Source organism: Microbacterium sp. NPDC055599 (genome assembly GCF_053618975.1).
Genome location: NZ_JBSHIM010000006.1, coordinates 1 through 54,187, shown reverse-complemented (window position 1 = coordinate 54,187; position 54,187 = coordinate 1). Strand labels below are relative to the sequence as shown.

The 54,187-nt window shown below is 71.6% G+C and carries 56 protein-coding genes, 1 tRNA gene and 1 pseudogene (1 of these 58 cut by a window edge); 22 read left to right on the top strand and 36 right to left on the bottom strand.

Annotated elements, in window-relative coordinates:
- Positions 1–303 carry the 5' portion of a CrcB family protein gene (locus ACWGQ1_RS07145; protein ID WP_452312623.1) on the bottom strand. The gene continues 84 nt to the left of window position 1, outside the view, so the window shows 303 of its 387 coding nt (coding positions 1–303); its start codon is at positions 301–303; its stop codon lies off the left edge, out of view.
- A complete protein-coding gene (locus ACWGQ1_RS07140) occupies positions 300–689 on the bottom strand; it encodes a CrcB family protein (RefSeq protein ID WP_452312622.1) in 390 nt (129 codons plus the stop codon). The genes ACWGQ1_RS07145 and ACWGQ1_RS07140 overlap by 4 nt, the downstream gene beginning before the upstream one ends.
- A gap of 184 nt (positions 690–873) precedes the next feature.
- Between ACWGQ1_RS07140 and ACWGQ1_RS07135 the strand changes: the two genes are divergently transcribed.
- Together ACWGQ1_RS07135 and ACWGQ1_RS07130 are read left to right on the top strand one after the other, a co-directional pair.
- The gene (locus tag ACWGQ1_RS07135; RefSeq protein ID WP_452312621.1) at positions 874–1,140 is read left to right on the top strand and encodes a hypothetical protein; all 267 of its coding nucleotides are present in this window, start codon (positions 874–876) and stop codon (positions 1,138–1,140) included.
- A gap of 17 nt (positions 1,141–1,157) precedes the next feature.
- Positions 1,158–1,349, top strand: a complete 192-nt coding sequence (locus tag ACWGQ1_RS07130) for a hypothetical protein (protein ID WP_452312620.1) — start codon at positions 1,158–1,160, stop codon at positions 1,347–1,349.
- A gap of 494 nt (positions 1,350–1,843) precedes the next feature.
- On the opposite strand, the gene ACWGQ1_RS07125 is transcribed toward ACWGQ1_RS07130, so the two are convergent.
- Positions 1,844–1,934: transfer RNA gene (locus ACWGQ1_RS07125), tRNA-Ser, on the bottom strand.
- Positions 1,935–1,979: 45 nt separating this feature from the next.
- Positions 1,980–3,026: a hypothetical protein gene (locus ACWGQ1_RS07120; protein ID WP_452312619.1), complete on the bottom strand. Its 1,047-nt coding sequence runs from the start codon at positions 3,024–3,026 to the stop codon at positions 1,980–1,982.
- Positions 3,027–3,166: 140 nt separating this feature from the next.
- Between ACWGQ1_RS07120 and ACWGQ1_RS07115 the strand changes: the two genes are divergently transcribed.
- From ACWGQ1_RS07115 to ACWGQ1_RS07105, 3 genes are read left to right on the top strand one after another with little or no spacing between them, the layout of a single operon-like run.
- Positions 3,167–3,943 carry a hypothetical protein gene (locus ACWGQ1_RS07115; RefSeq protein ID WP_136034697.1) on the top strand — a complete coding sequence of 259 codons (777 nt, stop codon included), beginning with the start codon at positions 3,167–3,169 and terminating at the stop codon, positions 3,941–3,943.
- 37 nt (positions 3,944–3,980) lie between these two features.
- Entirely contained in the window at positions 3,981–4,457 is a 477-nt protein-coding gene (locus ACWGQ1_RS07110) for a molybdopterin-binding protein (RefSeq protein ID WP_452312618.1), read from the top strand.
- Positions 4,454–4,888 (top strand): molybdenum cofactor biosynthesis protein MoaE, encoded by a 435-nt coding sequence (locus ACWGQ1_RS07105; protein WP_452312617.1) that lies wholly within the window; start codon positions 4,454–4,456, stop codon positions 4,886–4,888. Before ACWGQ1_RS07110 ends, ACWGQ1_RS07105 begins: the two co-directional genes overlap by 4 nt.
- A gap of 25 nt (positions 4,889–4,913) precedes the next feature.
- On the opposite strand, the gene ACWGQ1_RS07100 is transcribed toward ACWGQ1_RS07105, so the two are convergent.
- Genes ACWGQ1_RS07100 through ACWGQ1_RS07075 form a run of 6 tightly spaced genes read right to left on the bottom strand, consistent with a single transcriptional unit; the run spans position 4,914 to position 8,889 of the window.
- Entirely contained in the window at positions 4,914–5,147 is a 234-nt protein-coding gene (locus tag ACWGQ1_RS07100; RefSeq protein ID WP_452312616.1) for a MoaD/ThiS family protein, read from the bottom strand.
- The gene (locus ACWGQ1_RS07095; RefSeq protein ID WP_452312615.1) at positions 5,147–5,422 is read right to left on the bottom strand and encodes a DUF6457 domain-containing protein; all 276 of its coding nucleotides are present in this window, start codon (positions 5,420–5,422) and stop codon (positions 5,147–5,149) included. The genes ACWGQ1_RS07100 and ACWGQ1_RS07095 overlap by 1 nt, the downstream gene beginning before the upstream one ends.
- Positions 5,419–6,024, bottom strand: a complete 606-nt coding sequence (gene mobA / locus ACWGQ1_RS07090) for an NTP transferase domain-containing protein (protein WP_452312614.1) — start codon at positions 6,022–6,024, stop codon at positions 5,419–5,421. Before mobA ends, ACWGQ1_RS07095 begins: the two co-directional genes overlap by 4 nt.
- Positions 6,021–6,494, bottom strand: a complete 474-nt coding sequence (gene moaC, locus ACWGQ1_RS07085; protein ID WP_136044161.1) for a cyclic pyranopterin monophosphate synthase MoaC — start codon at positions 6,492–6,494, stop codon at positions 6,021–6,023. Before moaC ends, mobA begins: the two co-directional genes overlap by 4 nt.
- The gene (locus tag ACWGQ1_RS07080) at positions 6,491–7,717 is read right to left on the bottom strand and encodes a molybdenum cofactor synthesis domain-containing protein (protein ID WP_452312613.1); all 1,227 of its coding nucleotides are present in this window, start codon (positions 7,715–7,717) and stop codon (positions 6,491–6,493) included. The genes moaC and ACWGQ1_RS07080 overlap by 4 nt, the downstream gene beginning before the upstream one ends.
- Positions 7,714–8,889, bottom strand: coding sequence for a ThiF family adenylyltransferase (locus ACWGQ1_RS07075; RefSeq protein ID WP_452312612.1), 1,176 nt, complete (start codon positions 8,887–8,889; stop codon positions 7,714–7,716). The genes ACWGQ1_RS07080 and ACWGQ1_RS07075 overlap by 4 nt, the downstream gene beginning before the upstream one ends.
- A 163-nt stretch (positions 8,890–9,052) precedes the next feature.
- Here ACWGQ1_RS07075 and ACWGQ1_RS07070 point away from each other — a divergent pair, with 163 nt between their 5' ends.
- From ACWGQ1_RS07070 to ACWGQ1_RS07055, 4 genes and pseudogenes are all read left to right on the top strand, one after another.
- Entirely contained in the window at positions 9,053–9,442 is a 390-nt protein-coding gene (locus ACWGQ1_RS07070; RefSeq protein ID WP_452312611.1) for a TOBE domain-containing protein, read from the top strand.
- Entirely contained in the window at positions 9,439–10,206 is a 768-nt protein-coding gene (modA, locus tag ACWGQ1_RS07065; RefSeq protein ID WP_452312610.1) for a molybdate ABC transporter substrate-binding protein, read from the top strand. The genes ACWGQ1_RS07070 and modA overlap by 4 nt, the downstream gene beginning before the upstream one ends.
- A 10-nt stretch (positions 10,207–10,216) precedes the next feature.
- Positions 10,217–11,035, top strand: coding sequence for an ABC transporter permease (locus tag ACWGQ1_RS07060; protein WP_452312735.1), 819 nt, complete (start codon positions 10,217–10,219; stop codon positions 11,033–11,035).
- Positions 11,032–11,560: pseudogene (locus ACWGQ1_RS07055) on the top strand (ATP-binding cassette domain-containing protein); the annotation flags it as partial. The gene ACWGQ1_RS07060 and the pseudogene ACWGQ1_RS07055, both read left to right, overlap by 4 nt.
- Before the next feature lie 281 nt (positions 11,561–11,841).
- Here ACWGQ1_RS07055 and narI read toward each other — a convergent pair.
- The 4 genes from narI to ACWGQ1_RS07035 are packed head-to-tail and all read right to left on the bottom strand — an operon-like array spanning position 11,842 to position 18,681.
- Positions 11,842–12,597, bottom strand: coding sequence for a respiratory nitrate reductase subunit gamma (narI, locus tag ACWGQ1_RS07050; protein WP_247982205.1), 756 nt, complete (start codon positions 12,595–12,597; stop codon positions 11,842–11,844).
- A complete protein-coding gene (gene narJ / locus ACWGQ1_RS07045) occupies positions 12,594–13,235 on the bottom strand; it encodes a nitrate reductase molybdenum cofactor assembly chaperone (RefSeq protein WP_247982206.1) in 642 nt (213 codons plus the stop codon). Before narJ ends, narI begins: the two co-directional genes overlap by 4 nt.
- Positions 13,236–13,294: 59 nt before the next feature.
- Positions 13,295–14,932, bottom strand: coding sequence for a nitrate reductase subunit beta (narH, locus tag ACWGQ1_RS07040; RefSeq protein ID WP_136045180.1), 1,638 nt, complete (start codon positions 14,930–14,932; stop codon positions 13,295–13,297).
- The gene (locus ACWGQ1_RS07035) at positions 14,929–18,681 is read right to left on the bottom strand and encodes a nitrate reductase subunit alpha (protein ID WP_452312609.1); all 3,753 of its coding nucleotides are present in this window, start codon (positions 18,679–18,681) and stop codon (positions 14,929–14,931) included. Before ACWGQ1_RS07035 ends, narH begins: the two co-directional genes overlap by 4 nt.
- 129 nt (positions 18,682–18,810) lie before the next feature.
- On the opposite strand from ACWGQ1_RS07035, the gene ACWGQ1_RS07030 reads away from it, so the two are divergent.
- Positions 18,811–20,049: an MFS transporter gene (locus ACWGQ1_RS07030; protein WP_136045182.1), complete on the top strand. Its 1,239-nt coding sequence runs from the start codon at positions 18,811–18,813 to the stop codon at positions 20,047–20,049.
- 3 nt (positions 20,050–20,052) lie between these two features.
- Positions 20,053–21,111, top strand: coding sequence for a GTP 3',8-cyclase MoaA (gene moaA, locus ACWGQ1_RS07025; protein ID WP_136045183.1), 1,059 nt, complete (start codon positions 20,053–20,055; stop codon positions 21,109–21,111).
- Between the two features lie 3 nt (positions 21,112–21,114).
- Here the strand turns inward: moaA and cydC are convergent, their stop codons facing one another.
- From cydC to ACWGQ1_RS07000, 5 genes are read right to left on the bottom strand one after another with little or no spacing between them, the layout of a single operon-like run.
- The gene (gene cydC, locus ACWGQ1_RS07020) at positions 21,115–22,782 is read right to left on the bottom strand and encodes a thiol reductant ABC exporter subunit CydC (protein WP_452312608.1); all 1,668 of its coding nucleotides are present in this window, start codon (positions 22,780–22,782) and stop codon (positions 21,115–21,117) included.
- Positions 22,779–24,446 (bottom strand): thiol reductant ABC exporter subunit CydD, encoded by a 1,668-nt coding sequence (gene cydD, locus ACWGQ1_RS07015; RefSeq protein WP_452312607.1) that lies wholly within the window; start codon positions 24,444–24,446, stop codon positions 22,779–22,781. The genes cydC and cydD overlap by 4 nt, the downstream gene beginning before the upstream one ends.
- Positions 24,447–24,476: 30 nt before the next feature.
- On the bottom strand, positions 24,477–25,505 hold the full coding sequence (gene cydB, locus ACWGQ1_RS07010) for a cytochrome d ubiquinol oxidase subunit II (protein ID WP_136034691.1): 1,029 nt from the start codon (positions 25,503–25,505) through the stop codon (positions 24,477–24,479).
- Positions 25,506–25,519: 14 nt separating this feature from the next.
- Positions 25,520–26,935, bottom strand: a complete 1,416-nt coding sequence (locus ACWGQ1_RS07005) for a cytochrome ubiquinol oxidase subunit I (RefSeq protein ID WP_136034689.1) — start codon at positions 26,933–26,935, stop codon at positions 25,520–25,522.
- Positions 26,922–27,599 carry a helix-turn-helix transcriptional regulator gene (locus ACWGQ1_RS07000; RefSeq protein ID WP_247637771.1) on the bottom strand — a complete coding sequence of 226 codons (678 nt, stop codon included), beginning with the start codon at positions 27,597–27,599 and terminating at the stop codon, positions 26,922–26,924. Before ACWGQ1_RS07000 ends, ACWGQ1_RS07005 begins: the two co-directional genes overlap by 14 nt.
- 100 nt (positions 27,600–27,699) lie before the next feature.
- Here ACWGQ1_RS07000 and radA point away from each other — a divergent pair, with 100 nt between their 5' ends.
- Complete coding sequence (gene radA, locus ACWGQ1_RS06995; RefSeq protein ID WP_452312606.1) at positions 27,700–29,067, top strand: DNA repair protein RadA; 1,368 nt, start codon at positions 27,700–27,702, stop codon at positions 29,065–29,067.
- A gap of 15 nt (positions 29,068–29,082) precedes the next feature.
- Here the strand turns inward: radA and ACWGQ1_RS06990 are convergent, their stop codons facing one another.
- From ACWGQ1_RS06990 to ACWGQ1_RS06975, 4 genes are all read right to left on the bottom strand, one after another.
- Entirely contained in the window at positions 29,083–29,493 is a 411-nt protein-coding gene (locus tag ACWGQ1_RS06990) for a dehydrogenase (protein WP_136034683.1), read from the bottom strand.
- A gap of 352 nt (positions 29,494–29,845) precedes the next feature.
- A complete protein-coding gene (locus tag ACWGQ1_RS06985; RefSeq protein WP_452312605.1) occupies positions 29,846–30,490 on the bottom strand; it encodes a hypothetical protein in 645 nt (214 codons plus the stop codon).
- Positions 30,491–30,550: 60 nt separating this feature from the next.
- A complete protein-coding gene (locus ACWGQ1_RS06980) occupies positions 30,551–31,051 on the bottom strand; it encodes an amino-acid N-acetyltransferase (protein ID WP_136034679.1) in 501 nt (166 codons plus the stop codon).
- A 105-nt stretch (positions 31,052–31,156) separates the two neighbouring features.
- Entirely contained in the window at positions 31,157–33,688 is a 2,532-nt protein-coding gene (locus tag ACWGQ1_RS06975; protein WP_136034677.1) for an ATP-dependent Clp protease ATP-binding subunit, read from the bottom strand.
- A 176-nt stretch (positions 33,689–33,864) separates the two neighbouring features.
- On the opposite strand from ACWGQ1_RS06975, the gene ACWGQ1_RS06970 reads away from it, so the two are divergent.
- The 5 genes from ACWGQ1_RS06970 to ACWGQ1_RS06950 all read left to right on the top strand — a co-directional run bounded on the left by ACWGQ1_RS06970 (position 33,865) and on the right by ACWGQ1_RS06950 (position 37,461).
- Complete coding sequence (locus ACWGQ1_RS06970) at positions 33,865–34,488, top strand: hypothetical protein (RefSeq protein ID WP_136034674.1); 624 nt, start codon at positions 33,865–33,867, stop codon at positions 34,486–34,488.
- On the top strand, positions 34,488–35,240 hold the full coding sequence (locus tag ACWGQ1_RS06965; RefSeq protein ID WP_452312604.1) for a hypothetical protein: 753 nt from the start codon (positions 34,488–34,490) through the stop codon (positions 35,238–35,240). Before ACWGQ1_RS06970 ends, ACWGQ1_RS06965 begins: the two co-directional genes overlap by 1 nt.
- Positions 35,237–35,473 (top strand): helix-turn-helix domain-containing protein, encoded by a 237-nt coding sequence (locus ACWGQ1_RS06960; RefSeq protein ID WP_136034669.1) that lies wholly within the window; start codon positions 35,237–35,239, stop codon positions 35,471–35,473. The genes ACWGQ1_RS06965 and ACWGQ1_RS06960 overlap by 4 nt, the downstream gene beginning before the upstream one ends.
- Before the next feature lie 72 nt (positions 35,474–35,545).
- On the top strand, positions 35,546–35,887 hold the full coding sequence (locus ACWGQ1_RS06955) for a hypothetical protein (RefSeq protein ID WP_136034667.1): 342 nt from the start codon (positions 35,546–35,548) through the stop codon (positions 35,885–35,887).
- A gap of 143 nt (positions 35,888–36,030) precedes the next feature.
- Positions 36,031–37,461 carry a cation:dicarboxylate symporter family transporter gene (locus ACWGQ1_RS06950; RefSeq protein ID WP_452312603.1) on the top strand — a complete coding sequence of 477 codons (1,431 nt, stop codon included), beginning with the start codon at positions 36,031–36,033 and terminating at the stop codon, positions 37,459–37,461.
- A gap of 73 nt (positions 37,462–37,534) precedes the next feature.
- Here the strand turns inward: ACWGQ1_RS06950 and ACWGQ1_RS06945 are convergent, their stop codons facing one another.
- Together ACWGQ1_RS06945 and ACWGQ1_RS06940 are read right to left on the bottom strand one after the other, a co-directional pair.
- On the bottom strand, positions 37,535–39,265 hold the full coding sequence (locus ACWGQ1_RS06945; protein ID WP_206252674.1) for a cation:proton antiporter: 1,731 nt from the start codon (positions 39,263–39,265) through the stop codon (positions 37,535–37,537).
- A gap of 30 nt (positions 39,266–39,295) precedes the next feature.
- The gene (locus tag ACWGQ1_RS06940) at positions 39,296–39,610 is read right to left on the bottom strand and encodes a MerR family transcriptional regulator (RefSeq protein WP_136034662.1); all 315 of its coding nucleotides are present in this window, start codon (positions 39,608–39,610) and stop codon (positions 39,296–39,298) included.
- A gap of 124 nt (positions 39,611–39,734) precedes the next feature.
- On the opposite strand from ACWGQ1_RS06940, the gene ACWGQ1_RS06935 reads away from it, so the two are divergent.
- From ACWGQ1_RS06935 to ACWGQ1_RS06920, 4 genes are all read left to right on the top strand, one after another.
- A complete protein-coding gene (locus ACWGQ1_RS06935) occupies positions 39,735–40,157 on the top strand; it encodes an Hsp20/alpha crystallin family protein (RefSeq protein ID WP_136034660.1) in 423 nt (140 codons plus the stop codon).
- 72 nt (positions 40,158–40,229) lie between these two features.
- Complete coding sequence (locus tag ACWGQ1_RS06930) at positions 40,230–40,454, top strand: DUF2795 domain-containing protein (RefSeq protein WP_247982216.1); 225 nt, start codon at positions 40,230–40,232, stop codon at positions 40,452–40,454.
- Positions 40,455–40,536: 82 nt separating this feature from the next.
- Entirely contained in the window at positions 40,537–41,574 is a 1,038-nt protein-coding gene (locus tag ACWGQ1_RS06925; protein ID WP_136034656.1) for an LLM class flavin-dependent oxidoreductase, read from the top strand.
- Between the two features lie 70 nt (positions 41,575–41,644).
- Entirely contained in the window at positions 41,645–41,851 is a 207-nt protein-coding gene (locus ACWGQ1_RS06920) for a methyltransferase (protein WP_136035692.1), read from the top strand.
- A gap of 78 nt (positions 41,852–41,929) precedes the next feature.
- Here the strand turns inward: ACWGQ1_RS06920 and pheA are convergent, their stop codons facing one another.
- Positions 41,930–42,880: a prephenate dehydratase gene (pheA, locus tag ACWGQ1_RS06915; protein ID WP_136034649.1), complete on the bottom strand. Its 951-nt coding sequence runs from the start codon at positions 42,878–42,880 to the stop codon at positions 41,930–41,932.
- A gap of 77 nt (positions 42,881–42,957) precedes the next feature.
- On the opposite strand from pheA, the gene pgm reads away from it, so the two are divergent.
- The gene (gene pgm, locus ACWGQ1_RS06910; RefSeq protein WP_136034647.1) at positions 42,958–44,601 is read left to right on the top strand and encodes a phosphoglucomutase (alpha-D-glucose-1,6-bisphosphate-dependent); all 1,644 of its coding nucleotides are present in this window, start codon (positions 42,958–42,960) and stop codon (positions 44,599–44,601) included.
- A 93-nt stretch (positions 44,602–44,694) separates the two neighbouring features.
- On the opposite strand, the gene ACWGQ1_RS06905 is transcribed toward pgm, so the two are convergent.
- From ACWGQ1_RS06905 to ACWGQ1_RS06860, 10 genes are all read right to left on the bottom strand, one after another.
- Positions 44,695–45,513 carry an ABC transporter ATP-binding protein gene (locus ACWGQ1_RS06905; protein ID WP_136045508.1) on the bottom strand — a complete coding sequence of 273 codons (819 nt, stop codon included), beginning with the start codon at positions 45,511–45,513 and terminating at the stop codon, positions 44,695–44,697.
- Positions 45,514–45,524: 11 nt separating this feature from the next.
- Positions 45,525–46,559: an ABC transporter substrate-binding protein gene (locus ACWGQ1_RS06900; protein WP_247637776.1), complete on the bottom strand. Its 1,035-nt coding sequence runs from the start codon at positions 46,557–46,559 to the stop codon at positions 45,525–45,527.
- A 30-nt stretch (positions 46,560–46,589) separates the two neighbouring features.
- Complete coding sequence (locus tag ACWGQ1_RS06895) at positions 46,590–47,441, bottom strand: ABC transporter permease (protein ID WP_136034641.1); 852 nt, start codon at positions 47,439–47,441, stop codon at positions 46,590–46,592.
- Positions 47,442–47,582: 141 nt separating this feature from the next.
- Positions 47,583–48,686: a glycerate kinase gene (locus tag ACWGQ1_RS06890; RefSeq protein ID WP_452312602.1), complete on the bottom strand. Its 1,104-nt coding sequence runs from the start codon at positions 48,684–48,686 to the stop codon at positions 47,583–47,585.
- Entirely contained in the window at positions 48,683–49,747 is a 1,065-nt protein-coding gene (locus ACWGQ1_RS06885) for a LacI family DNA-binding transcriptional regulator (RefSeq protein WP_136034637.1), read from the bottom strand. The genes ACWGQ1_RS06890 and ACWGQ1_RS06885 overlap by 4 nt, the downstream gene beginning before the upstream one ends.
- 43 nt (positions 49,748–49,790) lie before the next feature.
- Positions 49,791–50,525, bottom strand: a complete 735-nt coding sequence (locus ACWGQ1_RS06880; RefSeq protein WP_247637779.1) for a sugar phosphate isomerase/epimerase family protein — start codon at positions 50,523–50,525, stop codon at positions 49,791–49,793.
- A 90-nt stretch (positions 50,526–50,615) separates the two neighbouring features.
- The gene (locus ACWGQ1_RS06875; protein WP_452312601.1) at positions 50,616–51,488 is read right to left on the bottom strand and encodes a TIM barrel protein; all 873 of its coding nucleotides are present in this window, start codon (positions 51,486–51,488) and stop codon (positions 50,616–50,618) included.
- Entirely contained in the window at positions 51,485–52,696 is a 1,212-nt protein-coding gene (locus ACWGQ1_RS06870) for a DUF993 family protein (RefSeq protein ID WP_452312600.1), read from the bottom strand. The genes ACWGQ1_RS06875 and ACWGQ1_RS06870 overlap by 4 nt, the downstream gene beginning before the upstream one ends.
- Positions 52,693–53,862, bottom strand: a complete 1,170-nt coding sequence (locus tag ACWGQ1_RS06865; protein ID WP_452312599.1) for a Gfo/Idh/MocA family protein — start codon at positions 53,860–53,862, stop codon at positions 52,693–52,695. Before ACWGQ1_RS06865 ends, ACWGQ1_RS06870 begins: the two co-directional genes overlap by 4 nt.
- A gap of 155 nt (positions 53,863–54,017) precedes the next feature.
- The coding region (locus ACWGQ1_RS06860) for a substrate-binding domain-containing protein (protein ID WP_452312734.1) at positions 54,018–54,187 on the bottom strand (170 nt) is incomplete at its 5' end.

Genomic DNA, 54,187 nt, shown 5'->3' with positions numbered 1-54,187 from the left:
GAGTGCAAGTGCGGACCGACGACGTCCGAACAGCTCCGCGGCTTGAACGCTCGCCGTGCTAAACGTTGTGTAGCCGCCCAGGAAGCCCGCGCCGAGGATGAGCGCCCACGAAGACGAGAGGCTGTGCGCGTCCGCGAAGCCGGTGACCAGGCCTAGCGCGAATGATCCACTGACGTTAATGACGACGGTACCACAGGGGAACGGGCCACCCACTCGACGGGTGATGCGCGTATCGAGGGCGTATCGGGCCACCGCACCGGCACCGCCGGCGAGAGATGCGAGAAGGGCGACGAGCGGCGTCATGCGTGAACCTTGCGACGCGCGATTCGTTCAGCGGCGAAGGCGCCCGCGACACCGAGGGCCACAGTGGGAATCGTGTAAAGAACGCCGAGCAACAGGTGCTCCGAGAGAATCAGTCCGTCTGAGCCAACAGCGAATGTGCTGTAGGTCGTGTATCCGCCAAGAAGGCCGGTCCCCAGTAGGAGCCGCAGTCGCCCCGCTCGCGGTCCGCTTGTCAAACCATAGAGCGCGCCCAGCAGTGCTGCACCGGTGAGGTTGATGACGAACGTTGCCCAGGGGAAGGCGGAGCCGCTCATCCACCAGTGCACGAGAGCAATCCGGATACCGGCGCCCACAGCACCTCCCACGAACACGAGGGCGTAAGGCGTGAGCTTCCTCGTCGAGTGCATGGCTACCTCCTTCGCGCTCGAACGTATCGGCGCACCAGGGGGACCAACCCCGACGCTTGTCGAACGTCGTGTCGACACCCGTTCTGACTGCATGGTGTCGATTGAGGACTCGACAACCGTCTGAGTTGTGCCCGGGTTCAGAAACCTACGTTGGTTTCACTAAGACCAATGAAAGTGAGCCGATATGTCCTCGCACCTGGGTGAAAACCACCGCATCACACTTCGCCAGATCACCGAACACCCGACGAGCAACAACGTCGAGTGGCACGATGTCCTGTCGCTTCTTCGCGCTGTCGGGGACGTGACCGTCGAGCACAACAGCAAGGTCAAGATCAAGGTCGGCGCCGAGACCATCGTCGTATCACCGCCGCGACAGAAGACCATCGACGAAGACCTTCTCGTCGAGCTCCGCCACCTTCTCCGCGCCGCAGACTATGCACCCGCCAACTGACCAGGATCGCAAGCGACATGAAGACTTCCGCCTCTCCCGCCGCTAACCTCACCGGTTCCGTCGACCAGCGTCTCTGGCAGCTGTCCACCACTCCCAAGTCCGCGCAGACCGCGGGGTGGCTTCGCCAGCAGCTCGATTCCGCGCTCGAAGCGTGGGCCAAAGACCGCACGACCCTCGACATCGACCTCGAGGGTCGCGAGGATTTCTGACGGGCACGCAGCGCAAGATGCTCCGAAGCATGGCTGAGCGCGTTCAGACTGTCTCTTTCGAAGTGAACTACTGCCCACGCCTGTTGCCGTCGAAGACCGGGCCGCCGCGGGGTTGCTCGGTCCGTCGCGACGAGCGGATCGCACTCGTCCGGGTTCGTGCGTCGTGCGTCCCAGTCAAGAAGCAACAGTGATCCGCCAGCCGAGGGCCGGCTCGGCCAGACCCACGACCCCCCATACGGAGCCAGCAGAAATTTCGTCACCGTTGAGTTACCGCTCACCGCTCAATCACAACAGCGAAGGCCCCGCATCCCAGAGTTTTCAGGGGAGGCGGGGCCTTCGTGGTGGCGGTGACGGTGGGATTTGAACCCAGATCGCATCAGCCCCGTCGAGCGGCCCGCGCGGCGTCGCATCGGAACTCCTCCGAAATCTGCACCACGAATGCACCACGCCCAACCCTTGATACGGAAAAACCCCCGATTTCTCGGGGGCTTCCATGGCGGTGACGGTGGGATTTGAACCCACGGTAGGGGGTTACCCTACACAACTTTTCGAGAGTTGCACCTTCGGCCGCTCGGACACGTCACCGCGGATCAGTTTACGACAGACGGGGCGGCCGCGCGAATCGAGCGGTCACCAGGCCGCGGCGACCGCGGCGTGCGTGCGGAGGATGCCCTCGGTCGAGCCGGCGGGGGCGCGACCGATGCCGCACTCGGTGGCGACGCCGAACGCCGGCACGTACGGGGCCGCTGCGGCGATCCGTCGACGGGCGCCCTCCTCGCCGTCCTCCCGGTGCACGAGGCCGAGGTACAGCTCGCCCACGGGCTCGAGCTGTGCGAGCGGGGCGAAGTAGGCCGCGTCGTCGTGGGCGATCGGCACCGGGAGGTGCAGCCACGTGAGCGGTCGGGAGCTCGCGGCGGCCACGGCGTTCGCGTAGCGCACGAGGTTCCCGGCGTCGGACGGCTCGAAGAAGTGCTTCTCCCCCGCGTCGCCGTAGCAGAGGTGCACCCCCACCTCGACGTCGGCGGGCACCGCGTCGACGAGGGCGGCGAGGCGCGACACCAGCCCGTCGAACGGGTCGCCCGGCCACCACGCCTCCATGACCGCGCCGTAGCCCGACGCGCGTTCGATGATGCCCATCTCGCTGGCCACGTCCCACTGCACGGCGAGGTCGTGGTGCGGGATCCCGGCGAGGATCTCATCGAGCTCGCGCAGGATGGCCGCGGTGTACACCGGCTCGATCGCCGCGCGGTCGTCGCCGTGGAAGAACGAGGAGATCACGGCGAGCGGCGTGGGCAGCGACACCTGGAACCGGGTGCCCGGCGCCACGGCACCCTCCTCGCGGAGCCGGGTGAACAGGGCATACGACTCGAGAGCCGCCTCGGCATACCCGAGCGGGGGCAGCTCGATGCGCGCGGGGTCGACGCCCTCGGCGAGGCGGAGCCCCCGCGCGTCGATGCCGGCCGGGAACGGGATGGGCTCGTCGCCGATCCGCTCGATGCCGTCGGCCCGGCCGATCACGTCGGGCTGGAACATGATCCAGTGGAACCGCTTGCCGACCTCGCCGTCGGGGAGGCGGCGCAGGCGGTCGCCCAGCAGCTCCGCCGCCGTGCGCATCGTGGTCTCGGCGTCGTCGTAGTTCACACTGCCCACGAGAAGGGCACCCTGGGGCTGCGTCATCGCCCCAGGATATCGGTGGGGTGCGGCGCGACCGCCCGCGCCTTTTACCCGGTCGTGGCGCCCGGCACCTCCGCACCAGCCGGTTAGGATTGCCTAAGAACCCGCCGTCTTGGGGTGGCATCGACGGGAAGGACAGCAGCATGGCATTCATCACCTCGGAGGCTCTCGCCGACACCGGCTACGTCGTCCTCGACGACGACACGAGCCCCATCGATCCCGCCGAGTGGCGCGACCTGGAGTACGTCGGCTGGCGCTCGTCCGGCATCACCCGCTTCGCCCCGCTCACCAGCTACGCGGGCGACATCGACTGCAACGGCTTCTGGAACCGCACGCCTCCCCGCACCGACAAGGACGGCGTGTGGATCGACGCGCAGGTCGCGATCGCGCCGACGCTGCAGAGCCGGGCGCTGGAGCCGGGCGCGGGCATCGGCCGGTGCCGCGTGATCGAGCTGCAGCCCAACGACTACGCCGACGCGATCTACAACCTGCACCAGGACGACAACAACCGGCTCAACGAACCGGGCACGGGCTGGGTGGTGCGCGGCTACGTCAACCTCACCGACGACACGGAGTCGATGCTCATCCTCCGCTCCGACCGCTTCGACCCCGCGACCGAGGTGCGTCTGCCCCTGCACGCCGGCTCCCGCATCGTGATCGACACGCAGCGGTTCTGGCACGCCGTGTGGCACCGCGGCACGGCCCCGCGGTACGCCCTCATCACGTCGTGGACCAGCGGCCCCGAGCTCGACGCCTACATCGCCGCGCACCACGGAGACCCGCACCCGCCCACCGTCGAGCTCGACCCGCGCCTGGTCGAGGCCGCGCAGGTGGAGATGCACCGCCGCATCGAGGAGCGCCGCCGCGCGTTCGAGGCGCAGGGCATCGTGATGGAGCCGCCCGTCGACATGAGCGTCTGACCTCGATGTCCCGCCGCCGCGCCGCTACGCTCGCCTCATGATCACCGCCGCCGTGCTCACCGTGTCCGACCGCTCCGCCGCCGGAACGCGCATCGACGAGGCCGGACCGCTCGCGGTGACAGCCCTTCGCGACGCCGGCTACCGCTGTGACAAGCCGACCGTGGTGCCCGACGGCGCCGAGTCCGTGGAACAGGCGCTGCGCGCTCTCCTCACCCGCGGAGCCCGGCTGATCGTCACCACCGGCGGCACCGGAGTCGCCCCGCGCGACGCGACCCCGGAGGGCACCGCCCGCGTGCTCAACGTCGAGCTGCCCGGCATCGCCGAAGAACTGCGGCGCCGGGGCGCGGCCGCACTCCCCACCGCCCTGCTCGGCCGCGGTCTCGCGGGGATCGCGGGCGGCGCGCTCATCGTCAACCTTCCCGGCTCCCCCGGTGGTGTGCGCGACGGCATGCCCGTGATCCTGTCGGTCGCCGCGCACGTGATCGCCCAGCTCGACGGCGAGGACCACGCATGACGGTCGCCCTGGCCGCGATCAGCGCGGAACCGCTGTCGCTCGACGCGCACCTCGCCGTAGTGGACCACCCCGGGGCAGGAGCGGTCACGACGTTCCTCGGCCGCGTGCGCGACCACGACCCGGACGCGCACGGCGAGGTCGTGGCCCTCGAGTACACCGCGCACCCCGACGCCGAGCGCATCCTCGGCGCCATCGCCGCCCACGCCGTCTCGATCGGGGAGACCGGGGAGGCCGTCGTGGCGGTGAGCCACCGCGTCGGGCGGCTTCCCGTCGGCTCCGCGGCCGTCGTGATCGCCGTCTCCGCCGCCCACCGCGACGAGGCGTTCGCCGTGTGTCGCGAGACCATCGAGGCCATCAAGCGCGACCTGCCCGTCTGGAAGCGTCAGGTCGAGGCCGACGGCACCACGGCGTGGAAGGGCCTCGGCGGCTGACGATCCCGCCGCACGGTCGCGGCGGTCACCCTCCGGCGAACGGCGGCAGCACGTCGACCGTTCCCTCTCCGGCGAGCGCGAATCCGTCGTCCGCCCTGACCCCGTCCACCAGCAGGGCGCAGCGGTCGAGGATGCCCGCGAGCGCCGGGTGCGCGTGGATCAGCGCGACGCGCAGCGCCCCGACGGTGTCGGCCGCCGTGGTCTCCTCCTCGACACCCGCGGCGTCCTGGGCGGCGGCGAAGTAGCGGACGGTGGGCATCAGCCGCGCGTCCCGTGTGCGTTCGCGAGCTCGACGACCGCGGCGACCGTCGCGCGCACGTCATCGGGCGATCCGCCCGCCCGTCCGGCGACCAGTCCGGCCACGAAGGCACTGAGCGGGGCGGCCGGGCGGGCGACGCCGTTGGCCACGTCGCGCGCCAGGTCGAGGATCAGCGCGGTCGGGATGTCCTCCGCCCCGAGGTCGAAGCGTGCCCGCAGCTCGGCGGCCCATGCGTCCAGCGCCTCCGGCGGCAGCGTGCGGTGCGTCTCGGTCATCGGGTCTCCTCCTCTTCGCCCCCGGCCCGAGCCAGGTCGGCGGGTTCGTCGATGTCGGCGGTGATGCCATCCTCGTCGTCGAGCCGTGCGAGGGCGAGCCCTCCGAGCAGTCCGCGCATCGACGATCCGCTGGCGGAGGAAAGCCCGACCAGCGCCGCCCGCACCGCGGCCGTGCGATACAGCCCGGCGAGCCACTGCGGATGCCCGCCCGCCGTGAACACCCACCCGTCCCCGCTCTCCCCGTCGTCCGCACTCTCGAGCCGCGCGGACGTGAGGCGGGCGACCACGCGATCCGGGTGCACCAGGTCGCCGGCGAGCACGTAGACCCACTCCTCGGCGATCCCCGGCACGGCCGCCGCGACTCCGGCCGCCGGCCCGCCGAGCGGCGGATCCTCGCGCACCCAGCGCACCTCCGCCGCCGCATCCAGCACCGGCCCCACCGCATACACCGGCGCCGCACCGGCACGGTCCAGCGCGCGCAGCGTCCGAGCCAGCAGTGTCTCGCCGCCGATCTTCAGCAGCGGCTTCACCGCACCACCCATCCGCCGCCCCCGACCGCCCACGAGCACGATCCCGGCGGCCGACGGCACCCCGGCGGTCACTCCTCCGGCCTCCGCCACGAGCCGCTGCGGCCGCCCTCCTTGGCGGTGATGCGCACGTGCTCGATCGACGCGGAACGGTCCACGCCCTTGATCATGTCGACCACGGCCAGCGCGGCGACCGAGACCGCCGTCAGCGCCTCCATCTCCACACCCGTGCGGTCGGCGGTGCGGACGGTCGCCGTGATGCGCACGCCCTCGTCGACGATGTCGAGGTCGACCACCGCCCCGTGCACGCCGATCACGTGCGCGAGCGGCAGCAGCTCCGGCGTGCGCTTGGCGGCCTGGATGCCGGCGATGCGGGCCACCGCGAGCACGTCGCCCTTCGGTACCTCACCGTCGCGCAGCAGCGTCACGGTCTCGGGCGCGCAGCGCACCAGGCCGGCCGCGGACGCCGCGCGCACGGTGGGCTGCTTGTCGGTCACGTCGACCATGCGCGCGTGCCCCGCGGAGTCCAGGTGGGTGAACGTCATGTCAGCTCCATCACATCGACGAGGTCCCCGACCGACACCCGATCGACGTCGGCGGGAACGATGGCGTAGGCGGTGGCGGCGCCGAGGCCGACCGCGAGGTGGGAGCCCGAACCTCCCCGGGTCGCGGGACGCACCCGGCCCTCGGCATCGAGCACGGCGGGCAGGTACTGGCGTCGGCCGGGCGGCGTCCGCCACTCCGCTCCGGCGGGGGTTCTGCGCACGGGCCGGTGGATCATGCTCCGCCCCTGCAGCCGCAGCAGCGCGGGCCGCACGAAGACCTCGAACGAGACGGCGGCGCTCACGGGGTTGCCCGGCAGCCCGAACAGCAGCGTGCCACGCGTGGTCACCCCGAACCCCTGCGGTTTGCCCGGCTGCATCGCCACCCGGACGAACTCCATCGCGGCACCCAGGCTCTGGCGCACGGGCTCGTACGCGCCCGCACTGACCCCGCCGGAGAAGATGACGGCGTCCGCTCCGAGGTCTTCGGCCCGGGCCACCGCAGACGCAGGCCCGCCCGGCTCGTCGCCGACCACCTCGCGCAGGATCACCTCCGCCCCGGCCTCGACGGCCAGTTCCGCGAGCAGCAGGCCGTTCGACTCCGGGATCTGGCCGCGGCGCAGCGGCTCCCCCGGCGCCACGAGCTCCGCCCCCGTGGAAACGACCGCGACCCGGGGGCGCGGAGCCACGGCGACCCGGTCGATACCGACCGACGCCAGCGCGGCGAGCTGCCGGGCGCCGAGCAGCGCGCCCGCGGCGAGCGCGAGACTTCCCGCCGCGGCGTCCTCACCCGCGCGACGGACGTGAGCACCCGCCTGTCGCGGAGCACTCCGGACCACGACCTCGTCGAGCGAGTCCGCCAGGCCGCCGACCGTGTCCTCGAAGGGCACGACCGTATCGGCGTCGGAGGGCAGCGGGGCCCCGGTCATGATGCGGACGGCGGATCCGGGCGGAAGCTCCGGGTCGTCGCCACTCCCCGCGGGCACATCCGCCACGACCCGCAGCGTCACGGGGCGGGTGACGGACGCGCCCGTCACCTCGGTGAAGCGCACCGCGAACCCGTCCATGGCCGAGTTGTCGAACGCGGGGACGGCGTTGCGCGCGCGTGCGGGCTCCGCGAGCGTCGAGCCCGCGGCGTCGGAGAGCCGCCGCTCCACCGGCGGACGTGGCTCGACCGCCGCGAGCACGAGCGCCAGCTGCTCCTCGACGCCGCGCAGGCCGCTCATCGCGCGCCCCACGCATCCATGCCGCCCGCGAGCACCACGGCATCCGCACCCGCGGCCCGCAGCGCGGCGGCAGCCCGAGCGGCACGCATACCGGCCTGGCACACGACGACGATGCGATCGTCCGCCGCGAACTCGTGCGGGCGGGCGAGCACCTCGCCGAGCGGGGTGTGCCGCGCGCCGGGGATCATGCCCGTCGCGACCTCCGCGGCCTCGCGCACGTCGAGCACCACGGCCCCCGCGTCGACCTCGGCGGCGAGCGCCGCAGGGGCGATGTGCGGCGGGACGGCAGGCGCGGAAGCGGGCGTGGCGTCCTCGCGTCCGGGCCCCGCGGCTCCGCGAGAGCCCGCGGGCCGCTGAGCACCCGCGGTCACGCCGGTCGCAGAGCCGTCGGCGGGCGGGACCGTCCCGCGACCCCGCAGCGGCACCTCGCTCATCCGGCCGCGCAGCGCGTCGATCAGCAGCACCCGCCCGAGCAGGGGATCGCCGATGCCCGCGACGAGCTTGATCGCCTCCATCGCCAGCACGGATCCGACCTGCAGGCACAGCGCCCCGAGCACCCCGACGGCGGCGCACGACGGCAGCTCGCCGACCTCCTCCGGCGGGTACAGGTCGGCCAACACCACGGGGGCGACGTCGGCGGGTGGGTCCGACCAGAACACGGTGACCTGCGCGGCGAACTCCTGCACCACGCCCCACACGAGGGGAACGCCGAGGCGCTCGCACGCGGAGGCCACGAGCGCGCGGGTCTCGAAGGTGTCGGAGCCGTCGATCACGAGGTCGGCTCCGGCCAGGAGCTCCTCCGCGTTCTGCGCGGTGAGGCGGCGGCGCACGGGGCGGACGGTCGTCTCCGGGGACAGCTCGGCGGCGACCCGCACGGCGCTGTCCGCCTTGGGCGCCCCCACGTCGACGATCCGGTGCAGCACCTGACGCTGCAGGTTGGACAGCTCCACCACGTCGTCGTCGATCACCGTGAGCGTGCCGATCCCCGCCGCCGCGAGCGCCAGCACGACGGGCGACCCGAGTCCGCCTGCTCCCACGACGGCGATGTGCGCTGCCGCGAGCCGGCGCTGCCCGAGCTCGCCGAGGCCGGCCAGCACCAGGTGCCGCGCGGTCCTCGCGGCCTCGACAGGACGGAGCTCCGCGACGGGCTCGACCAGCGGAGGCAGGGGCATGGGCTCAGGCTACCCCGCGTCCTCCGACGGGCGGGCGGGGTTCACCCGGGGGAATTGTCCGGAGCGGTCGAGCGCCCTGCACCGTCGCCTCCGATCCGCACTTGCGGACTTTCTCCGGCGAAACCGCTGGATTTGCGGATCACACCGCTCTAGGCTCTCGGCCATGGTCAGCTATCGGATCGCGGAGGCCGCACGGCTGCTCGGCGTGAGCGACGACACGGTGCGCCGGTGGATCGACCAGGGGGCGCTCCCCGTGACCGACGACAGCCCCGCGCGCATTCCCGGCGACGCCCTCGCCCGCCACGCCGTCGACCTCGCCGCCACCCCGCCGACGCCGGGCGACGTGCTGTCCAGCGCCCGCAACCGGTTCACGGGCCTGGTGACCCGCGTGCAGATCGACGGCGTCATGGCCCAGGTCGACATCCAGGCCGGTCCGCACCGCATCGTCTCCCTGCTGTCCGCCGAGGCCGCCACCGAGCTCGACCTGCAGCCCGGCTCGCTCGCGGTCGCCGTCATCAAGGCGACCACCGTGATCGTGGAGACTCCCCGATGAGGCGCGCCCCGGTGCTCGCGGCGAGCGCCCTCGCGGTCGCCCTCGCGCTGACCGGCTGCGCCGCCCCGGAGTCGACGTCGCCCTCCCCCACATCGGCGGACGAGCTCACCGGCGAGGTCACCGTGTTCGCCGCCGCGTCGCTCCGCGCCGCGTTCGACGAGATCGCCGACGCCTTCCACGACGCGCACCCCGCCGTCACGGTCGCCCCCATCGTCTACGACGGGTCGAGCGTGCTGGTGACACAGCTCGCGGAGGGCGCGCACGCCGATGTCCTGGCCACCGCCGACGAGCGCACGATGAAGGAGGTCGTGGACGCCGGACTCGTCTCCGATCCGCGGCTCTTCGCCACCAACACCCTCGTCGTCGCCATGCCGGCGGGAAACCCCGGCGACGTCTCCGGCGTCGAAGATCTGGCCGACGTCACCACCGTGCTCTGCGCGCCCGAGGTGCCGTGCGGAGCGGCCTCGCAGACACTGCTCGACGCGGCCGGCGTGACCGTGAGACCGGCCAGTCTCGAGCAGAACGTCACGGGAGTGCTGCAGAAGATCCTCGCGGGTGAGGCGGACGCGGGCCTGGTCTACGCGACCGACGTGATCGGAGAGGACGTCGAGAGCTTCTCGCCGCCGGGCGCGGAGAAGGCGTTGAACCGCTACCCGATCGTCGCACTCGGCGACGCCACCGCCGCGGGTGTCGCGTTCGCCGATTTCGTCCTCGGGCCAGAGGGACGACGGGTCCTCGCCGATCACGGGTTCGGCGCCCCGTGACCTTGGCATCATGACGCCCCTGCGCCGCGCGGACACCGGAGCCGCACCACCGTTCCTCGTCATCGCGCCCGCCGTGCTCGGCGTGCTCCTGCTGGCCCTGCCCCTGATCGCCCTGCTCGCTCGCGCCTCCTGGGAAACGCTGTGGGCCGACATCACCTCGCCCGTCGCGGTCGACGCCCTGCGTCTGTCGCTTGTGACCGGGCTCGCCGCCACCACGCTGTGCCTCGTCCTGGGGCTCCCGCTCGCGCTGCTCATCGCCCGCTCCGGTCAGCGCACCTCCGCGATCCTGCGTGCCGTCGTCGCAGTGCCGCTCGTGCTGCCCCCGATGGTCGGCGGGGTGGCGCTGCTGTTCCTGCTGGGTCGCACGAGCCCACTCGGCCGTCTCGTCGCGGACTGGTTCGGCACCGGCATCCCGTTCACACCGGCCGCGGTCGTGCTCGCCCAGGCGTTCGTCGCGCTGCCGTTCCTCGTGCTCGCGGTCGAGGGCACCATCCGCAGCACCGGCAGCCGCTACGAACGCACGGCCGCGACCCTCGGTGCCTCCCCCGCCGTGGTGCTGTGGCGGGTGACGCTGCCCCTTGCGACGCCCGGCATCGTCGCCGGCGTGATCCTGTGCTTCGCGCGGGCCATCGGCGAGTTCGGGGCGACCGCCCTGTTCGCCGGCAATGCCCCCGGGGTCACGCAGACCATGCCGCTCGCGATCTACACCGCGTTCAACGGCGCGGGGACCGGCCGGGAGACCGCCGTCGCCCTGTCGATCCTGCTGCTGGGCTGCGCGGTCCTCGTGCTGCTGCTCGTGCGGGCCTGGCGGCCGGGAGCCGTGCGATGACCGCGGGCGCGTACACGGGGCGGCTCGACGCGCGGGTCGTGGTCCATCGCGCCCATCTCGACGTCGCGCTCGGTGTCGCTGCGGGCGAGTGCGTGGCGATCATGGGTCCGAGCGGCGCCGGCAAGACCACGATCCTCTCCGCGATCGCCGGTCTCCTCCGTATCGACGACGGTCACGTCGATCTCGACGGCGCACGCCTCTCGGGTGCCGCGCCCCGCGCGGCTCGTGCCGTGCACGTGCCGCCGTCCCGTCGAGCCATCGGGCTCCTCGGGCAGGACGCACTGCTGTTCCCGCACCTGACCGCGGCGGAAAACATCGCCTTCGCCGCCCGCGCCGCCGGCTCGAACCGGACGGCCGCCCGCGAGACCGCCGACGCCTGGATGACGCGCATTGGCCTTGACGGACTCGGCCCCCGGCGCCCCCACGAACTCTCCGGAGGTCAGCGCCAGCGTGTCGCCCTCGCCAGGGCTCTGGCGGCCCGCCCCCGGCTGCTGCTGCTGGACGAGCCGTTCACGTCGCTCGACGTGGAGGCCGCGGCCCAGCTGCGCGCGGTCATGCACGAGCAGCGCGGCAGCACCACGACCGTCCTCGTGACGCACGGCATCGTCGACGCCCAGTCCCTCGCGACGCGCCTCGTCATCGTGCAGGACGGCCGCGTGGTGCAGGACGGCCCCGTGGCCGACGTGCTGTCCGTCCCCGCATCATCGTTCGTCGCCGCGGTCGCCGAATCCGCTCGCTGACTCTCACCACCCCGAGCGCGACGCCGCCGTCCGCGCGATGCGCCGCCCCACCCGACGACGGCGGTGTCAGGGCCGCCGCAGCCGTGCCGCGTCCGGCGTCGACACCGGGTCCCATCCGCGCTTCGGCGCCCGGGTGCCGCGCTGGTCGTCACGCGAGCGGTACACGATGTACGGACGGAACAGGTAGCCGACCGGTGCCGAGAACACGTGCACGAGCCGCGTGAACGGCCACAGCGCGAACAGCAGCGTCGCCGTGAACACGTGGAGCTGGAACAGCAGCGGCACGTCGACCATGAGATCGGGGCGCGGCTGCAGGATGATGAGCTGCCGGATCCACGGCGACACCGTCTCACGGTAGTGGAAGCCGCCGCCGAACACCTGGTAGACGACCGTCGCCGCGGTGCCGAACAGCAGCGTGGCGCCGAGGAAGACGTACATCACCTTGTCCATCACGGTCGTCGCGAGGAACACCGCGGCGACCGTGCGTCGCCGGTAGATGAGGATCGCCAGGCCCGCGAGGGTGAGGATCGCCGCCGCCGTCCCGAGCACGGTCGCGCCGACGTGGTACATCTCCTCGGTGATCCCGATCGCATACAGCCACTCCCGCGGGATGAGCAGACCCACCACGTGCCCCGCGATCACCATCAGGATGCCCAGGTGGAACATGGGCGAGCCCCACCGCAGCAGGCGGTTCTCGTAGGTCTGCGACGATCGCGTCGTCCAGCCGAACTTGTCGTACTTGTAGCGCCAGATGTGGCCGAGGACGAACACCGCCGCGCACACGTAGGGCACGACCACCCACAGGACGATCTCCAGACTCATCGCGACTCCCTCGCTCGGAATGCGGGCATCGGCAGGCTCAGCCCCACGGTCTCGGCGGGCGGCCCCTCGTTCACCAGCGCCAGGACACGCTCCCGCGTCGCCTGGTCGACCTTCGGCAGCGAGAGCGTCACCGCCCTGACCACGTCCGCCCAGCGGCTACCCCCGTCCTCCAGCGCGGCCCGCAGCACCTCGACGCCCTCGCGATGCGCCGACAGCAGAGCGTCTGCGACGGGGGACGCGGAGCGCGCGGAGAACTCCAGCACCGCCGGCAGGTAGTCCGGCAGCTCGGCGGCGTCGAACTCCCACCCTGCCGCGCGATACGCCTCCAGGAACGTGACGAGCGCCGTCCCGCGGCGCCGCGTGTCCCCGGTCGCGTAGTAGCTCAGGTACAGCGAGCACTTGCGCTTCAGGTCGAACGTCGTGACGTACTCGCGCTGCACCGCCGTCGGCCCGACCTCCACGGCTCCGTCGAGGAAACGGATCAGCGGCTCGGCGACCGGCTGCGGCAGTCCGGCGGCGTGCGCGCGCAGGGTCCCCGCACGGTCGAACCAGGGGGCATCGGGGTAGTCGAGCAGCAGGGACGCCAGCATGTGCACCGTGCGGCGCTGCGTGCCCGACAGGACAGCCGGCGTCAGCACCTCGGGCAATGGTCGCCGCGGGGTGACCCGCCCTCGCTCTCGCACCGGGAGGACGCTGCTCACTTCTCCGCCTCCGGCGGGAACAGCCCGCCCGGCCGACCGTTGCCGTCCCAGTTCAGCAGGTTCACCCGCCCGGGCGTCGACGGTCGATCCGCGGTCTGCCGATCCGCGAGCACGTGGAAGTTCTCCACCGCGACCGGCGTGGGATATCCGCTGTTCTCACCGAACGGGCCCGCACCGCCCATGCCGGGGCCGTCCTCGTAGTCGAGCGAGCAGGCCATCTCCTCCAGCTCGTGCGCCCGCTCGGCGTGCGCCGCCGGGATGACGTAGCGCTCCTCGTACTTCGCGATCGCGAGCAACCGGTACATCTCCTCGATCTCGGCCCCCGTCATGCCCACCGCGTGCGCGATGCGCTCGTCGCGCTCGTCGTCGAGGTTCACCCCGCGCATGTACGACCGCATCGCGGCGAGCTTGCGCAGCGACGCATCGACGGGCTGCACGTCGCCGGCCGTGAACATCTCCGCGAGGTAGCCGATCGGGATGCGGAGCTTGTCGATCGCGGCGAACAGCGTTCGCGCGTCCTCCCCGTCGTTGCCGGAGCCGGTGACCACGTCGACCACGGGCGACAGCGGCGGGATGTACCAGACCATCGGCATCGTGCGGTACTCGGGGTGCAGCGGCAGCGCCACCCGGTACTTCTGGATCAGCTTGTGGATGGGGCTGCGCTGCGCGGCCTCGATCCAGTCCTCGGGGATGCCGTCGCGGCGGGCGGCCTCGACCACCGCGGGGTCGTTCGGGTCGAGGATGATCGAGCGCTGCGCGTCCAGCAGCTCGTGCTCGTCCTCGACCGCGGCGGCCTCGGCGACCCGGTCCACGTCGTAGAGCACGAGCCCGAGATAGCGCAGTCGTCCGACGCAGGTCTCCGAGCAGACCGTCGGCAGCCCCACCTCGATGCGGGGATAGCACATGGTGCACTTCTCGGCCTTGCCGGTCTTGTGGTTGAAGTAGACCTTCTTGTACGGGCAGCCCGACACGCACATGCGCCATCCACGGCACGCATCCTGATCCACCAGCACGATGCCGTCCTCCTCGCGCTTGTACATCGCGCCCGAAGGACACGACGCCACGCAGGACGGGTTCAGGCAGTGCTCGCAGATGCGCGGCAGGTAGAACATGAAGGCCTTCTGGAACTCGGCCTCCACCTGCTCGCTCATCTTCTTCAGGATCGGGTCGTCGTGCATGGTCTCGAGCGAGCCGCCGAGATCGTCGTCCCAGTTGGCCGACCACGAGATCTTCATGTCCTTGCCCGTGATGAGGCTCTTCGGCCGGGCGACCGGCGTGTGCTCGCCGCTGGGCGCGTTGACGAGCATGTCGTAGTCGTAGGTCCACGGCTCGTAGTAGTCGTCCATGCCGGGCAGCTTCGGGTTGGAGAAGATGCGCATGAGCTTGGCGAGCCGGCCGCCGCTGCGCAGCCGGAGCCGACCGCGCTTGTCACGCACCCAGCCGCCGCCCCACTTCTCCTGGTCCTGGTAGCCGCGCGGGTACCCGACGCCCGGCCTGGTCTCCACGTTGTTGAACCACACGTATTCCATGCCCGTGCGGTTGGTCCACGCCTGCTTGCACGTGACCGAGCACGTGTGGCATCCGATGCACTTGTCGAGATTCATCACCATCGACATCTGAGCCATGACCTTCATCGGTACCGCACCTCCTGATCGCGGCGGCGGATCGTGGTGACCTCGTCGCGCTGGTTCCCCGTCGGACCCAGGTAGTTGAACGCCCAGGCGAGCTGCGCGTAGCCGCCGATGAGGTGGCTCGGCTTGAGCAGGATCCGCGTGAGCGAGTTGTGGATGCCACCGCGCTGGCCGCTGACCTCGGAGATCGGCACATCCACCGTGCGGTCCTTCGCGTGGTACATGTACACCGTTCCCTCCGGCATCCGGTGCGACACGTTCGCCCGAGCGACCACGACGCCGTTGCGGTTGTACGACTCGATCCAGTCGTTGTCGCGCACGCCGATCTTGGCCGCGTCCTGCGGGCTCATCCAGATCGTGGGCCCGCCGCGCGAGAGAGACAGCATGAACAGGTTGTCCTGGTACTCGGAGTGGATCGACCATTTGGAGTGCGGGGTCAGATACCGCACGTGCACCTCGGCGGCGCTGCTGGTGCCCGGCACCACGTCGTCGAACAGCCGGTGCATGTCGAGCGGGGGGCGGTAGATCGGCAGCGCCTCGCCGAGCTCGTCCATCCAGTCGTGGTCGAGGTAGAAGTGCTGGCGCCCGGTGAGCGTGTGCCACGGCTTGAGGTGCTCGACGTTGATCGCGAACGCGGTGTAGCGCCGTCCGCCGTGCTCCGATCCCGACCACTCGGGAGACGTGATCACGCTGCGCGGCTGCACCGACACGTCGTTGAAGGTGAGCTGCGTGCCCTCGTGCTCATCCGCGAGGAACGCCATCCGCTGACCGGTGTGCTCCTCGAGGGCGTGGAAGCCCTGCACCGCGAGTCGCCCGTTGCTCGTACCGGAGAACGCGAGGATCAGCTCGCACGCGCGGCGGTCGGTGTCGAGGCGCACGGACCCCGCGTACGGCCCGCTCTCCACGACACCGTTGACCCTCTTCAGCTTCTCGATCTCCGGCTCGGCGCGGTACGTGATGCCCTTCGTCGTCATGCCCAGCTTCTGTGTGAGCGGGCCGAGCGCCTTCCATCGCTCGTGCAGGTTCGGGTAGTCCCGCTCCACCACGGCGAGCTTCGGCATGGTCACTCCCGGGACCCGCGGCAGATCCTGCACCCGGCCGTGCGGCGTCGCCATCACATCCGGCGTATCGTGCTGCAGCGGCGTCGCGACGAGGTCCTTCCGCACACCGAGGTGCGTGCGGGCCATCGCACTGAACTTCTCGGCTAGCAACCCGAACACGTCGAAGTCGGTCTTCGTCTGCCAGGGGGGCGCGATCGCCGGGTTGAACGCGTGGATGAAGGGGTGCATGTCGGTCGAGGAGAGGTCGTGCTTCTCGTACCAGGTCGCCGCCGGCAGCACGATATCGCTGAACAGCGTCGTGCTGGTCATCCGGAAGTCGGCCGTCATCAGCAGGTCGAGCTTGCCCTCGGGAGCCCGGTCGCGCCACGTCATGGTCGCCGGGCGGGACCCGGGCGACGCCTCGGCGGCACGCACCGACGCGTCGGTGCCGAGCAGGTGCTTCAGGAAGTACTCGTTGCCCTTGCCGGACGAGCCGAGGATGTTCGCGCGCCACACCAGCACGATGCGGGGGAAGTTCTCCGGGGCGTCGGGATCCTCCACCGCGAACCGGAGGGACCCCTCGTTCAGGCTGTCGACGACGTGCTGCGCCGGCTCCTTGCCGAGCGTCTCGGCCTCGTCGCACAGGTCGAGCGGGTTGCGGTCGAACGTCGGGTAGCTCGGCATCCATCCGCGCTGCACCGACTCGACCAGGCAGTCGGCGGTCGTGCGCCCCGTGAAGCGCCCGGTGCCCAGTGGCGAGGCGAGCTGATCCGCCGGCAGCCCGTCGTAGCGCCACTGGTCCGTGGCGAGGTACCAGAAGGCGGTGCCGATCGTGTGCCGGGGAGGGCGGCCCCAGTCCGCGGCCGCGGCGTACTGCTGGTAGCCCGTGATCGGCCGCACCTTCTCCTGTCCCACGTAGTGCGCCCAACCGCCGCCGTTCACCCCCTGACAGCCGGTCATCGTCGTCAGCGCGAGGAACGTGCGGTAGATCGTGTCGGAATGGAACCAGTGGTTGGTCCCCGCGCCCATCAGGATCATCGACCGGCCGCCGGAGCGCTCGGCGTTGTCGGCGAACTCGCGCGCGATGCGCAGGGCCTGCGCGGCGGGCACCGAGGTGTGCTCCTCCTGCCACGCGGGGGTGCCCGGGGTGCTCGCGTCGTCGTAGCCGGACGGCCACTCGCCGGGAAGGCCGTCGCGGCCCACGCCGTACTGCGCGAGCATCAGGTCGAACACCGTGGTCACACGGCGCCCGGCGACCGTGCGCACGGGGACGCCGCGCACCACCACGCCCGAGCCGCCGGCGTGCTCCTGGCCGGGCTCGGGGTCGAGGTCGAACCGCGGCAGGCGCACCTCCGCCGCCTCGGTCCCTCCGGGGAGATCGGCGATCGACAGCGGCGGTACGACGTCGCCGAGGTCGAGATTCCACGCGCCCTTGTCCTCCGGGGAGAAGCGGTGCCCGAGCGATCCGTTCGGCACCACCGGCGTGCCGTCCGCGTCGAGCAGCACGGGCTTGAACTCGGCGCGCGCCTGCGCCGCTGTGTCGCCGTCGAGGTCGGACGCCGTGACGAACTTGCCGGGCACCAGCCCGCCGTCCCGCTCCTCCAGAGCCACCAGGAACGGGGCATCGGTGTAGCGGCGCATGTACTCCTCGAACCGCGGCGTGCGCTTGTCGACGAAGTGCTCGCGCAGGACGACATGACCCATGGCGAGGGCCAGCGCCGCATCGGTGCCCGGGTGCGGGGCGACCCACTCATCGGCGAACTTCGTGTTGTCGGTGTAGTCCGGCGACACGGTGACGACCTTCTGCCCGCGGTACCGCGCCTCGGCCATAAAGTGGGCGTCGGGCGTGCGCGTGACCGGGACGTTCGAGCCCCACATGATGAGGTAGCCCGCGTTCCACCAGTCCGCCGACTCCGGCACGTCGGTCTGGTCGCCGAACACCTGCGGGCTCGCGACCGGGAGGTCGGCGTACCAGTCGTAGAACGACAGCATCGTGCCGCCCAGCAGGTTCAGGAACCGGGAGCCGGCGCCGTGCGACACCATCGACATCGCGGGGATCGGCGAGAACCCGGCGATCCGATCCGGGCCGTGGGTCTTCACCGTGTGCACGTGCGCCGCGGCCGCGATCTCCATGACCTCGTCCCAGCTCGTGCGGATGAGACCGCCCTTGCCGCGCACGCGCTTGTACGACTGCGCTTTCTCCGGATCCTCCACGATCGATGCCCAGGCATCCACCGGGTCGGCGTGCACGGCACGGGCCTCGCGATAGAGCCGGGCCAGTGTGTCGCGGATGTACGGATAGCGCACGCGCGTCGGCGAGTAGGTGTACCAGCTGAACGCGGCACCACGCGGACAGCCGCGAGGCTCGTACTCGGGAGAGTCCGGGCCGATCGAGGGATAGTCGGTCTGCTGCGCCTCCCACGTGATGATGCCGTCCTTGACGTACACCTTCCACGAGCACGAACCGGTGCAGTTCACGCCGTGGGTGGAGCGGACGACCTTGTCGTGCGACCAGCGGTCGCGGTAGAACGCGTCACCCGACCGACCGCCCTCCAGGAACAGCGACCGCAGGTCGGGCGACACCTCACCCGGCCGGAGGAACCGACCCAGATTCAGCAGTCCGTCGGCGAGAGCGCCATCGGTCGCGGGCGGGCTGTCGGATCGGATGCCAGGGGTCACGGCTGCTCCTTCACGCGGCTTTTGACTCAGCATCCTCCCCCCGCCCACGAGGGCGCACAAGGGTACGCCGGGACAAATCACCCGGGCGGAATTAGCACGGGTGATGGCGCCTCCGCGGCCCAGCCGCGAAGCTACTCTCAACGCACGAAGGAGGCTCCACCCATGACTTCTGCTGCTCCCGCCCCGACCGCCGCCCCCGATCAGCTCCGCGGCGGGATGGTCCAGGTCATCCTCGCCACGCTCGCCTCCACCGCGGGCTTCTGGGCATGGATGGCCATCTCGCCACTGCAGAAGTCGTACGCCGAGCAGATGGGACTCGACGAGGGCCAGATCTCGCTCATGCTCGCGACCCCGGTGCTGGTCGGCGCCCTGGGCCGCATCGTGGTGGGCGCCATGACCGACCGCTTCGGCGGCCGCCGGATGTTCACGTTCGTTCTCCTGGCCTCGGTGCCCGCGGTGCTCCTCGTGGCGCTCGCGGGAGAGATCCGCAGCTTCCCGCTGCTGCTGATCGCCGGCTTCTACCTCGGCGTCGCCGGCACGATCTTCGCGGTCGGCATCCCGTTCTCCAGCGCGTGGTTCCCGCCGTCCCGTCGCGGCTTCGCGAACGGCGTCTTCGGCATGGGCATGATCGGCACGGCGATCTCGGCGTTCTTCACCCCGCGGCTGGCGGAGTCGATCGGCTACCTGCCCACCCATCTGCTCATCGCGGGCGTCCTCGGCGTGTTCGCCGTCGTGTCGTGGGTGCTGCTGCGGGACTCCCCCGTCTGGCGGCCCAACACCGAGCGATTCGTCCCGAAGGTGGTCGGCGCGCTCAAACTCGCCGTGACGTGGGAGATGGCGTTCCTCTACGGCATCGTGTTCGGCGGCTTCGTGGCGTTCTCGACCTTCCTGCCGAAGTACCTCACCACGATCTACCCCGACGACGTGGACGTGGTGGGAGCGGGCACCCGCACCGCCCTGTTCGCCGCCGCCGCCGTGGTCGCGCGCCCGATCGGCGGGGTGCTGGCCGACCGCTTCGGCCCCAAGGTCATCGCGCTCATCTCGCTCGGCGGCATCGTGTCGCTCGCGTACATCGTCGGCCAGCAACCGCCCGAGGGCATCGTCACGGGCGCGACCTTCATCCTCATGGCCGCCGCGATGGGTCTCGGCATGGGCGCCGTCTTCGCGTGGATCGGGCCGTCCACCCCGCCGGAGAAGGTGGGATCCGTGAGCGGCATCGTCGCCGCGGCGGGCGGCCTCGGCGGGTACTTCCCGCCGCTGGTCATGGGCGCGACGTACAACCCCGACACCAACTCCTACTCGCTCGGCCTGTGGCTGCTCGTGTTCGTCGGCGCGTTCGCGCTCGTGGTCGCCGGGATGCTCCGCGACGTCGGTGGACGACGCGCCGCGAGTAAGGTCTGACGCATGACCTCCGTGCCCGTGCAGCTCGGACGCCGCCGGCCCGCCGCGACCGCACCGGCCGCGCACGGGCCGCTGCTCGACACGCACGGGCGGGTACACCGCGACCTGCGGATCTCGCTCACCGACCGCTGCTCGTTGCGCTGCACCTACTGCATGCCGGAGCAGGGGAACGAGTGGCTCGCGCGCTCCTCCATCCTGACGGCCGACGAGATCGTGCGCGTGGCACGGGTGGCGGCGGCGGCCGGTATCACCACGTTCCGGCTCACCGGCGGCGAACCGCTCCTCCGCCCCGACCTGGTGGAGGTCGTCCGCCGCCTGAGCGCGATCGACGAGGGCCACGGACCCGTGCGGGTCGCCATGACCACCAACGGCATCCGCCTCGCCGAGACGCTCGACGCGCTCGCCGACGCGGGGCTCGCGCGACTCAACATCTCCATCGACACGCTGCGCCGCGACCGCTTCGCCGCCCTCACCCGCCGCGACCGGCTCGCCGACGTGCTGCGCGGCATCGCGGCCGCCGCGGCGTCCGACCTTCGCCCGCTCAAGCTCAACACGGTCGCGATGCGCGGCGTGAACGACGACGAGCTGTGCGACCTGGTCGAGTTCGCGATCGCGCACGACGCCGAGCTCCGCTTCATCGAGCAGATGCCCCTCGATGCAGGCCACACGTGGGACCGCGAACGGATGGTCACGCGACAGGAGATCCTCGACGCCCTCGGTCGCCGCTGGGCCCTGACCCCCGTCGCGGGACGCGGTGGAGCCCCGGCCGAGCGCTGGCGCCTGGACGGAGGATCGGCCACCGTCGGGGTGATCGCCTCGGTCACGGCACCGTTCTGCGGAGACTGCGACCGCCTGCGCCTCACGGCCGACGGGCAGCTGCGGAACTGCCTGTTCTCGTCGCACGAGTTCGATCTGCTGCCGGTGCTCCGCGACACCCGCGGATCGGACGACGCCCTCGACCGCGTGCTGCGCGCGTGCGTCTGGGCGAAGCTTCCCGGTCACGCCATCGACGACCCGGCGTTCCTCCAGCCCGAACGGGGCATGAACGCGATCGGCGGCTGAGCCTCAGAGCGTGCGACCGCCGTCGAGCCGCACCACCCGGTCCACCGTTCCCGCGGGCGGATCCACGTGCGAGATCAGCAGCACCGTCTGGTCGCCCGCGGCGTCGAGCAGGTCGCGCAGCAGGGCGTCCGAGGCGTCGGGGTCCACGCCAGCGGTCGGCTCGTCGAGCACCAGCACCGGGAACCCCCGGAGCAGCGCGCGGGCCAGGGCGATGCGCTGCGCCTGGCCGCCCGACACCAGCGCCCCGCGGTCGCCCACCCTGGCGTCGAGGCCCCCGCGCTCGCGCGCCCACGCCCCGAGCCCCACGCGGTCGAGCGCGTCGAGCAGCTCCCCGTCGGTCGCGGTGTCCCTGGCGAACAGGAGGTTCTGCCGCAGATCCTCGTCGAACAGCTGCGGGTGCTGCTCGCACAGGCCGATCGTGCGGCGCAGCGCCGGACCCGACAGTGCTGCGGCGTCGCGCCCGTCGATGCGGTACTCCCCCGTCACGCGGAGGAACCCGACCAGCGCGGCCGCGAGCGAGCTCTTGCCCGCACCGCTCGGACCGGTCACGAGCACGCGCTCCCCGGGCCGCAGGTCGAGGTCGACGCCGCGCAGTGCCGGAACCCCTCCGGGCCAGTGCGCCGCGACCCCGCGGAGCGTGACCCGCGGTGTGCCGTCGAACGCGACATCCTCCCCCGCGTCCGTCCGCAGCTCCGACGGCATGCGCTCCGGCAGCACGTCCACGATGCGCTCGGCGCTCGCCCGCACGCTGCGCCACGAGGCCGCGGCGATCGGCACGGCCCCGAACACCTCGAACACCACCATCGGCACGAGCACCGCGACCGCGAGCCACGGCGCATCGATCGCCCCGGTCGCGAGTCCCGGCGCGGCCGCCGCGAGCGCCCACACCGACGCAGCCCCCGCCACGAGCGACACGGTGCCCGCGGCGACGGCCTGGGCGACCGAGGCCCTGCTCACGACCCGGCGCAGGGCGGCGTCGGCCACCCGGATGCGCTCGCGCGCCTGGCCCTCCGCCCCGTAGGCGAGCAGCACGTCGAGACTGCCGAGGTAGTCGACCAGTGCCGCCGACACCTCGGCGCGACGGGCAGACACGGCCGCCTCGGCCCGGGAGCCGAACACCCACCCGAGCCCGATCGCGGCGAGCGCGGCGACGACCAGGCACACGGCGAGGGTCAGCGCGGCCGCGGGCGACACGAAGGCGAGGAACCCCACGGCTCCCACGGCGACGAGCGCCGACACCGCGAGCGGCTGCACCACCCGCAACGGCAGGTTCTGCAGATTCTCCACGTCGTCGACCAGTGCCGCGAGCACCTGCCCCCGGTCGGTCGCGCCGAGCCCCGCGGGAGAGAGCGGGATGAGGCGGCGCACCAGGTCGGAGCGCGTCGAGGCCAGCTGCCGCAGCGCCGCGTCGTGCCCGCTGAGCCGCTCGAGGTAACGGGTCACGGCGCGGGTCACGGCGAAGAACCGCACCCCGACCACGGCCACCGACAGCGGCACGAGCGAGTCCACGATCGAGGCGCTCACGATCAGCCAGCCGCTCACCGCGAGCAGGCTCACGGCCGCGCCCGCCGACAGCACGCCCCAGATCAGGCCGGGCAGGAACCGCGCGACGGGCGGCTGCGCCAGGCGGAGCACCTCGCGCACCCGCCGGGCCCTGGTGGTCTCGCTCATGCGCTCACCCCCAGGGCGACCACGCGGTCGGCGATGTCGCGCGCCGACCGGCGGTGGGAGACCAGCAGCACGGTCGCTCCGGCGTCGGCCCTGGCGCGCAGCGAGGACCACAGCCGCTCCTCCGTGGCGGGGTCGAGCGCGCTGGAGGGTTCGTCGAGCGCGAGCACGGCGTGCGGCATCCCCGCCTGGCGGTAGAGCGCCCGCGCCACCGCGACCCGCTGCGCCTGCCCGCCCGACAGTCCGCTGCCCTGCACGCCGAGCTCTCGCGCGGGGTCGATCCCCTCGGCGCAGGCGGCGTCGAGCGCCCTCCGCACCCGCTCCGCATCGGGCTCCGGGTCGCCGAGGGCGACGTTGTCCGCCACCGTGCCGCGGATGAGCCCGGGCGACTGGCCCGCCCACGCCAGCCACTCCGACGACGCGAGGCCGCGGACGTCACGCCCGGACCACGTCGCCTCGCCCGCGAACGGCACCGCGCCCCGCAGGGCCGCCAGCAGACTCGACTTGCCCGCGCCGCTCGGCCCCTCGATGAGGGTGATGGTGCCGCGCTCGGCGGTGAACGACACGGGCGGCAGGTCGCGCACGCGCAGCTGCTCCACGACGAGGGCGCCGTCCGTGGGGGTTCGCGACTCCGGAGAACGGACGGCGGCTGCGCCGGGGACCGCGCCGGAGGCGCTCACCGCGGCAGGCGCTCCCGAGTCGTGTACGCCGGAGCCGTCGCCCCGCGCCTCGTCGAGCACCGCGAACACGTCCTCGGTCGCGGCGACCCCCTCCGCCGCCGCGTGGAACTGCACGCCCACCTGGCGGATGGGGAGGAAGGCCTCGGGCGCCAGCAGCAGCACGAACAGCCCGACCTCGAGCGTGAGCTCGCCCGACAGCAGCCGGAACCCCACCGCGACCGCGATGAGCGCCACCGCCAGCGACGACAGCAGCTCCATGGAGAAGCCCGACAGGAACGAGAACCGCAGCACCTTCATGGTCTCGCGACGGTAGTCGTCGGCGGTGGCCTCGATGCGGTCGGCCGCCCGGGCGTCGCGGCCGAACAGGCGCAGCGTCGACAGTCCCTGCACGGTGTCGGCGAACCGGGCGGCCAGTCGCTGCAGCGTCTGCCACTGCCGCTTCTGCACGGTGCGGGTGGCGATGCCGATCAGGATGAGGAACAGCGGGATGAGCGGCAGGGTGATGAGGGCCGTGAGCCCGCTCGGCCAGTCCTGCCACCACATGACCGCGACGAGCACGGGTGTCGCGATCGCCGTGAGCACCAGCTGCGGGATGTACCGGGCGAAGTAGGCGTCGAGCGCCTCCAGCCCGTGCCCCGCGGTCACCGCGAGCGCCGTCTGGTTCCGCTGCGCCAGCCACCCCGGCCCGAGGCGCCCGACGGCCGCCACGAGCGCGGACCGCAGCTGCATGCCCGTGCGCGCGGCCGCCCGTGTACCCGCGGCGTCGGACGCGGCGATCAGCACCCCGCGCACCAGTGCCGTCGCGAGCAGCGTGAGCAGCACCACGGTGACGTCTCGGCCGGCGATCGCTCCCGTGATGGCCTCGGTCAGCAGCCACGCGAACGCGATCGTGACCGCGGTCTGCGCGACGCCGATCACCGCGGAGGCCGCGAGGTACCCACGGGCGGCGGCCGCGTAGCGCAGCAGTCTCGGGTCGACGGGTTTCATGCGGGGGCGATCATCGGGGGCGGGGCAGGGTCACGCGTGGGCCGGCGCCCCCTCGATCGAGCTGCGGGTGACGCGCTTGCGGAACACCCAGTATGTCCAGGTCTGGTAGGCGATGACGAGCGGCAGCGCGATCAGCGCGGTCCAGGTCATGATCTGCAGCGTGTACGGAGTGCTCGACGCGTTCGCGATCGTCAGGCTGAACGCCGGGTCGATGGTTGACGGCATGACGAACGGGAACAGCGCGGCGAACAGCATCACCACGGCCGTCAGCACCGTGACGATGCCCGCGGTGAAGGCCTGGCCGTCTCGGCCCCGCAGCGACAGCACGATCGCGGCGATGAGCGACACCGCGGCGATGGCACCGGCCCCCGCGACCAGCCACAGCAGCGGCGCCTCCCGCCCCGCGGCGAGGAAGTAGGTCCACAGCACCGTCGCGGCGGCGGCGATCACGGTGGGCACGGCCGCGCGGGCGGCGAGCTTCCGGGCATCGGCGTGCACCTGCCCGTCGGTCTTGAGCGCCACGAACAGCACGCCGTGCAGGAAGAACAACAGCAGCGTGGTCACGCCGACCAGCAGCGCGTAGGGGTTGAGCAGCGAGAAGAAGCCGCCGACGTAGATGTGGTTCTCGTCGATCGCGACGCCCTGCACGATGTTGCCGAAGGCGACGCCCCACAGCAGCGCGGGCACGACGGAGCCGATCACGATCATCCGGTCGAAGCCCTGCTTCCACTTCCTGCTCTCCCGCTGGTGGCGGTACTCGAACGAGACGCCGCGCAGGATGAGCGCGAGCAGGATGAGCAGCAGCGGCAGGTAGAAGCCGCTGAACAGGGTGGCGTACCACTCGGGGAACGACGCGAACAGCGAGGCGCCGGCGACGATGACCCACGTCTCGTTGAGGTCCCACACCGGGCCGATCGTGTTGATGACCTGCCGGCGGGAGACGTCGTCCTTGCCGAGGAACGGCAGCGACATGCCGACGCCGAAGTCGAATCCGTCGAGCACGAAGTACCCCACGAAGAGGAAGGCGACGATCCAGAACCAGAGCGTTGCGAGATCCATGATGCTCCTTCCTCTCAGTACACGACCGACGGCAGCTGAGCCGTCTCCTCATGGGGCTGTTCATCGGTGTCCGGCCCCTTCTGGGCGGCCTTCACGATCAACCGCACCTCGACCACCGCGAGGGCGGCGTAGATCGCGGTGAAGGCGATCAGCGAGATGAGCACCTCGACACCGCTGACACCGGGCGAGACGCCGTCTCGCGTGGACATCAGCCCGAACACGATCCACGGCTGCCGACCCATCTCGGTGAACACCCAGCCCATGATGTTGGCGGCGAGCGCGAGCGGGAACGACCAGATCGCGACCTTCCACATCCACGGGGCGACCGGCTTCTTGGCGTTCTTGCGGGTGACCCAGAGGCCGGCGACCGCGACGAGGGCGGCGGCCATGCCGAGGCCGATCATCCAGCGGAACGACCAGTACGTGACCCACAGGATCGGGGCGAAGTCGGTCAGGCCCGTGGCGGCGTAGGTCTGGGCGTACTCGGCGTTGAGGTCGTTGATGCCGTGCACGCACGCGTCGAGCGTGTGCGTCGACAGCAGCGACAGCAGGTACGGGACGCGGATGGAGAACAGCTCGGAGCTGCCGTCCGGCGTGCCGAGCGTGAACAGGCTGAAGGAGGCGTCCGGTCCGCACACGGTGTTGAACGTCGCCTCGGCGGCGGCCATCTTCATGGGTTGCGCGGCGTACATCGCCAGGCCCAGCTGGTCGCCGGTGAGCACCACGCCCGCGGTGGAGAAGATCATGGCCCACAGCCCGAACTTGAGGGAGACGCGCATGGTGTCGAAGTGCTGGCCCCGCGCCAGGTGCCAGGCCGAGACCGAGATGACGACACCGGCGGCGAACATGAGTGCGCCGAAGATGGTGTGCGGGAAGGCGGCGAGCGCCACGGGGTTGGTCAGCAGCGCCCAGAAGTCGGTGAGCTCGGCACGGTTGGTCGCCTCGTTGAACGTGTAGCCGACGGGGTTCTGCATGAACGCGTTCGCCGCGATGATGAAGTACGCCGACAGGATGCTGCCGATCGAGACGCACCAGATGGTCGCGAGGTGCAGCTTCTGCGGCAGCTTGTCCCAGCCGAAGATCCACAGGCCGATGAAGGTCGCCTCGAAGAAGAAGGCGAGGAGACCCTCGAAGGCCAGCGGGGCTCCGAACACGTCGCCGACGAAGCGGGAGTAGTCCGACCAGTTCATGCCGAACTGGAACTCCTGCACGATGCCGGTGACCACGCCCATGGCGAAGTTGATCAGGAAGATCTTGCCGAAGAAGCGGGTGAGGTGGAGGTACTGCACCTTGCCGGTGCGCACCCACGCCGTCTGGAAGATCGCGGCCACCAGGGCCATGCCGATCGTCAGCGGCACGAAGAGGTAGTGGTAGACGGTCGTCAGCCCGAACTGCCATCGGGACAGGACGAGCGGATCAAGCCATTCCATGCGCGACTCCTCTTCTGTCGGACTGCTGCGTCGTGGTGTCGCGCAGCTGCACCGTGCACTCCGATGGGCTCTGAGCGTCGCGCACGCACGCGGCGACGAGCGGTCCCCCGGCCTCGGTCAGCACGCTCTGCATGAGGCCCAGGTGCACCTGGCACAGGAGCGGGCGGTCTTCGGGACGGCCGGCGGCGTGCGGGCACGGGCTCAGGTCGACCGTCAGCACCCGGTCGTCGACGACCGGTTCGAAGCCGCTCTCCTCCAGGTGCTCGACCAGGGCGTCGAGCTGGTGCACGGCGTCGCGGCCGAGGGCGCTCGGGGCCGCGGAGGGCACCACGCTGCGCAGCAGGTCGCCGCGACGGGCGGCCGCCTTGGCTTTGTCCCTGGCGACCGGGCTCGACGCGTCGGACGCACCGGTCGCGGCGCGGTAGAGCGTGCGCGGGCGGCCGCGGGTGGTGCGGTGCTCCACCTCGGGGATCACGTAGCCGCCCTCGATGAGGCGCTGCAGATGCTCGCGGACGGTGTTGGCGTGCAGGCCGGTGGCCTCGCACAGTTCGCCGATCGTGAGGTGCCGGGACGCACCGGTCACCCCCGCCTCGAAGAGCAGGTGCAGGATGCGCACCCGGGAGTAGCTCGAGATCGGTCCGCAGACGGACCCGCCGTTGGACATGTCTTCATTATGTTGGCTTTTCCACGGGCTCTTGGGGCACCGGACCGTGAATAATCACCCGGGCGATAGGGATGTCTGATCCCGCCGATAGCCTGGGGGCATGGCCACCCGGAAACCCGCTCCCCCTGCGTACGTGTGCACGGAGTGCGGGTGGACGACGGCGAAATGGGTCGGCCGCTGCGGCGAGTGCCAGCAGTGGGGAACCGTGCAGGAGCAGGCCGCCCGGACCGGCATCCTCCGACGCGTGAACGCCCTCGCACCCACCGCCGATCGCGCCGCCCGACCGATCACGCAGATCACGACACAGGACGCACCCCGGCGCACGAGCGGGGTCGGCGAGTTCGACCGCGTGCTGGGCGGCGGCATCGTGCCCGGCGCCGCCATCCTGCTCAGCGGCGAGCCGGGCGTCGGTAAGTCCACGCTGCTGCTCGAAGTCGCCGCGCAGGCGGCACGTGCCGGGCGGCGGGTGCTGTACGCGAGCGCCGAGGAGTCCCCCGCTCAGGTGCGGCTGCGCGCCGAGCGTACCGGCGCGCTGCACGACGAGCTGTACCTGGCGAGCGAGACCGACCTCGCCACGATCCTCGGTCACATCGACGAGGTGCAGCCGCAGCTCGTGATCGTCGACTCCGTGCAGACGGTGTCGTCGTCGCTCACCGACGGCGCGGCAGGACAACCCAGCCAGGTGCGCGAGGTCGCCGCGACCCTCATCCGCGTCGCCAAGGAGCGGGACCTGCCGATCATCATCGTCGGTCACGTCACGAAAGACGGGCAGGTCGCCGGCCCCCGCGTGCTGGAGCACCTGGTCGACGTGGTGTGCCACTTCGAGGGCGACCGGCAGACGTCGCTGCGCTTCATCCGCGCGCTCAAGAACCGCTTCGGGCCGACCGACGAGGTGGGGTGCTTCGAGATGACCGGCGACGGCATCGCCGAGGTGCCGGATCCGTCCGGGCTCTTCCTGTCGCAGGGGGCGTCCGAGCCCGGCACCTGCGTCGCGATCTCCCTGGAGGGGCGCCGCGCCCTGCCGGTGGAGGTGCAGGCGCTCACCGTGCCCAGCAACGCTCCGAACCCCCGGCGCATCGTGCACGGGCTCGACGCCTCGCGCGTCGCGATGGTGCTGGCCATCCTGGAGCGCCGGGCCGGAGTGCCCACCGGCAGCCTCGACGTGTACGTCTCCACGGTGGGCGGCGTGCGGTTCACCGAGCCCGCGGCCGACCTCGCGATCGCGATCGCGGTGGCGGGGTCCATCCAGATGATCTCGGTGCCGCGCACGGTCGCCGCGGTGGGCGAGCTCAGCCTGGCGGGTGAGGTGCGGCCGGTCACGCAGGCCGCGCAGCGCCGGACGGAGGCGGCGCGACTGGGCTACGAGCAGGTGGTCGACGACCGGTCGAAGACGCTGCGCGCCGCCCTGGGCGACATCCGCTCGCGGAACGCGGCCCGGCGTCCCGACCGCGACATCCCGCCGTTCTGAGCCGCGGCGCAGCGCTCAGGCGTCGAGCGCCTTGAGCAGCTCGACCGGATCCGCCTGCATGGGATGGGGACCGGCGATGTCGAGGAACACGGTCGTGATGGGGTGCGCGGAGAGGAACCGCCGCAGCCACGCCGCGTCGTAGATGCCCACACCGGGCGGCAGGTTGGCCGGCTTGTTCTTCGCGTCGCTGAAGAGCAGCAGCGCCAGGTCGCCCGTGTTCGGGTCGCGGTACGTCCACACCTCGCCGCCGTCGAGCGGGTTGTCGCGCGCACCGGGCTTGATGAGCGGGACGACGGTCGTGCCGTGCCGCAGGGCCAGGGCGACCGCGGCCACGTCCTGCTTCTCGAGGGCCACCGCCAGCGCCTCGGACCGGAAGTCCTCGGGTGCGGGCTTCTTCTTGCCGGACTTCGCCTTCTTCGCAGCCATGTCTCCAGCTTAGGCATCGACACGACGAGCGCGGCTCCGCGGCGACCTCTGGCCGGCGCGGGAAAAGATTGGGGCCCTCTCGAGTCCTCCATTGGGGACTGGGGTACTCGAGAGGGCCCTCGGACTCTCGAGCGGCGGTGTCGAAGCGCTGGGGACGCTGTAGTTCGACGCCACTGGGGATGGCTTATGCCGCATAGGCGGAGAGTCATGTCTATGGTATCCCAAAGAACGACTCGTGTCAGCACAAGAGGCCCTCCGACGCGAAGGTCGCCGCAATTCGGATCGGTTGCCGCAGCAGACGAAGCAATCCGAAGCCGCACGGCCGGATCGCCCGCAAAGCCGTAGCGTGCGATCAGTAGAGCAGGAACTGCGCCGTGGTGGCGCTGGGGAAGCCGCCGATCGACACGGCCACATGGTACGACGCGCCGCCACCGGGCGCCCGCTGCCGGTTCTCCTGCGCGCACGTCTCCACGCTCGACCGGGTGCGATCCCACACCACGGGCTCCTTGCTCACCACGGTCGATCCGGCGGTGAGCGTCGCGATCATGCTGCTCGGGTTCTCCTGGCAGTCCGTCGACCGCCACCACACGTCCGCGCCGCTCGACACCGTGAACACCTGGGTGCTCGACCCCACGTCGATCGTGCAGTCCGTGGTGCCCTTGTTCGTCAGCGAGATCGACAGGCGCGGGGTGACGCCCGCCGCGTAGGTGTCGGCGTCGGTGACAGCCGTGACCTCGATGTCCTTCGCCTGGCAGGCCACGACAGCGGGCGTCTCGGAGGCGCTCGGAGTGGGCGCCGGGCTCGCGGAACCCGTGGGCGGCGGCGTCGTCTCGGTCGTCGAAGAGGACGTCGGCGCCGGGGTCGCATCGGTCGCGGCGGCCCAGGGGCGCGCGGCCAGCAGCCACACCGACACCCCGATCACCGCGAGGACCAGGATCAGCCCGAGCAGCACCACCAGACGCCGACGACGGTAGACGGCGGCGGAACGACGGGGCATGGTTCCAGGTTAAGCGATCGACCCCCGCGATCCTGGGAGGCGTCGTGCGCCCGTCGGGCCTCAGAGCACCTTGAGCATGCGGGTGTTGCCGAGCGTGTTCGGCTTGACGTGCGCCAGGTCGAGGAACTCCTCGACACCCGCGTCTCCACTGCGCAGCAGCTGCGAGTACACGTCGGGATCGACGACCTGCTCGCCGATGGGGGTGAAGCCGCGGCGGCCGAAGAAATCGACCTCGAACGTGAGGCAGAACAGGCGCGTCAGTCCGAGTGCGCGCGCGTTCTCCTCCAGGCGCTCGACGATCGCGCGACCGATGCCGTGGTGCAGCCAGTCGTCGCGCACGAGCAGGGTGCGCACCTCGCCGAGGTCCTCCCAGATGACGTGCAGGGCGCCGCAGCCGATCAGCTCGCCGTCGGCCTCCGCCACCACGAACTCCTGCACCGCGCCGTACAGCACCGCCAGGTCTTTGCCGAGCAGGATGCGCTGCTCCACGAGCGGCTGGAGCAGGTTGCGGATGCTGACGATATCGGCGCTGCGGGCGGGCCGGACGATGTAGTCGCTCACCCGACCAGCCTAGAACCGCACCCTCCGTGCGCCTCCCAGACACGAGGAAGGGGCGGATGCCGCAGCATCCGCCCCTTCACGTCCGGGCTCACGACCCGGGTGGGATCAGTCGTTGCCGGTGATCGCCAGGTCGGGCGTACCGGCGATGGCGCCGCCGCCGGTGTTGACACCGACCGCGACCTTCTCGCCGCGCGGACCGTGCTCGAACAGGAACTCCCCGTCCTTCGCGTCGACCTTCACGTGGTCGCCCGAGTCGAGCTCGCCGTGCAGGATCTTCTCCGACAGACGGTCCTCGATCTCGTGCTGCATCGCGCGACGCAGCGGCCGGGCGCCCAGAGCCGGGTCGAAGCCGATCTCGATCAGACGCTCCTTGGCGGCCTGCGACAGCTCGATCGTCATGTCGCGGTCGAGCAGACGCTCGCCGAGGCGCTTCGTGAACAGGTCCACGATCTGCACCAGCTCGTCCTTGCTCAGCTGCGGGAAGACGATGATGTCGTCGACACGGTTGAGGAACTCGGGCTTGAAGTGCCGCTTGAGCTCCTCGTTGACCTTGCCCTTCATCCGCTCGTAGCTGGTGGCGTTGTTGCCCTCGATCTGGAAGCCCACGGGGCCGCCGGCGATGTCGCGTGCACCGAGGTTGGTGGTCATGATGATGACCGTGTTCTTGAAGTCCACGATCCGACCCTGACCGTCGGTGAGGCGACCCTCTTCAAGGATCTGCAGCAGCGAGTTGAAGATGTCGGGGTGGGCCTTCTCGATCTCGTCGAACAGCACCACGCTGAACGGCTTGCGCCGCACCTTCTCGGTGAGCTGACCGCCCTCTTCGAAACCGACGAACCCGGGAGGGGCACCGAACAGCCGCGAGACGGTGTGCTTCTCGCCGAACTCGCTCATGTCGAGCGAGATGAGCGCGGCCTCGTCGTCGAACAGGAACTCCGCGAGCGCCTTGGCCAGCTCCGTCTTTCCGACGCCCGTGGGGCCGGCGAAGATGAACGAACCGGAGGGGCGCTTCGGGTCCTTGAGGCCCGCACGCTGACGACGGATGGTCTTGGAGAGGGCCGCGATGGCCTCCTCCTGACCGATGACGCGCTGGTGCAGCGCCTTCTCCATGAAGACGAGTCGGCTGGACTCCTCCTCGGTCAGCTTGAACACGGGGATGCCCGTGGCCTGCGCGAGCACCTCGGCGATCAGGCCCTCGTCGACGACCGCCTGGGTCGCGACGTCGCCCGCACGCCACTGCTTCTCGAGGCGCAGCCGCTCGGCGAGCAGGCTCTTCTCCTCGTCGCGCAGCGACGCGGCCTTCTCGAAGTCCTGCTCCTCGGAGGCGAGCTCCTTCTGCTCGCGCACGGCGGCGATCTTCTCGTCGAACTCCCGCAGCTCGGGCGGGCTCGACAGGATCGACAGACGCAGGCGCGCTCCGGCCTCGTCGATCAGGTCGATCGCCTTGTCGGGGAGGAACCGGTCGGAGACGTAGCGGTCGGCGAGGTTCGCCGCGGCCACGATCGCGCCATCGGTGATCTGCACCTTGTGGTGCGCCTCGTAGCGGTCGCGCAGCCCCTTGAGGATGTTGATCGCGTGCGGCAGCGTCGGCTCGTTCACCTGCACCGGCTGGAAGCGGCGCTCGAGAGCGGCGTCCTTCTCGAAGTGCTTGCGGTACTCGTCGAGCGTGGTGGCGCCGATCGTCTGGAGCTCACCGCGGGCGAGCAGCGGCTTGAGGATGCTGGCCGCGTCGATCGCGCCCTCGGCGGCACCCGCACCCACGAGGGTGTGGATCTCGTCGATGAAGACGATGATGTCGCCGCGCGTGCGGATCTCCTTGGTGACCTTCTTCAGGCGCTCCTCGAAGTCGCCGCGGTAGCGGGAACCGGCGATGAGAGAGCCGAGGTCGAGCGAGTAGAGCTGCTTGTCCTTCAGCGTCTCGGGCACATCGCCCTTGACGATCGCCTGCGCCAGGCCCTCGACGACGGCGGTCTTGCCGACGCCGGGCTCACCGATCAGGACGGGGTTGTTCTTGGAGCGGCGGGAGAGGATCTGCATGACCCGCTCCGCCTCCTTCTCGCGCCCGATCACCGGGTCGAGCTTGTTGTCGCGCGCGGCCTGGGTGAGGTTGCGACCGAACTGGTCGAGCACCGCGGAGCCACCCTGGGCGCCGGCGGGCGAGTCGTTGGTCTGCGCGCCGACCGACGCGGGCTCGCGCCCCGGAGCGCCGGACAGCAGCTGGATGACCTGCTGGCGCACCTTGTTGAGGTCGGCGCCGAGCTTGACCAGCACCTGGGCGGCCACGCCCTCGCCCTCACGGATGAGGCCGAGGAGGATGTGCTCGGTGCCGATGTAGTTGTGGCCGAGCTGCAGGGCCTCGCGGAGGCTGAGCTCGAGCACCTTCTTGGCGCGCGGCGTGAACGGGATGTGGCCGGTAGGCTGCTGCTGACCCTGGCCGATGATGTCCTGCACCTGCTCGCGCACGGCGTCGAGGGAGATGCCGAGCGACTCCAGCGCCTTGGCTGCGACGCCCTCGCCCTCGTGGATGAGGCCGAGCAGGATGTGCTCGGTGCCGATGTAGTTGTGGTTGAGCATCTTCGCCTCTTCTTGGGCGAGGACGACCACTCGACGGGCTCGGTCCGTGAATCTCTCGAACATGTTGACTCCTTATTCGCACGGGGCGAAGACGCATGAAGCGCTTGTACATCGAGAGTAACGACCAGGAATGCCGGGTATGCCCGTGTTCGCCGTGGGCATAGCGGGGGCTTGACCCGTTTATCGACAGTCGTTATGTTAACGAAAGTCGATAACCCCCCGATCTCCAGGAGGAGCCCATGCTCGCCACGGATAGACGACCCTCGCTCGCCGACGGCATCGCCCTCGGACTGATCGCGACCGGAGCCGTGAGCGTCGGAATCGGTGCGATCGTCGCCGTCGCCCAGGCCGCCGCCACCCTGTTCTCGCCGTCGCCGACGATCGCGATGCCCGTGCACGACGTCGACCTCACCGCCCTCGACGGCGTGGCCGGGATCGAGGGCGCCACCGTCGACTCCGCACTCGTCACCCTCACCGCGCCGCCCACCGCCGCCCGCTGGCTGCTGCTGCTGGAGACGGCGCTGCCCGCGCTCGCCACGGTCGCCCTGTGCGCGGTGGTCTGGTGGCTGGGCGTGTCCCTCATCCGCTCCCGCCCGTTCCGCGCCTCGCTCGGGTGGATGTTCGCGGTCGCCGCCTGCCTGCTGATGGCCGGCACGCTGCTCGGGCAGTTCGCCGGCGGCATCGGCCGGGCGGAGATCGTGAAGGATCTGGCCGCGACCGAACCCGGCGTCGAAGACGTGCTGTGGACGCTGCTCGTGCAGTTCGACCTGGCACCCGTGGGGTGGGCATTCGCCCTGGCCCTCGTGGCGGGCGTGTTCGCCGTCGGCCGCCGCCTGCAGCGCGACACGGAGGGGCTGGTCTGATGATCACGTTCGGCTCGGAGGCCGTCTGGCCCTCGCTGCTCAACATCGCGATAGCCCTCGCCGTCGGCGCCGCCGTCGTCGCCCTCGTCGTCTGGAACAGCCGCCGGCGCGGCAGCCACACGGTCACCCTCGATGCGGCGCTCACGCTATCGGGATGGTGGGTGGTCCTGTCGGCACTCGGCGCGATCGCGGTCGTCGTCAAGGCGTTCGCGGTCGACTGGGCGGAGCTGCACGGGCGGACCGTCGTCTTCCTCGACTGGCCCGCCGCCCTCCCCTGCTCCGAGTTCGGCGACGGTGCGCACACCGCCCTCACCTGCGGCGGCACGGAACTGACGGACTTCACCGTGGGCAACGCCTCGCTCGGACTCCGCCTCCTCGCCGCGGCGGCACAGCTCAGCAGCCTGGCGCTCGCCACGGTGCCCGCCGTGGTCCTCGCCCTCATCTGCTTCCACACGCTGCGCGGGCGCGCGTTCTCCCTGGTCGTGACCCGCGCCCTGGTCGGCGGCGCGGTCGCGCTCGTGGTGCTCGGCGTGGCATCCGACCTGTTGAACGGGATCGCCGCCACGGCGGGTCTGCGGGAGGCCCTCCCGATCGGCAGTCCGTGGTACCCCGCGGCGTATCAGCTCACCGTGACGCCGCTGCCGTTCGCCGCCGCGCTCGGCCTGCTCGCCCTCGCCGCCGTGTTCCGGCAGGGCATGCGCCTGGAGCAGCAGCGTGCCGCCCTGGAGAAGGAGACGGAGGGGCTGGTGTGAGCCCGGCCGAGAGCGACGAGGAGTTCACCGGCATCCACTGCCGCCTGGACGAGCTGCTCGCCGAGCGCGGCATGACCCTCACCGAGCTGAGCGCCGCGGTCGGCGTGAGCATCGTCAACCTGTCCGTGCTCAAGAACGACCGTGCCCGCGCGATCCGTTACTCCACGCTGCGGGCGATCTGCGAGGCGCTGGAGTGCGACGTGGGCGACCTGCTCGTGCTCGCGGCCCGCTGACGCGGAGCATGGATGCGCCTCCGCACGCAAGCCCCTTCTATGGATCTGCTGTGGCGCACTAGCGTCGTCCGCATGAAGAAGCCAGCACCCGCGGCCCGCCCGGCCGCCCGCCTCGCTGCCCTCGTGCCCGCCGTCGCGCTCGCCCTGTCCCTCGCCGCGTGCGGCGGACCGGCCCGCCCGTCGTCCGACGAGGTGGCCGAGGGGATCCAGAAGGTGTTCGCCGGCACGAGCCAGGAGCAGGCGATGACCGACGAGGCGGCCAGCTGCCTCGCCGACGCCCTGGTCGACTCCGAGCTGAGCGACGAGACGCTCACCTACATCGCCAACGGCGAAGACAAGCAGAAGGACGAAGCCGACAAGGCGCTCACGACGCAGATCATCACCGACAACCTGAACGAGTGCGTCGCGCCCTGACCCCCCGAACCCGGAGCATGACGGCTGCGGAGGGGCGGCCGTCATGCTTCGTCATATCCGCCCAGGGAATTCCCAGCCAGCTCTAGCGTTGAGCCTCATGGCGCGCATCCCGGCGCGCCGCGATCTCTGGAGTCCCCACCTCGATGAGCACCACCGCACGCGCCCAGAACGCGCCAGACACCCGCGGGCCGGTCCGGAAGCTGCTGACCTCGTTCGGCTTCCAGATCATCGCCGCCCTCGTCCTCGGCATCGCCGCCGGCCTGATCGGCCGTCAGCTCGGCGCCACGGCCGAGAACCCCACCGGCCTGTCCGCCACGCTCGACACGATCGGCAGCTCCTACGTCACGCTGCTGCGCGCGGCGGTCGTCCCGCTGATCTTCACCGCGATCGTCGCGAGCATCTCCAACCTGCGCCGCGTGCAGAACGCGGCACGCCTGGCCGGTCAGACCATCCTGTGGTTCGCGATCACCGCGTTCATCGCCGTCATCATCGGCATCGGACTCGGCCTCGTGATCCAGCCGGGCAACCGCGCTGGCGAGGGCCTCGAGCCCGGCGACCCCTACACGGTCGGCACGTGGTGGAACTTCCTCCTCGGCCTGATCCCCCAGAACTTCCTCGGCCTCACGGTCAGCACCTCCCCCGGCGCGACCGAGGGTGCGTTCACCTCCACGGTGGGCTTCAACATCCTGCAGGTGATCGTCGTCGCCGCGGTCGTCGGCATCGCCGCCCTCAAGGCGGGCAAGAAGGCCGAGCCGTTCCTCGTCTTCACCGAGTCGCTGCTCAAGGTCATCCAGCGCGTGCTGTGGTGGATCATCCGCATCGCCCCGATCGGCACGTTCGGCCTCATCGGCTCCGCCGTCATCAAGTACGGCTGGGAGAAGCTCGCGTCGCTCGGCTGGTTCGCCGCCGCGATCTACATCGGCCTCGCTCTCGTGCTGTTCGTGGTCTACCCGATCCTCGTGCGCACGCACGGCCTGTCGATCAAGCAGTACTTCTCGGGCGTCTGGCCCGCGGTGCAGCTCGCGTTCGTGAGCCGCTCCTCCATCGGAACGCTGCCGCTCACGGAGCGCGTGACCGAGCGCAACCTCGGTGTGCCCCGCTCGTACGCCTCGTTCGCGGTGCCGCTCGGCGCGACAACGAAGATGGACGGCTGCGCCGCGATCTACCCGGCCATCGCCGCGATCTTCGTCGCCCAGTTCTTCGGCATCGAGCTGAACTTCGTGCAGTACCTGCTGATCGTGATCGTCTCGGTCGTGGGCTCCGCCGCCACCGCCGGCACCACGGGCGCGGTCGTCATGCTCACGCTCACGCTGTCGACCCTGGGTCTGCCGCTCGAGGGCGTTGGTCTGCTGCTCGCGATCGACCCGATCCTCGACATGGGCCGCACCGCGGTCAACGTCGCGGGCCAGGCGCTGATCCCGACCATCGTCGCCAAGCGCGAGGGCATCCTCAACGAGGAGCTCTACAACGCGCCGCGCGAGGGCCTGCCGTTCGCCGACGACTCGTCCGACGACGACGCCCCCGAGGCCGACGCCGCCTCGGACACCGCGCCGGAGCCGGCCGGCGCCCGCTGACCCGTCACGCCGGAACGCCCCGTCTCCTCCGGGAGGCGGGGCGTTCTCGTGCGCGGGGTGCGAGGCGACCGCGTCAGACGCGGCCCTGCTGACGCGTGGCGCCGCGCGTGTCCATCGCCAGCTCCTCCGCATCCATCGCGGTCAGCAGCTCCCGCATGACCTCCTCGTCGAGGTTGCCCGCGTCGCGCTCGGCGACCAGGATCTCCCTCCGCACCTGCAACCACCCCTTCGACAGCGCGACCAGGTCGTCGAACGACGGACGGCTCGAGGTGTCCTCCACCCGCTGCGCCTCGTCGGTGTCCTTCTCCACTCTGGTCATGCGCTTCGTGAAGGCGTCGAACACGCTCAGGTCGACCGCACCGTGCTTCTGCTCCCACTCGACGCGCTTCTGCGCCAGGTACTCCTTGCCCGCCTCCCGGCTCTTGGCCTTGACCGCCTCGAGCGCGGCCTCGTCCTCCGCGTGCTCGGCGTCGCCCCGGATCCCGAGCCGCCGGATGAGCAGCGGCAGCGTCAGCCCCTGCAGCAGCAGCGTGCCCACCGTCACGATGAACGCCACGACGACGATCGCGTGCGAGGCCTCGGTGTCGAGCGTCGCGAGGTCGGCCGCGGCCACCGCGATCGCGAGCGTGACCACGCCGCGCATCCCCGCCCAGGAGATCACGGCGTTGTCCTTCCACGTGAGCTGGAGTCCGGCCATGCGCTCCCGCACGATCTGCGTGCGCAGCTCGTCCGCGCTGTACTGCCGCCAGCGCCGCGACCGCCGCCGACGCTCGTCGAACTCCCCCGACGCGATCCCCCGGTCCATGCGCGCGAGCCGACGGCGGTCCTGGAAGTTCGCCCACGCGCTGGTGGGGTAGATGTACAGGGGCCGCACGAGCAGCACCACCACCAGCACGGCGAGGGACAGCAGCAGGATGCGCCCCACGGACTCGCTGCTCAGGTCGCGGAGCACCCGCGGGAACTGCAGCCCGATGTACGCGAACACGAAGCTCTCCAGCAGCAGGTCGGCCGACAGCCACAGCGGCGCCTCCTGCTGCCTGGTGGTGTAGTCGGTGCGCGGGGCGTTGAACCCCACGTACAGTCCCATCGCGACGACCGCGAGCACGCCGGACCCCAGGAGGTGCTCGGCGATGCCGTACGCCCCGAACGGCGCCAGCAGCCCGAACGTGCCGATCACCACGGGGTCGCTGATGCGCATGCGCAGCTGGTGGAGCACGATCCCGAACACGAGCCCGACCGCGACGCCGACGCCCACCGCGACCAGGAACTGCCAGACCCCGTCCCACACCGTCAGGGTGGCACCGGCGAGGATCGCGGCGAACACGCGGTACAGCGTGAGCGAGGTGGCGTCGTTGATGAGGCTCTCGCCCGACAGCACCGTCATGATGCGCCGCGGGAGCCCGAGACGGCGGCCGATCGCGGCGGCGGACACGGCATCGGGCGGTGCGACGATCGCCCCGAGCAGCAGCGCACCGGGGAGGGTCAGCGACGGCAGGATCCACCACGCCACGAGGCCGACCGCGAGCGCGGTGAGCAGGACGAGCCAGATGCCGAGCCGTCGGATCTGCGGCAGGCTGCGCTTGAACCCGACGAACGACACATCCAGCGCGGCGGAGTACAGCAGCGGCGGCAGCACCAGGCCGAGCAGCAGGTGCCCGTCGATGGGCAGGTCGGGCACGATCGGCAGGAACGAGGCGGCGAGCGCGACCACCGTCACCAGCAGCGGCGCCGGCCACCCGCGCCAGCGCGCGAACGCGGCCACGGCGACGGCTCCGACGAGGACGTAGAAGATCCCGGCTTCCATGGGGGAAGCGTAGCGTCGTCCGAGGACGGGTCAGCGGGTGGGGCGACGCCGCGCGGGCGTGCGGGCGGTCTCCGCGTCGAGCGCGTCGCGGAGTCCGGCATTCTCGTCCTGCAGGTCGAGCACACGGGCGATGCCGGCGATGTTGAGCCCGTCGCCGCGGAGCTCGGCCGCGCGTCGCAGCCGCTCGATGTCGTCGTCGCTGTAGCGGCGCGTGCCGCCGTCGCTGCGGGCGGGGACGAGCAGCCCCTTGCTCTCGAAGAGGCGGATGGTCGCCTCCGGCAGGTCGACGAGCTGGGCGGCCACGGCGATGCCGTAGACGGGGGTGCGCGAGTCGCGTGCGGTCATCCTGACGTGTCCTCGGATCGGGGTTGCGATATCGGTCATCTCGTTCTATAACAAATCTATACCCCACGTGCAGATAATCTGCACACCACCTCAGCCCATACGGGCCGCACGAAAGGAGAACCTCATGGCACTGACCTTCGATCCCTTCAGCCAGCTCGATCGCTTCGCCGCGAGCGTGCTGGACTCCGTTCGCGCACCCCGGTCGATGCCGGTGGACCTGTACCGCGACGGTGACCGCTACATCCTGCACGCCGACCTCCCCGGCGCCGACCCGGGCTCGATCGACGTCGACCTCGACGGCGGTCAGCTCACCATCCGCGCCCAGCGCACCGCCGACACGCGCGAGGGCGTGCGCTGGCTCGCCCGCGAACGCGGCGCCGGCTCGTTCCTGCGCCAGTTCTCGCTCGGCGACGGCGTCGACCTCGACAGCATCAGCGCCTCCTACGAGAGCGGGGTGCTGTCGGTCGTGATCCCGGTGAGCGAGCGCGCCAAGCCGCGCAAGATCGTCGTGGAGTCCGGCGAGCAGCGCCAGGCCATCGACGCCTGACCCGCGCAGGGGCGGCGCACCCGCGCCGCCCCGTCCCCCTCCCCTTTCCTCCTCCCCGTAGAAAGGACGACCATGGCCCTCTCCCCCACCCTCGATCGCTTCCTCGCCGGCATGGAGTACCCGGCGACGCGCGACGACCTGCTGCGCGAGGCCACCCGCGACGGACTCGACGCCGACGACCGTGCCGTGCTGCGCACCCTCCCCGAGCAGAGCTACAGCGCCGCCTGGCACATCCGCTACCACCTGGCCCGCGCCGCGCTCCGCGAGTCGCTGACCCCCGCCGCCCGGGCCGCCTGAGCCCGCACCCGCGCGGTCGCGTCACGGACGCACCGGTGCGAGGCCGGGAATGCGCGCGCGACGTCTCGGGTTGCATCCGGGGATGAACGACGTCGCCCTCTCCGTCCTCGACCTCGTGCCGGTCCGCTCCGGCCAGACCAGCGCCGAGGCCATCGCCGCCTCCCTCTCGCTCGCCGAGACCGCCGACCGTCTCGGCTACCGCCGCTACTGGTTCGCGGAGCACCACAACATGCCCGCGGTGGCCTCGACCACGCCCCCGGTGCTGATCGCCGCGGCGGCCGCGCGCACCCGGCGGCTGCGCCTGGGCTCGGGTGGCGTGATGCTGCCGAACCACGCACCCCTCATCGTCGCCGAGCAGTTCGCGGCGCTCGAGGCCATCGCGCCAGGACGCATCGACCTCGGTCTCGGCCGCGCGCCCGGCAGCGACCCCGTCATCACGCAGCTGCTGCGCGGCAGCGGCACCACCAGCGACGTCGAGCAGTTCCCGCGTCACGTGCAGGACATCGCGGCGCTCTTCTCCGCCGACGGTGCCACGGTGCGCTTCACGTCGGGCGGCGAGTACACCGTGCGGGCCACCCCCGCCGCGACCGGCGTGCCCGAGGTGTGGCTGCTCGGGTCGAGCGACTACTCCGCGCAGCTCGCCGCCTCGCACGGGCTGCCCTACGTGTTCGCCAACCACTTCTCCGGCCAGGGGCTGGAGCGGGCGCTCGACCTGTACCGCACGAACTACCGCCCCAGCGAGGAGCACCCAGAGCCGCGCACGTTCCTCACCGTCAACGCGGTCGCCGCCCCCACCGCGGACGAGGCCGAGCAGCGCGCCCTGCCCCAGCTGCGGATGATGGCCCGGCTGCGGCTCAACCAGCCCCTGGTGGCGCTGGAGACCGTGGAGCAGGCACTCGCCGCGGCCTCCGACGCCGCGACCGACCAGGTCGTGCAGGCCGCCCGGTCGCGGTGGTTCGTCGGCACGGGCGAGTCCGTCGCCGCAGAGGTGCGGGCCTTCGCCACGCAGCACGGCGTGGACGAGGTCATGCTCTCGCCCGTCGCCGGAGCGTTCGAGGCCGAGCCCGCCGACACCTCGCCCGGACGCACGCAGACGCTCGAGCTCATCGCGACCGCCTGAACCCGGCGCGAGGGGCTGGCCCCGGCCGACTCCGAGGCGTAGCCTCAGCGGCAGAGAGAGGGGTTCGACGATGAGCACCAGGACACTCGCACTGTGGGTCGCCTACGGCCCGAACGGCGTGGTCGGCAGCATCCGCCATGACGACGAGGGGTACGCGGTCACGATGGCCGGGGCGGACGCCGTGGCCGGGACCTACCCGAGCCTCGCGTCGGCGAAGGGGGCACTGCATGCGCGCATGGCTCCCGGCAGCGCGTGGCCGCTGTTCCAGGAGCACTGACCTCCACGACCGTCGCTCGAGACGCGCCGGGGCCGCGGTCCCGACGCGTGCTCGAGCCGCGAAGCCCGGGGACGGGTGTCAGGACTCGGGCTCGCCGGAGAGGATGCCGCGCAGCCAGTCGCGTGCCTCGATGAACACGTCGTCGGAGTAGCGGTCGGGGTACTGCACGATCTGCCGGTCGGCACGCGGGTACGATCCGAGGAACACCACGCGCGGGCTGAAGCGGCGGATGCCGAGCAGGGCGTCGGCCATGCGCTCGTGCTCGATGTGACCGTCGGCGTCGATCACGAAGCGGTAGCGGCCGAGCTCGTCGCCGATCGGGCGGGACTCGATGAGCGAGAGGTTGATGCCGCGGGTGGAGAACTGCTCCAGCATCTCCAGCAGCGAGCCGGGGTGGTCGTGGGGCAGCTCCACGATGAGGGAGGTCTTGTCGGCCCCGGTCGGCTCCGGGGAGCGCGTCGTGCGGGTGACCAGCACGAAGCGCGTGACGGCGGCCGCGTTGTCGCCGATGCCCTCCGCGAGCACGTCCACGTCGTAGTGCTGCACGATACCGGGGGCCGCGATCGCCGCCTGGGCGGGCAGCGAACCGTCGAGCACGCCGATCGCCGAGGCCACGTTGCTCGCCGCCGGCACGTGCGAGTGCCGCGGCAGGTGCTCGCCGAGCCAGCCGTGGCACTGCGCGTACGCCACGGGGTGCGCCGCGATCACCTCCACCTGGTCGAGCGTGGTGCCGCGCGGGGCGACCAGGACGAAGTTGACCCGCACCAGGTACTCGCCGATGATGCGCAGCCCGGGGAGCGTCGCCAACGCGTCCTGCGTGGTGGACACACCGCCCTCGATCGAGTTCTCGATCGCGATCATCGCGGCGTCGCTGCGGCCCTCCAGCACGTCGTCGAGCGCCTCGCCGACGTTGTGCACGGGACGCCACACCTGCCCCCTGGCCTCCGCCACCTGGTCGAGTGCCGCCTCGGTGAAGGTTCCGGCTGGTCCGAGATAGCTGTAGGTGCGGCGATCGGTCACGGCGTTCAGCCTAGCCCTCGCTCGCGCACCGGCCTCCCGGATGTCAAGCGGATGCGCGCATCCGGATCACGGGGCAGACTGAGAGGATGAGCAGTCGTGCCGGCCTCCCCGCGGAGGAAAGTGACCTGATCGACGTCGACGAGCTGATCGCCGCCTACTACGACCGCGTGCCCGACCCGACGGTTCCGGCCGAACGGGTCGTGTTCGGCACCAGCGGCCACCGCGGCTCCTCGCTGACGAAGAGCTTCAACGAGAACCACATCCTCGCCACGACGCAGGCGATCGTCGACTACCGCGCCGCGCAGGGCATCACCGGGCCGCTGTTCCTCGGCCGCGACACGCACGCCCTGTCGCTGCCCGCCGAGCGCAGCGCGATCGAGGTGCTGCTCGCGAACGGCGTGGACGTGCGCGTCGACGCCCGCGACTCCTGGGTGCCGACGCCCGCCCTGAGCCACGCGATCCTCACGTACAACAGGGGTCGCGCGACCGACGACCCCGGCCGGGCCGACGGCATCGTGGTCACCCCGTCGCACAACCCGCCCCGCGACGGCGGCTTCAAGTACAACCCGCCGCACGGTGGTCCCGCCGACACCGACGCCACGGGCTGGATCGCCGACCGCGCGAACCAGCTCATCGCCGACGGCCTCACCGAGGTGAAGCGCGAGCGGTTCGCCGACGTCGACTGGGACGCGATCACCGGGTACGACTTCCGCGACGCGTACGTGCGCGACCTGCCGTCGATCATCGACCTCGACGCGATCCGCAGCGCGGGCGTGCGCATCGGCGCCGACCCCCTCGGCGGGGCGTCGGTGGAGTACTGGGCGCTGATCGCCGAGATGCACGACCTCGACCTCGACGTGGTGAACCCCGAGGTCGACCCGACCTGGCGTTTCATGACCCTCGACTGGGACGAGAAGATCCGGATGGATCCGTCGTCTCCGTCGGCGATGGCGTCCCTGGTCGCCCGCAAGGGCGACTACGACGTGCTCACCGGGAACGACGCCGATGCCGACCGGCACGGCATCGTGACCCCGGATGCGGGGCTCATGAACCCCAACCACTACCTCGCCGTCGCGATCGACTACCTCTTCTCCCACCGCGAGCAGTGGCCGCGCGACGCCGCAGTCGGCAAGACCCTCGTGTCGTCAATGATCATCGACCGGGTGGCGGAGTCGCTGGGCCGCCGCCTGCTGGAGGTGCCGGTCGGGTTCAAGTGGTTCGTGCCCGGGCTGCTCGACGGCACGGTCGCGTTCGGCGGCGAGGAGTCGGCCGGTGCGTCGTTCCTGCGCCGCGACGGCTCCGTGTGGTCGACCGACAAGGACGGCATCCTGCTGTGCCTGCTCGCGGCGGAGATCATCGCGGTCACGGGCAAGACCCCGTCGGAGCGCTACGCCGAGCTGGAGCAGGCGTTCGGCGCCTCGGCGTATCAGCGCGTCGACGCCCCCGCGACGCCGGAGCAGAAGGCCACGCTGGGCAAGCTGGCGCCGGAGTCGGTGACCGCGACCACGCTGGCCGGCGAGGACATCACGGCGAAGCTGTCGCACGCCCCCGGCAACGGTGCGGCGATCGGCGGGCTCAAGGTGCAGACCGAGCACGCGTGGTTCGCCGCCCGCCCGTCGGGCACGGAAGACGTCTACAAGCTCTACGCCGAGAGCCTGCGCGGCCCGGAGCACCTCGCCGAGGTGCAGGAGGAGGCCCGCGCCGTGGTGTCCGCCGCCCTCGGCGACTGACACCCGGGCGACCCCGGCGGGATCGGAACGACCCCGGAGCGGGTGGGGACGTTCGCGATCCCGCACAGGGGTGGGACCGGAGGCCGGGGCGGTTCAGTCCGCGTCGGTGGAGGAGCCGAGCAGCTCGCGCACGCGACTCGACACCCGGTGGAACTCCGGCGTCTCCAGCACCTCGGCGTACCCGCGGCGGGCCGGGAGGTCGACCCGGTGCTCCTCCAGGATCCGGCCGGGACGCGGACTCATCACGATGACGCGGCTCGCGAGGTAGACCGCCTCGGCGACCGAGTGCGTCACGAGCAGGACGGTGGTCCCGGTGGCGCTCCAGATGCGGTTCAGCTCCACGTTCATGCGCTCGCGCGTCAGGGCGTCGAGGGCACCGAACGGCTCATCCATGAGCAGCACCCGCGGCTCGTGCAGCAGCGCGCGGCACAGCGAGACGCGCTGCTGCATCCCGCCCGAGAGCTCGTGCGGCAGCGACTTCTCGAAGCCGGTGAGACCGGTCATCTCGATGAGCTCGTCGGCACGGGCCTGGGCCTTGCGCATGTCCATCCCGCGCATCTCGGCCTGGAGGAGGATGTTGCCGCGGACGCTGCGCCATTCGAGGAGCGCCGCGCGCTGGAAGACGTACCCGATGTCCTGCCGGGGACCGCGGACCTCGTCCCCGCGGAGGCGGATGCTGCCGCGGCTGGGAGCGGTGAGTCCTGCCACGGCTTTGAGCAGCGTCGACTTGCCGCATCCGGACGGGCCGGCGATGGAGAGGAACTCGCCCTCCTCCACGCGCAGGTCGACCCCCTCGAGCGCGGTGACCTGACGGCGCTTGGAGGCGAACGTGATCGCCAGGTCGGAGACCTCCAGCGCGGGGCCGGTGGGCGTGGCCGCCGTGGCGCGCGCCTGCTGATCGTGGGTGAGCATGAGATCCGACCTCACTTCCCGGGGGTGAACGCGTCGTCGTAGTAGGTCTCGACGTCACCGTCGCCGGAGATGAGGCCCGCCTTCGACAGCACCTCGAGCGTGGCCTCCCAGTCCTCGGCGGCATTCGCTCCGGGAGCCTGGCCCTCGGTGGCGTCGGTGTGCAGCAGCTCGATGGTCTCCTCCCACTGGTGCAGCAGCACCTTCTGGGCCGGCATCTGCGGGTCCTTGCCCTCCATCGCGGCGACCGCGGCCTCCGGGTCCTCCTGCGCGGCCTCGAACGCCTCCGAGGTCGCGGCGACCAGCGCCTCGACGAGTTCCGGGTCGTTCTCGATCGTGTCGTTCGGAGCGATGAGGCCGTTGCTGAAGAAGTTCAGCCCCGCGTCGGAGTAGCGCAGGTACTCGACGTCCTTGCCGCTCTTGTCGGCGATGGTCGGTCCCTGGTCGTGGGCGAACCCGATGAGCCCGTCCACCTGGCCGGAGAGCATCGCGGCGATCTTGCCCGCGGCGTCGAGGTTCTGCTGGGTCACGTCGCCCTCGTCGAGCCCGACCGCCTCGAGGTACATCGGGAACGTCGTGGTCGGAGCGTCGCCGGCGGAGACCGCGATGGTCTTGCCCTTCAGGTCCTCCGGACCGGAGATGCCGGAGTCAGCGAAGACCTGCACGGCCGACGGCGTCGTCTGGAGGAAGACGCCGACGCTCTTGATCCCGACGCCCTTGTCGATGTTCGCGAGGACGGCGGGGGTGTCGGCCCAGCCGAAGTCGACCTGGCCCTGCCCCACGGCCTGGGCGGTCTTGGTCGAGCCCTGCCCCGCCTTGATCGTGAGGTCGATCCCGTGCTCCTCGAAGATGCCCTGGTCGACCCCGTAGTAGAACGCGGCGTGCTCGCCGTAGGGGTACCAGTTGAGCATGAGCGTGACCGGGGTGAGCGCGTCGGCGTCGTCGCCGCCCTCGCCCGCCGGGGCCGAGGAGCCGCCGCACCCGGAGAGGGCGAGCACCGCCGCGGACGCGAGGGCGATGGAGCTGAGGATGGTGCCTGACTTCTTCATCAGTGCCTTCTTTCGTGGGTGCGAGGGGGGTCAGAGTCGGACGGTGGCCGCGGCGACGTCGCGCTTGGACGCGTGCCACGGGATGAGGAAGCGCTCGGCGACCTGGATGATGCCGAAGAGGATCACGCCGAGAAGCGACATGATGATCAGCGCCGCGAAGAGCATCGCGGTGTCGAGGTTGCCGTTGGCCTGCAGGATGACGTAGCCGAGCCCCTCGTTCGCGCCGACGAACTCGCCGACCACCGCGCCGGTCACCGCGAGCGTGGCGGCGACCTTCAGTCCGGACAGGAGCTCGGGGAGAGCGGCGGGCAGCCGCACCTTGAGGAAGGTCTTGAAGCGGCTCGCTCCCATGGTCGACGTGAGCTGGAGGATCTCGGGATCGACGGTGCGCAGACCTGCGAGGCCCGAGATGACGACGGGGAAGAACGCCATGAGCACGGCGACGAGGATCTTGGGCTCGGCGCCGAACCCGAGCCACACGACGAACAGCGGCGCGATCGCGATCTTCGGGATGACCTGGGCGAATAGGATCACCGGGTAGAGCGTCTGCTCCAGGCCGCGGGAGTAGACCATGAGCACCGCCACGAGGACGCCGACGACGACCGCGATGACGAATCCGATCACGGTCTCGTAGGTCGTGACCCAGGTGTTCTGCGCCAGGTAGGCAGCGTTGTCGGTGAAGGCCGCCCAGGTGTCGGCGGGCGAGGGGATGATGAACGCCGGCACCCACCCGAGGCTCGTCGAGACCCACCACAGGGCGATGACCGCGAGCACGAAGACGAGCGGGTGCCAGTGGCGGCTCCACCAGCGGACGATGCCCGCGGGCTCGGGTCGGTCGGCGGCCAGCGCCAGGGTCATGGTCGCGTTGGGGGCAGACGACATGTGGTCCTCGACATCTTCGTGAAGGATTCGGGAAAGCGCATTCCCGAGCGGTGTTGCGAGTCTATGCCGCCGGTTCCCTCGTGTCAACGCGCGCGGTTCGTCGAGGCGCGCGGGCTCGGGGATCCCCGACCGGCACGCGGGTCACCGGGAGCGCGCGAGGGCGGCGCCGGCGACGCGGAGCCAGCGGGCGGGGTCCGCGAGGGCGCTCTCCCCCGAGCCGGCGAGGACCGTGAGGGAGACGGTCGCGGCGAAGATCCCGACGTCGGCGTCGGGCGTGATGCGCCCCGCCGCGAGCAGGGGGCGTGCGCCCGCCGCGGCCGCCATCCCCGCGAGGAACGACGGCACCTTCCCGTCGCCGGACTGGCCGTCGTACGACCCCTCGCCCGTGACCACCACGTCGGCGCCCCGGACGGCGTCGGCGAGGCCGATGAGCTCCGCCACCTCGGCAGCCCCCGGGGCGAGGACGGCACCCCAGCGCACGAGGGCCGCCCCGGTGCCGCCCGCCGCTCCGGCGCCCGGGTGCTCCGCGTCCACGTCCAGCAGCGACGCGAGCCGGGCGAGCGCCGCGTCGACACGGGAGATGTCGCCCGGATCGGCCAGGCCCTTCTGCGGACCGAAGACCGCCGCGGCGCCGCGTGCGCCCGTGAGCTGATTCGTCACATCGGTGAGCACCCGCACCTCGGGAGCCGCCCGCAGGCCGTCGAGGTCGACGGCCGCGACGTCGTCCAGGCCCCGGGCTCCGGGCGCGACCGGGCGTCCCGCGCCGTCGAGGAAGCGGGCGCCCAGAGCGGTGAGCATGCCGATGCCGCCGTCGGTCGACGCGCTGGAGCCGATGCCGAGCACCAGCCGCGAGACGCCGTGGTCGAGCGCGGCGACGATGGCCTGCCCGAAGCCCGTGGTGTCCGCGTCCCACGGACGCGGTGCGGCGAGCAGCTCGATGCCCGACGTGGAGGCGATGTCGACCACTCCGGTGCCGTGCGGCGCACCGTCGTCGGGCGGCAGGAGGAGCCAGGACGTGTCGTGCGCGTCGCCGGCGGGACCGGTGACGCGCACGGGCATGCGCCGCGCCCCGGGGACGGCCGCCGCGAACGCCGCCACCGTGCCCTCCCCGCCATCGGCCATCGGGCGATGCACGAACTCTGCGTCGGGCTCGACCTCCGCCCACCCCGCGGCGAGTGCCTGCGCCGCCGCAGCCGCGGTGATGCTGCCCTTGAAGCTGTCGGGCGCGAGGACGACCCGGGTCACGCCGCTCCCGGGGTGCTGTCGCGCACGACCACCTCGAGCGCGAGCGGCGGCTGGGTCCAGTCGTCGTCGACGATCGCCCGGAAGGCCTCGTACCCGGCGTCGCTGAGCGGCACCCGGACCGTGGTGAGCGCGGGGGTCACATCCCGGCTGGACGGCACGTCGTCGAAGCCGCACACCGCGATGTCCGCGCCGACCTCGCGCTGCGCCGCACGGATCGCCGCCATCGCACCGATGGCCACCACGTCGCTGATCCCGAACACGACCGTGCCCGTCGGCACGCCCGCATCGAGGGCCGCGGTCATCGCCGCCGCGGCGGACTCGCGTCGGAAGTCACCGCGGACGGTCTGCGCCACCGCGCCGCCGCCCTCCTCGAAGCCCGCGCGGAACCCGGCGAGGCGGTCGTCCGAGGTGCGCACGCCCTCCGCCGCCCCCACGAGAACGGCCGAGCGGTACCCGAGCTGTGCCATCCGGCGGCCGAGGGCCGTGGCACCGGCGCGGTTGTCGATCTCGACGCGGCGCGCTCCCTCGGCCTCCGCGCCGAAGGCCACGACACGTCCGCCGAGTCGGGTGAACTCCGCGAGCTCTCGGGCCGTCTCGGCCTGGCCCTCCTCCTGCGTGCGTGACGCGGCGAGGATGAGGCCCTGGGGCCGCTGCCCGCGCAGAGCCCGCACGATCCGCGCCTCGCGGGCGGGATCGCGCTCCGTGATCGCCACGGTGACGACGAGACCCTGCTCGTCGGCGCCGCGCGCGACGCCCGAGGCGATGAGACCGAAGTAGGGATCGGCGATGTCGGCCACGAGGAGGGCGATCACCGGCGAGCGCCCTCGTGCGGTCGCCTGGGCCGAGACGTTGGCCGTGTAGCCGAGGGTCGCGGCGGCGGCCTCCACCCTCTCGCGGAACGCGGCAGCGACCTTGCGCTCTGACCCGTTGAGCACCCGCGAGGCCGTCGCGAGCGAGACGCCGGCCTCGAGGGCGACGTCGTGCAGGGTGGGCGCCGGACCGCGGGCGTGGCGAGGACGACGCGCGGTCGGCGGCTCCGCCGGGGCGGCTGGCGTGGTCATGCCCAGAGCCTACCGGCGGGCGCCTCGGGCCCCTCGGCCGGGGTCATGCGGGCCGGCCGAGGTAGGCGCGGAGGGCGGCGGCCTCCCCCGCGAGGTGCGCGGGGTCGTCGTCCGGGACGAACTCGAGCAGGGCGTCGCGGGGCGGTCGCTCCGCCGCAGCCGCCTCCGCGGCGACGCGCGTCCACAGCGCCTCCCGGGTGCGCAGCGGGTGCCGCTCGGTCCGCGGCCACCAGGAGAACACGTGCACGGCGCTCACGTGGGCGGCGAGCCGCCGGTACTCCTCGAGCGCCTCGGCATCGGGAGCCCCGACCGTCGGCTGCCAGTAGCTCGACAGCGCCGGATGGCCGACCTCGGCGAGCACCCGGAGGGCGGCCTCGGCCGTGTCGGCGAGGGTGCCGGAGTGGAACTCGAGGGCGAGCCCGATCCCGCGGGCGGCCGCCTCGACCGCGGCGGCGCGGAGGCGCGTGACCACCTCGGCGCGCTCGCGAGGCGTCGCCGCGGCGGCTCCGGTCGAGCCCGCCCACACGCGCACACGGTCGGCCCCGAGCGCGGCGGCGCTGTCGAGCACGGCCGTGAGAGGCTCGGCCGACCCCGCACGGAAGTACGACCCGTAGGACGCGACCGCGAGCCCGGCGTCGGCCGTGAGCCGCGCCACCTCTTCGGCACGCGCGACATCGCCGGGCGGCACGTGCACGTCACCGCCCCACTCGATCACCTCCAGGCCCGCGGCTGCCGCGAGGGCGACGATCCGGGCGGGCTCGAGCGCGCGGAACGTCACCGAGCACAATCCTGGGCGCATCCCCGTCATGGCCTCATCATCTCAATCCCCCTCGTCGACGGGACCCGGTCACGGTGGCACGACCGGCGGTCATCGCAGGTGCGGGGAGACGGCCGCGGCGAACGACTCGGCCGTGCGCCGGACCACGGCGCGCGGATCGGCGGCCCAGACGTCCGCGCGGAAGATCTCGACCTCGATGTCCCGGTCGTAGCCGGTCGCCCGCACCGCGCGGGTGAGCACGCCGAAGTCGATCACCCCCTCGCCCGGATAGTGCCGCGACAGCAGCGGGTCGGCGGCGAGCGGCGTCTTCCAGTCGCACACCTGGTACGTGGCGATGCGGCCCTCGCGCCCGGCGCGCGCGATCTGATCGAGCACCTGGGGGTCCCACCAGATGTGGAAGGTGTCCACGGCGACCCCCACCACGGCCGGGTCGAAGTCGGCGGCGATGTCGAGCGCCTGTCCGAGCGTCGACACCACGGCGCGGTCCGACGCGTAGAGGGGATGCAGCGGCTCGATCGCCAGGGTCACGCCCGCGCCGCGGGCATCGTCGGCGAGGGCTCCGATCGCGTCACGCACGCGCTCCCTGGCGCCGACGAGGTCGCGCGACCCCTCGGGCAGCCCTCCCGCGACGAGCACCAGGACCGCCGTCGACCCCTCGGCCCCCGCCGCCGCGAGCGTCGCGGTCTCCTCGATCGCCCGCCGGTTGTCGTCCAGCGCGGCCTCGCGCGCGGGGCTGGCCGGGAGCGTGAAGAAGCCGCCCCGGCAGTGCGTGCTGAAACGCAGCCCGGAGTCGGCGAGCATGCGCGCCGCCCCCGCGAGGCCCACGTCCTGCACGGGCTCCCGCCAGAGGCCGATCGCCGGGAGCCCGGCCTCGGCCGTGACCTGCAGCGCCGTGGCGAGGTCGGCGTGCTTGATCGTGGCCTGGTTGAGGGAGAGACGGGGGTCGGGGAACGGGGCGGTCATGCGTCGACGCCGTTCAGCCGGAGGAGGCCGTGCCACCGCTCACGGGCGAGCTCCGGCCGCTCGAGGGCGAGCGCCGCGTTCGCGAGCTCCACGACGCGACTGAGGTGCGGGAGGCTCCGGGCGGAGTGGAGTCCGCCCACCATCTGGAACGCCGGCTGATGGCCGTTGAGCCACGACAGGAAGGCCACGCCCGTCTTGTAGTAGTAGGTCGGCGCGGCGAACACCTGCCGGCTGAGCTCCTCGGTGGGCCCGAGCAGTGCGAGGTAGCGGTCGGGGTCGTCCGCATCCAGCGCCTGGATCGCCGCCGACGCCACGGGGGCGATCGCGGCGAAGGCCCCGAGCAGCGCATCCGAGTGCCCGTGCGAGGCCGGCGTCGCACTGCCGGAGCCCAGGCTGTCGCCGCCGATGAGGCCGACGTAGTGGAAGTCGTCGCCCGTGAACATCCGCACGCCCGCGGGGAGCCGGTCGCGCACCCAGACCTCGGAGTCGGCGTCGAGCAGGCTCATCTTCACCCCGGCGATCGCGTCGCGGTGCTCGGCGATGATGTCGAGCAGCACCCGTGCCGCTTCTTCCCATCCGGCCGAGCCGTCCGCGGCCGCCGTCGGCGCGAAGTACCCGGCCAGCTCGGGGTCGAACGCGGTGCCGAGCCAGTGCAGCACCACGGGCGCGGACGCGCGGGACAGCACCTCCCGGTACACGCGGCGGTAGTCGTCGGCGCTCTCGGCCGCCCTGGCGAGGTGTCGCGACGCCATGAGCACCGGCCCCGCTCCCTGCTCCTCGGCGAAGTGCAGCTGCTCGACGTACGCGTCGACGATGCGATCGAGCGGGATGTGCGCGTCGTCGACCTGATCGGTGTTGACCCCGACCACGACCGACCCGCCCTCCTCGCGGGCGACCTCGGCGCTGCGGGCGATGAGCTCGCGCGTCGCGACCGCGTCGAGCCCCATGTTGCGCTGCGCGGTGTCCATCGCATCCGCGACGCCGAGCCCCCACGAGTACACGTTGCGGCGGAACGCGAGCGTCGCGTCCCAGTCGATGTCGGCGGGGCGTCCGGGGGTGTTGTCGGCGTGCGGCTTCGGCACCACGTGGGCCGCCGCGTACGCCACCCGGCTGCGCAGTGGTCCGTCCGGCCGGGTCACGGCGTCGGGCGCACGCAGCTCGACGCCGGAGGTGCGCCCGTCGGCGGCGAGCAGACGGAGGGCGCTCATGACCGGTCCAGCGTCAGCGGTTCGAGCACGATCTTGCGGCCCTCGGCGCTGGACGCCAGGCCGGCTTCCGCGAACTGCACGCCGCGGGCCCCCGCCAGCAGGTCGAACGGGTAGTCGGTGCCTTCGACGTAGGACACCAGGTACTCCTCCCACTGCTGCCGGAAGCCGTTCTGGAAGACCTGGTTGGCGGGCACCTGCTGCCAGTCGGCGTCGTAGTCGTGGTCGTCCTCCAGGTCGGGGTTCCACACCGGCTTGGGGGTGGCGTTGCGGGGCTGGATCTTCGCGCCGAAGAGTCCGACCACCGCGGAGCCGTGCGTGCCGTCGACCTGGAACTCCACGAGCTCGTCGCGGTTGACGCGGACCGTCCACGAGGAGTTGATCTCGGCGACGACGCCGCCCGCCAGCTCGAAGATGCCGTACGCCGCATCCTCGGCCGTCGCGGTGTAGTGCTCGCCCTTCTCGTCCCAGCGGTCCGCGATGTGCACGGCCGCCTGGGCGTAGACGCTCGTGACCTCGCCGAAGAGGTTCTCGAGCACGTAGTTCCAGTGCGGGAACATGTCGGTGATGATGCCGCCGCCGTCTTCCGTGCGGTAGTTCCAGCTCGGTCGCTGCGCGGGCTGCCAGTCGCCCTCGAACACCCAGTAGCCGAACTCGCCGCGCACCGACAGGATGCGCCCGAAGAATCCGGAGTCGATGAGGCGCTTGAGCTTCTGCAGGCCGGGGAGGTAGAGCTTGTCGTGCACGACGCCGGTCTTCACGCCGGCGTCGCGGGCGAGCCGGGCCAGCTCCAGCGCCTCCTCCAGCGACTCGGCCGTGGGCTTCTCGGTGTAGATCGCCTTGCCCGCGGCGATGGCTTTGCGGATCGCGGAGGCCCTGGCCTTCGTCACGAGGAAGTCGGCGTAGATCTCCCACTGCGGGTCGGCGAGCGCGGCGTCGAGGTCGGTCGTCCAGTCGGCGATGCCGTGGGCTGCGGCGAGTTCCGCCAGCTTGGCCTCGCTGCGGCCCACGAGGATCGGCTTCACGGTGACCCGCGTGCCGTCCGCGAGCTCGATGCCGCCCTGGTCGCGGATCGCGAGGATCGAGCGCACCAGGTGCTGCCGGTACCCCATGCGCCCGGAGACGCCGTTCATGATGATCCCGATCTCGCGGGTCGTGGCCTGTGCCATCTCGGTCCGTTCCTTTCGGTGGAGGGGGATGCGCGGCCCGGATTCGAGGATGCGGGTAAGCGCTTTCCGAGATCATGGCACGAGAACGTCCACCCCGCAACCGCGGCGGACCTCGGGCGCGCACGGCCGGCCGCATCACCGCGCCGCCCGCCGGGTCACGCTTCCGGCGGCGACCCCGTGCTGGCGCGCACGTGCAGAGCCGGGGCCAGCGCCACCCGCTCCGCCGGGCGATCGATGCCGTCGCGCAGGCGGTCGCGGAGCAGCTCCACGGCGCGGCGGCCCAGCTGCGGCTTCGGCGGGCGCAGCGCGGTGAGGGGCGGGGCCC

Coding starts and splice junctions, on each gene's coding strand:
- ACWGQ1_RS06985 (WP_452312605.1), bottom strand. CDS start 30,490: ATGCCCCGTCGTTCCGCCGCCGTCTACCGTCGTCGGCGTCTGGTGGTG.
- ACWGQ1_RS07035 (WP_452312609.1), bottom strand. CDS start 18,681: ATGCTGAGTCAAAAGCCGCGTGAAGGAGCAGCCGTGACCCCTGGCATC.
- cydC (WP_452312608.1), bottom strand. CDS start 22,782: ATGAGCGAGACCACCAGGGCCCGGCGGGTGCGCGAGGTGCTCCGCCTG.
- ACWGQ1_RS07135 (WP_452312621.1), top strand. CDS start 874: ATGTCCTCGCACCTGGGTGAAAACCACCGCATCACACTTCGCCAGATC.
- ACWGQ1_RS07100 (WP_452312616.1), bottom strand. CDS start 5,147: ATGCCCACCGTCCGCTACTTCGCCGCCGCCCAGGACGCCGCGGGTGTC.
- ACWGQ1_RS06920 (WP_136035692.1), top strand. CDS start 41,645: ATGAGCACCAGGACACTCGCACTGTGGGTCGCCTACGGCCCGAACGGC.
- ACWGQ1_RS07060 (WP_452312735.1), top strand. CDS start 10,217: ATGACGCCCCTGCGCCGCGCGGACACCGGAGCCGCACCACCGTTCCTC.
- narH (WP_136045180.1), bottom strand. CDS start 14,932: ATGAAGGTCATGGCTCAGATGTCGATGGTGATGAATCTCGACAAGTGC.
- ACWGQ1_RS07140 (WP_452312622.1), bottom strand. CDS start 689: ATGCACTCGACGAGGAAGCTCACGCCTTACGCCCTCGTGTTCGTGGGA.
- cydD (WP_452312607.1), bottom strand. CDS start 24,446: ATGAAACCCGTCGACCCGAGACTGCTGCGCTACGCGGCCGCCGCCCGT.
- ACWGQ1_RS07110 (WP_452312618.1), top strand. CDS start 3,981: ATGATCACCGCCGCCGTGCTCACCGTGTCCGACCGCTCCGCCGCCGGA.
- ACWGQ1_RS06870 (WP_452312600.1), bottom strand. CDS start 52,696: ATGAGCGCCCTCCGTCTGCTCGCCGCCGACGGGCGCACCTCCGGCGTC.
- ACWGQ1_RS07005 (WP_136034689.1), bottom strand. CDS start 26,935: ATGGAATGGCTTGATCCGCTCGTCCTGTCCCGATGGCAGTTCGGGCTG.
- ACWGQ1_RS07115 (WP_136034697.1), top strand. CDS start 3,167: ATGGCATTCATCACCTCGGAGGCTCTCGCCGACACCGGCTACGTCGTC.
- narI (WP_247982205.1), bottom strand. CDS start 12,597: ATGAGTCTGGAGATCGTCCTGTGGGTGGTCGTGCCCTACGTGTGCGCG.
- modA (WP_452312610.1), top strand. CDS start 9,439: ATGAGGCGCGCCCCGGTGCTCGCGGCGAGCGCCCTCGCGGTCGCCCTC.
- moaC (WP_136044161.1), bottom strand. CDS start 6,494: ATGACGTTCACCCACCTGGACTCCGCGGGGCACGCGCGCATGGTCGAC.
- cydB (WP_136034691.1), bottom strand. CDS start 25,505: ATGGATCTCGCAACGCTCTGGTTCTGGATCGTCGCCTTCCTCTTCGTG.
- ACWGQ1_RS07105 (WP_452312617.1), top strand. CDS start 4,454: ATGACGGTCGCCCTGGCCGCGATCAGCGCGGAACCGCTGTCGCTCGAC.
- ACWGQ1_RS06940 (WP_136034662.1), bottom strand. CDS start 39,610: ATGACCGCACGCGACTCGCGCACCCCCGTCTACGGCATCGCCGTGGCC.
- ACWGQ1_RS06965 (WP_452312604.1), top strand. CDS start 34,488: ATGATCACGTTCGGCTCGGAGGCCGTCTGGCCCTCGCTGCTCAACATC.
- ACWGQ1_RS06930 (WP_247982216.1), top strand. CDS start 40,230: ATGGCCCTCTCCCCCACCCTCGATCGCTTCCTCGCCGGCATGGAGTAC.
- ACWGQ1_RS06975 (WP_136034677.1), bottom strand. CDS start 33,688: ATGTTCGAGAGATTCACGGACCGAGCCCGTCGAGTGGTCGTCCTCGCC.
- ACWGQ1_RS06895 (WP_136034641.1), bottom strand. CDS start 47,441: ATGTCGTCTGCCCCCAACGCGACCATGACCCTGGCGCTGGCCGCCGAC.
- pgm (WP_136034647.1), top strand. CDS start 42,958: ATGAGCAGTCGTGCCGGCCTCCCCGCGGAGGAAAGTGACCTGATCGAC.
- radA (WP_452312606.1), top strand. CDS start 27,700: ATGGCCACCCGGAAACCCGCTCCCCCTGCGTACGTGTGCACGGAGTGC.
- ACWGQ1_RS06900 (WP_247637776.1), bottom strand. CDS start 46,559: ATGAAGAAGTCAGGCACCATCCTCAGCTCCATCGCCCTCGCGTCCGCG.
- ACWGQ1_RS06970 (WP_136034674.1), top strand. CDS start 33,865: ATGCTCGCCACGGATAGACGACCCTCGCTCGCCGACGGCATCGCCCTC.
- moaA (WP_136045183.1), top strand. CDS start 20,053: ATGACCTCCGTGCCCGTGCAGCTCGGACGCCGCCGGCCCGCCGCGACC.
- ACWGQ1_RS07080 (WP_452312613.1), bottom strand. CDS start 7,717: ATGAGCGGCCTGCGCGGCGTCGAGGAGCAGCTGGCGCTCGTGCTCGCG.
- ACWGQ1_RS06875 (WP_452312601.1), bottom strand. CDS start 51,488: ATGACCGCCCCGTTCCCCGACCCCCGTCTCTCCCTCAACCAGGCCACG.
- ACWGQ1_RS06945 (WP_206252674.1), bottom strand. CDS start 39,265: ATGGAAGCCGGGATCTTCTACGTCCTCGTCGGAGCCGTCGCCGTGGCC.
- ACWGQ1_RS07120 (WP_452312619.1), bottom strand. CDS start 3,026: ATGACGCAGCCCCAGGGTGCCCTTCTCGTGGGCAGTGTGAACTACGAC.
- ACWGQ1_RS07070 (WP_452312611.1), top strand. CDS start 9,053: ATGGTCAGCTATCGGATCGCGGAGGCCGCACGGCTGCTCGGCGTGAGC.
- ACWGQ1_RS06990 (WP_136034683.1), bottom strand. CDS start 29,493: ATGGCTGCGAAGAAGGCGAAGTCCGGCAAGAAGAAGCCCGCACCCGAG.
- ACWGQ1_RS06935 (WP_136034660.1), top strand. CDS start 39,735: ATGGCACTGACCTTCGATCCCTTCAGCCAGCTCGATCGCTTCGCCGCG.
- ACWGQ1_RS06950 (WP_452312603.1), top strand. CDS start 36,031: ATGAGCACCACCGCACGCGCCCAGAACGCGCCAGACACCCGCGGGCCG.
- ACWGQ1_RS07075 (WP_452312612.1), bottom strand. CDS start 8,889: ATGCCCCTGCCTCCGCTGGTCGAGCCCGTCGCGGAGCTCCGTCCTGTC.
- ACWGQ1_RS07130 (WP_452312620.1), top strand. CDS start 1,158: ATGAAGACTTCCGCCTCTCCCGCCGCTAACCTCACCGGTTCCGTCGAC.
- ACWGQ1_RS06885 (WP_136034637.1), bottom strand. CDS start 49,747: ATGACCACGCCAGCCGCCCCGGCGGAGCCGCCGACCGCGCGTCGTCCT.
- ACWGQ1_RS06905 (WP_136045508.1), bottom strand. CDS start 45,513: ATGCTCACCCACGATCAGCAGGCGCGCGCCACGGCGGCCACGCCCACC.
- ACWGQ1_RS06925 (WP_136034656.1), top strand. CDS start 40,537: ATGAACGACGTCGCCCTCTCCGTCCTCGACCTCGTGCCGGTCCGCTCC.
- ACWGQ1_RS06955 (WP_136034667.1), top strand. CDS start 35,546: ATGAAGAAGCCAGCACCCGCGGCCCGCCCGGCCGCCCGCCTCGCTGCC.
- ACWGQ1_RS07095 (WP_452312615.1), bottom strand. CDS start 5,422: ATGACCGAGACGCACCGCACGCTGCCGCCGGAGGCGCTGGACGCATGG.
- ACWGQ1_RS06865 (WP_452312599.1), bottom strand. CDS start 53,862: ATGGCACAGGCCACGACCCGCGAGATCGGGATCATCATGAACGGCGTC.
- ACWGQ1_RS07000 (WP_247637771.1), bottom strand. CDS start 27,599: ATGTCCAACGGCGGGTCCGTCTGCGGACCGATCTCGAGCTACTCCCGG.
- ACWGQ1_RS07030 (WP_136045182.1), top strand. CDS start 18,811: ATGACTTCTGCTGCTCCCGCCCCGACCGCCGCCCCCGATCAGCTCCGC.